The following is a 57055-nucleotide window of genomic DNA, read 5'->3' as shown; positions in this document are numbered from 1 at the left end:
GCGATCAGGCTTTCGACCTGCTTGCGGCGCTCGCTGCCGGACAGCAGGAGATCGACGCCGGGACCGAACGCGACGACCTCGATCGCGATCTTGTCGGGGTCGTAGGCCTTCAGGAGATTATTGGCGACGCTGAGCACCAGCGCCTGCTTCTTCGCATCACCGTCGGAAAGCTGCAGCACGATCTTGTGCTCGGCGAACGGCTTGTCCTGAAGCGGCACCTGCTGCGCCAAGGCTGGCAGGATCGCGGCCTGGACCAGCAGCGTCAGTAGCATCGCGCGAAACATTTGCGCCCGCATCATCCTTGTCCCGCAATGCCCGGATTGTCCTCGACGCCCTTCAGCGTCACGCCGGAGCCGAGCCGCTCCTGGAACATCCGGCCCGAGCGCAGATATTTGCCGACGACGTCCCACACCGGCGCGCCTTGCTGGCCGTTGACCGAAGCCCAGCCCGCGACCTTGTAGCGATGGCTGGCGCTGAGTGCCTTGCCGCCATGCAGCTTCAATTCGGAGATGCGGCCGCCGATCGCGGCGGTCGGCGTGCAGGTGTAGCTGAGCCCGCCGGCCCGCACCATGTCGCCGCCCTGCTGATAATAGGGATCGGCGTTGAAGAGATTGTCGCACACGTCTTCCAGCACGTCCTTGATCTGGGCGCCTGTCATCTCCTGCACATAGGTCTCGGGATAGGTGATCGCCGTCTCCGTGAGCAGATCCTCCATGGTCAGCGCCTGGCCCGACAGCGCGGTGACGCCCCAGCGGAACCCCGGCGACAGCGCGATCTCGGCATCGAGCTCGGTGCGCAGCGCCGTGCAGATCAGCTCGTCGACCGGCCCGGAGAAATTGCCGCGCCGATAGAGCAGGCGGTCAGGCGTTGCGATCTTTGCCGACCAGTCGGTCACGTGCGGCGCGCGCAGCCGGCCGATCAGCTCGGCCATTCCGGGGTCGGGCTTCAGCAGCTCGGAGTAAACAGGAAGCAGATGATAATGAATGTCGCTGACCTTGCCCTTGTCGATCGCAAGATCGAGCACGGCGAGGAATTTTCCGTTGGAGCCGGCATTGGTGACGAGCGTGGTCCCGCCGGCGTTCTTCACGGCAATCGGCTGCGGTACGGCGTCATGGGTATGGCCGCCGAGAATGACGTCGATGCCCGTGACGCGGCTTGCGAGCTTGAGGTCGACATCCATGCCGTTGTGCGACAGCAGGATGACGGCGTCGACCTTGTCGGTGCCGCGCAAGGCATCGACATGCTTCTGCAACTCCTCCTCGCGGATGCCGAAGGTCCAGTCCGGCGTGAACCGCTTGGGGTGCGCGATCGGCACGTAGGGGAAGGCCTGGCCGACGATCGCGACCCGGTGACCGCCGATCTCCTTGATCATCGAAGGCTTGAACACGCGTCCCGTGGCCTTGTCGAAGGCGGGAGCGTCGTTGAACGCGGCTTCCTCGGTCAGGAACACGTTCTGCGCCAGGAACTCGCCCTTGAAGCGCTCGAGATTGTCGCGCAGCGTCTGCTCGCCATAGGTGAATTCCCAATGCCCGGTCATCGCTTCGATGCCGAGCAGATTGGCGACCTCGACCATGTCGCGGCCCTGCATGACGTTGGCAAGCCCGGTGCCCTGCCAGAGATCGCCGCCGTCGACCAGCAGCGAACGCTTCTCGCCGACATCGCCACGCAAGCGATCGACCAGCGTCTTCAGATGGGCAAAGCCGCCGAGCTTGCCGAAGCGGCCTGCTGACTTCTCGAACTCGACGCAGGTGAAGGCATAGGCATCGGCGCTGTCGGGACGGATGCCGAAACGATCGAGAAAGGCGCGGCCGACCAGATGCGGTGGCCGCCCGGCCATCTCACCGACGCCGATATTGATGCTGGGCTCGCGGAAATAAACCGGGTTGAGCTGCGCATGCGTGTCGGTGATGTGCAGGATGCGCGCGTTGCCGAAGCGCTCGAGGTCGTAAATGCTCGCGGACTCAGTGCCCCGCGCAAGCCGCGGCAGACTGAGCGATGCAGCGGCAAGGCCTGCGCTCTTCAGGAAATCGCGGCGGCGGATCGCCATACCAAAATTCTCCGCGCCCTCAATGTCGCAAGACTGTTCCAGTTAAGGCCAGTCTAGCGGATTTCCATCGCCTTCCAGGCTTCTTTTTCGGACGTCGCCTGGAAGATCGACGCCTTTGCCAGCGCCTCGGCCTCCCTGGCTGCGGCGGTAGCGCGGTCGAAATCGCCGCCATCCGCCGCTTTCCTGGCCGCGGCCAGCGTCGAGACGGTCACGGTCCACTGGTTGCGCAAGCCGGCAGCCTCCTTCGATGCGGCTTCCGCGGTGGCATAGGCCGCCTTGTAGTCCGCTTCATTTGCCGCGCGCGCAGCTGGCGCGAGGCCGAACGCCAGCAGCATGGCGAGGGGAAGTGACCGCTTCATGGCCGCGCTCCCGGGCCAGATATCGGCAGGCCATTGGCGACGTAGGACAGGAAGTATTCGACGTCGCGATATTCGTCCGATTGCGGCTCCAGCGGAACCGCGCGGGTCTGGCTGTTGCAGGTGACGAAGCGGCGGCTGGTGGTGCCCATGCCGCTCCATTCGGAGCGGTAGATCGGCATCGCGTTCAAAATGCCGAGCGCCGGCGCCAGGACCTCGGCGCGGATGCGCTCGCCCGGGCTCTGCACATGGCAGCTGGCGCAGGAGAAATTCATCTGGCCGCGCCGCGTATAGAAGTAGCGCTTGCCGTTCTCGAATGCCGCGAGCGCTCGGGGATCGTCGGGAATCTTGATGTCCATCGGCTTGCCGCGCGAGGTGAAGGCCATGTAGGCGGTGAGCGAGGCCATCTCGTCCTTGACGTAGGAGTAGGGCGCCTCGCCATTGGCCTCGCGGCAGCGGTTGAGCGCGAGCTCCAGCGTGACGACCTTGCCTTCCTTCTCGTCGAAGTAGGGATAGTTCTGGCGGATGCCGACGCCCCCGTTGGGGAAGCAATCGGCATAGGTCTTGCCGTTCTTGAACGGGGTGGCGAACATCTCCTTGCCGGCGTCGAGCGCGAACTCGTAAGGCGGGAATTCTTCCTTCTCCTGCCACTGCCGCTTCATGTCCGCGTTCATGGAATACGGACCGTTGACGAAGTCCTCGTGCTTTACGTCGGGAAACTTCTGGAAGAAGAAGTTCTGGAACGCCTTGGCGTCGGCAACGGGATCGACCTTGCCGGCCGCGACGACGCGCGGAGAGGTGAGGGCGAACGCAACGAGTGCGGCGCTGAGCGAGCCAAGCAGCAATGCAGACCGGGTCTTCATCACGCGATCTTCGCGGTGGTCGTATCCGACGCACCCTTGTTGTCGGTCCAGGAGATCTTGAGGTCGTCGCCCTTCTTGGCGCCCTTGAAGCTGAACTTCACATAGGGGTCCTTGGAGACCGCAGTGCCCCAATCGGCGACGAAGACGTCCTTGCCGTTACATTCGAATTTCAGCTGCTGGATGTAGTGCGCGGGGATCAGCTCGCCCTTGGGATCCTTGACCAGGCCGGTATCCATGGGGTGCTGGATCAGCGCCTGCACCTCGGTGATGTCGCCGTTGGATGTTGCGCGCACGCGAATGCTTGATGCCATCGGATCGATCCTCCTAGCCGCCGCAGCCGCCGACGGTGACCTTCACTTCCTTGGTCGCGCTGTAGAGCTTGCCGTCAGCCTCGACGATGGCGACCAGTTTGGTGGTCTTGGCCATTTTCAGCCGGTTGGCGACGCCCGGAACGGTGCCGTCGGCGACCTTGTAGGACGCTGCGAGCGCGTACGGGTTCTCGGTCACGAGGAACGAGATCGAGCTCACTTTGTCGAGCGTCGTCGTCACCGAGACCGGCACGACGCCGCCGTTCTCGGCGATCTCGGGCGCATCCAGCTTGACCTTGTCGGAGGGCTCTGCGGTCTTGCCATAGAGCGCCTTGATCGCGTCGGCCTCGTTCTTCTGCTTGAAGGCCTCTTCCGGATATTTGTCGTTGGCCGCGGCGCGCGCGGGCGTGGCCGCGAACGGCAGATTGCCAAGGCCGAGCAGGGCGACAGAGGCCGCGCCCTGAAGGATCAGGCGCCTTGTCGCAAGCGGGCCGGTGGTCGTGGTCATCTCAAATCTCCTGGCAGCCGGCCGTTACAGCGTCTGCAGGAAATCAACGATCGCGCTGATCTCCTGTTCGGTCAAAATCCGGTTCCGGCCGAACGGCGGCATCATGGTCTGCGGATTGCGCTTGGTCTCGTCGAAGATGATCGCGGTGAGCTCGTTGCGATCAGGGTATTTGGCCTTGAGGTCCTTCAGTTCCGGCCCGATTGTTCCCGGCAGGTCGCCGCCTTTGATGACGTGGCAGGTCAGGCAATTGCCCTTGCCGCGATCGAAGGCGAGCTTCTGGCCGTCGGCGACAGCGGATTGTGCCCGCGCTGGAGCCACAGCCGCGCCGGTGGAGAGGACCAGCGCCACCAGGACGGCAAGCTTGCAAGGAAAGGCGGTCAAGGCATCGTCCCAAGCGTTATGTCGATGATCTCGTTTGCGGAAATGTAAGCGTTCCAAAGCACAAAGGGCATCGCCTGACAATCAAGACTATGCACGCGGCAAAATGGAGTTAATATCCCGCGCATTGCAACCGATGAGATAGTTTGTTCATCCTAACAGGTTGACACTAGCAAATTATTCTAGGGCGTTTGGCCCTTACGGGCCGTCTTTTCTGTTTCGCATTCATTGGGGACTGACTTGGCTGAATATGTCGTCGAATTTGGCAGGGATGGCGGGCGGGTCGAGCCGGATGGACGGCTCGATGCACCGGCGTTCCATCGCAACCATGTGCCGATCTGGGCGGCGCTGGAAAAGCACCTCACCGGCCTGACCGGCAACGTGGTCGAGCTCGGCAGCGGAACCGGCCAGCACGTGGTCTATTTCGCCCGCCACACGCCCGGCCTGATCTGGTGGCCGAGCGACCTCAACCAGCGCCACCTCAAGAGCATTGAGGCCTGGCGCGTCCATACAGGCCTCGCGAACATCCGCAGCCCCCTGCGGATCGATCTCACCGATCCCGACTGGTGCGAGGAGATGAAAAGCGGACGGGCGCCGACGAGCCTTGCGGCGGTGTTCTGCGCCAATGTCATTCACATCGCGCCCTGGGCCGTGGCAGAGGGCCTGTTCGCCGGCGCCGGCCGCTACTTACGCCCCGACGGCAAGCTGTTCCTCTATGGCCCGTTCAAGCGCGACGGCAAGCACACCGCGCTCAGCAATGCGGTGTTCGACACCTCCTTGCGTGAAGGCAATCCCGAATGGGGCGTGCGCGACATCAGCGATGTCGAGCTCCTCGCGCGCGGCGCGGGCCTTCGCCTCGTCGATACGATCGACATGCCCGCGAACAATCTGACGCTGGTGTTCGAGCGGTAAGCGAAACGTCTGCTTGAGCCCAGGGGCGCGCCGCGAAAGTGGTGCGCTCCCTCCCCCCTTGTGGGGGAGGGCGGGGGAGAGGGGTAACCCAGCAAACGGTCAATCCATCTGGATCGTGACGCGCGCGCAAATCGAGAGAGTCCCCGTGTGGCACCCCCTCCCTGCCCCCCCCGCAAGGGGGGAGGGAATGAGAGAGCTGGGCCCGCCTCACCTCGCGATGCGATCAGAGCTTCGAGAGCCCATCACTACTACCCTTCTTCCCTCCACCCGATCTTCTCCTTCAAGAACCGGAAGCCGAGCACCTCGAAGCCGGCGCGTTCCCTGTTGTCCTTGCCGTAGCCGTGGCCGCCGGCTTCCGGCTCGTAGAACCAGGCCTCATAGCCCATGGCCTGCAGCTTGGCCGTCATCTTGCGGGCGTGGCCGGGATGAACGCGGTCATCGCGCCTTGTGGTGGCGATCAGGATCGGCGGATAGGTCTGGCCGGCTTTCACGTTGTGATAGGCCGAGTAGGTTTTCAGCCACTCCCATTCCTCGGACTTGTCGGGGTCGCCGTATTCCGCGATCCAGCTCGCGCCCGCGAGCAGTTTCGTGTAGCGGCGCATGTCGATCAGCGGGATGGTGCAGAACAGCGCGCCGAAGTGCTCGGGGTAGCGCACCAGCATGTTGGTGATGAGGATGCCGCCGTTCGAGCCGCCCTGTGCCGCAATGCGCTTCGGCTGCGTCACGCCGCGGCGGACGAGATCGGCCGCAACCGCGGCGAAATCGTCGTGCGAGAGTTTCTTGCCGGCGAGGCGGCCGGCGTCGTGCCAGCGCGTGCCGAACTCGCCGCCGCCGCGCAAATTCGCCTGCACAATGGTGCCGCCGCGCTCCAGCCACAGCTTGCCGAGCGAGGAATTGTAGTAAGGCTTCACCGAATGGGCGAAGCCGCCATAGGCGCTCATATAGACCGGCGCCTCGCCGGTCTCGCCTGCCGGCCCGGTCTGGACATAGGGAATGCGCTCGCCGTCAACAGAGACCGCCTCGTGCTGCGTCACCACGAGGCCGTCGGCGGTGAACGTCTTCGGCGCTTGTTTCAGGACGATCGGGCTGGCGACGTCGCGCTCGATCAACAGCAGTGACGGCGGGGTGAGTGGATCCTGCACATTGGCGAGCAGATCGCCGTTGCTCTCGCTGGGATGACGATCGAGCGGCCAGACGTCGACGACGCCGATTTGCGGCAGGCCGGCAAGCGTCTCGCGGCTCCAGCCGGTGGCGGATGGCGTGCAGATCTCAAAGCGCGGACGCAGCTCGTCGAGGATCGACAGCACGAGCTTGCCCGCCGCCCAGAACAGGCCTTGCAACGCGCGCCGCGGCGCCGGCTCGAACAGCACCGCAAAATCGCGGCTGCCGTTCAGGAACGCCGACAGTGAGATGCCGAGCACGGTGTCGGTGGCGTAGGTCCGCCCGCCGGCCGTCCAGTCCTTGCGCAGCTTCATCGCGAACCAGTCGCCATGGGCCTGCAGCCAGATGCCGGTCGGCAGATCGAGCTTGGTCATGCGACCGGCAGCATCGCGCAGCCAGACCGCGTGATTGAAGAAGTCGATCTGCTCGACGATCCAGACCCGCGGCTCAGGTCCGGTGTCGTCGGCGCCGCCATAGATCATCATGTGATCGGCGGTGGTCTCGGCGATCATCTCAGCCTGATCGACCGGCTGGCCGCGCCGCCACAGGCGAACTGTCCGCGAGTATCCGGAGTCGGTCACCATACCCTCGCCATGGGCACTCGACAGCAGCAGCGTATCGGCATCGAGCCAGTCCGCGCCGCCCTTGGCTTCCGGCAGTATAAAGCCGTCCGCCACGAAGCTCTTCGCAACGAGGTCGAATTCCCGCAAGGTCACGGCGTCGCTGCCACCGCGCGACAGGCTCAAAATGGCGCGCGAGCTTCCCGGCGTCGTGGCGATCCCGCTCAGCAGCCAATCCTCGCCTTCGCGCGCTGCGAGCTGGTCAATATCCAGCATGGTCTCCCACGCAGGATTGATCTTGCGAAACTCCGTCAGCGTGGTCCGCCGCCACAGGCCGCGCGGGTTGGCAGCGTCCTTCCAGAGATTGTGCAGGTCGCTGCCGCGCCGGCTGACATAGGGAATGTTGTCGGGGCGATCATAGATCGCTGCGAGGATGTCGCGGTCATGCCCGAAGGCTTTGCCGCCGAACGCCGCGAGCGTCAGCTGGTTCTGCCGCTCGACGAAATCGAGCGCTTGCGTGCCCTCGATCTCCTCCAGCCAGAGCCAGGGATCGTCGTCGGGAGCGCTGAGCGTGGGCCTGTCGTCGACGGTCATGAACGAAACTCCGAAAAATAGCGGCGGATAGGATTTGATCGAGCGCAAGCCGTCAAGTGCGCGGCCCGCTATGATCGCACCGATTGCGTCAGAGGCATGGCCAGCGCCCGTTTGCGCCGGTTGTCCGGCCACTCGCGTCCCTCCATAGTGCCGGGAATCAACAAGCCCTTGAGCCCGTTCGGGCAGAAAAAGCCGATGCTTGACGTGACTTCTGCCCATGCAATCGCCGACGACGCCCGCGTGCGCGCCAATGTGGTGCGCCTGGCTGCAGCCCAGGCGCTGACCGGTGCCAATTCGGCGGTGATCTTCGCTACCGGCGCGATCGTCGGCTCCACGCTCGCGCCCGACATGTCGTTCGCGACGGTGCCGATCTCGATGTATGTGGTCGGACTCGCCGCCGGAACGCTGCCGACCGGCGCGATCTCGCACCGCTTCGGCCGCCGCGCGGCCTTCGTCATCGGCACCGCTCTCGGCACGCTCACCGGCGTGCTCGGCTCGTTCGCGATCCTGCACGGCTCGTTCGCGCTGTTCTGCATCGCGACCTTCCTCGGCGGCCTCTACGGCTCCGTGGCGCAATCCTATCGCTTCGCGGCCGCCGACGGCGCCAGCGCGGCCTACCGGCCGAAAGCTGTGTCCTGGGTGATGGCGGGCGGCGTATTCGCCGGTGTGCTCGGTCCGCAGCTCGTGCAATGGACCATGGACGTCTGGCAGCCTTATCTGTTCGCCTTCAGCTTCCTGGTGCAGGCCGCCGTGGCGCTGATCGCGATGGGCATCGTCGCCGGCGTCGATATGCCCAAGCCCGCACCGGCCGATCTGCATGGTGGCCGGCCGCTGCTCACCATCGTGACCCAGCCGCGCTTCATCGCCGCGGCGCTGTGCGGCATCATCTCCTATCCCATGATGAACCTCGTCATGACCTCGGCGCCGCTCGCCATGAAGATGTGCGGCCTGTCCGTGTCCGATTCCAATTTCGGCATTCAATGGCACATCGTCGCGATGTACGGGCCGAGCTTCTTCACGGGCACGCTGATCGCCCGCTTCGGCGCACCGAAAGTCGTGGCCGCCGGCCTGCTGCTGGAGGCCGGCGCTGCCGGCATCGGCCTCTCCGGTCTCACCGCGATGCATTTCTGGGCCACGCTGATCGTGCTCGGCGTCGGCTGGAATTTCTCCTTCATCGGCGCCTCCGCCCTGGTGCTGGAGACGCACCGCCCGCAGGAGCGCAACAAGGTGCAGGCCTTCAACGATTTCCTGGTGTTCGGCATGATGGCGATCGGCTCGTTCTCCTCCGGGCAATTGCTCGCCAGCTACGGCTGGTCGGCGGTGAACCTGGTGGTGTTCCCGCCGGTGGTGCTGGGCCTTGCCGTGCTCTCGCTGGTCTCCTGGGCCCGCCGCCGCAAGGCGCGGCTGGAGGCGGCGATGGGCGAGTTCCCGGATGCGATCTGACTGGCAGGAGGCTGTCAGCAACCTTGATACTTCGATCCAGGTCGAAGTGATTTTAAGGTAAGGGCCATTTAGATGTCGTCGTGGCCGGGCTTGTCCCGGCCATCCACGTCTTAGGTGCTCGGATCGAACAACGTGGATGCCCGGGCATGACGGAGTAAGCGGCGATGCTCGACAATCCTCAGACCCCAGCGCTCGATGAATCCTCCCTCCGCTACGAAGGCTGGCGCATCGTTGCGGTCTGCTTCCTGCTCGCGACCTTCGGCTGGGGGCTCGGCTTCTACGGCCAGAGCGTCTATGTCGCCGAGCTGCAGCGCGCGCGGGGCTGGCCGACCACGCTGATCTCGTCAGGCACCACGTTCTTCTATCTGTTCGGCGCGCTGCTCGTCGTGTTCGTCGGCGAAGCCGTCAGGAGATACGGCCCGCGCCTCTGCCTGATCGCCGGCACGCTGGCGATGGCGGCAGCCGCGGTCGCGATCGGCGCGGTGCGCGAGCCCTGGCAGCTTTATCTCGCCAACGCCGTGCTCGCCTTCGGCTGGGCCGGCACCAGTCTCGCCATGATCACCAACACGATCAGCCTGTGGTTCGACCACAAGCGCGGCATGGCGATCAGCCTGGCGCTCAATGGCGCCAGCTTCGGCGGCATCGTCGGCGTGCCGCTGCTGGTGACCCTGATCGGCCATGTCGGCTTCGCCAGCGCGATGTACGCTGCCGCCGGCGCCATGCTGGTGCTGCTGCTGCCGGTGATCCTTGTTCTCGTCGGCCGGCCGCCCGATCACCATGGCTGGCACGCGGCGGCGAAGGCGAAGCCGCAATCATCGACGCAGATTCGCGCATGGGCGCTGCGCGACGTCGGCTTCCTCACGGTGACGATTGCGTTTGCGCTGGTGCTGTTCGCGCAGGTCGGCTTCATCGTGCATCTGATCTCGTTCCTCGATCCCGTGATCGGCCGCGGGCGCGCCGCGGTCGCCGTCGCGGTGCTGACTGCGATGGCGGTGGTCGGCCGCGTGCTGTTCTCGCTGGTGATCGATCGTCTCAACCAGCGGCTGGCCTCCGCGCTGTCGTTCCTCAGCCAGGCCGCCGCGCTGCTCGTCGTCATCAACCTGCACAACGATTACGTGCTGATCGCGGCCTGCGCGGTGTTCGGCTTCTCCGTCGGCAACCTCATCACGCTGCCGTCGCTGATCGTGCAGCAAGAGTTCGATTCGGCCTCGTTCGGCGTTCTGATCAGCCTCAACACCGCGATCAACCAGGTGACGTATGCTTTCGGCCCCGGTGTCGTCGGGGCCTTGCGCGATTGGTCCGGCGGATACGCGTTGCCGTTCTATCTCTGCATCGCGCTGGAAGTGGCGGCCGCCGCGCTGATCATGGTGCGCGGGACGCCGTGGACGAAGCTCCCGTAGGGTGGGCAAAGGCGCAAAGCGCCGTGCCCACGATTTTTCGATGAGTCAGCAGGGTTTCGTGGGCACGCTTCGCTTTGCCCACCCTACGAGACTATCCTTGCCGGTCCCTCAGCAGTCCCTCCACATCCAGCCGTTTGGTAAACATCGCGAGCTTGCCATCCGGCCCGAACGGCCATTGTTCCCTCGGCTTGTCCCAGTACAGCTCGACACCATTCTCGTCGGGATCGCGCAAATACAGCGCCTCGCTGACGCCGTGGTCGCTGGCGCCATCCAGCGCAATGCCGGCCGAGCGCACGCGGTGCAGCGCATCGGCGAGAGCGGCGCGCGTCGGATAGAGGATCGCGGTGTGATAGAGCCCGGTGGTGCCCGGCGGCGGCGGCGAGCCGCCCTTGCTTTCCCAGGTGTTGAGCCCGATGTGGTGATGATAGCCGCCGGCCGAGATGAAGGCGGCGCCCGAGCCCATCCGCTGCATCAGCTCGAAGCCGAGCACGCCGCAATAGAAGCCGAGCGCGCGATCGAGATCGGCGACCTTGAGGTGAACGTGGCCGATCCTGGTGCCGGCGGCGACGGCTGGGCTTTGCGACATGGGAATGCTCCGTTGAAAGCATGCACATAGGGCGGGCTCCGGGGCTCTGCTACGGCCGATCCCGAAACCCAGCGTTTCCTGATGCGCAATTGCGCATCAGGATCGGAAACTAAGCCAGTTCCGGCACCTCGCCTTCGGGTAGGTCGAACTCGAACGTGTTCAGCGTCATCGACACCAGCGTGTAGTAGCCGCACAGTCCGATCACCTCGACCACGCCGCGCTCACCGAGAAGCTTCACCGCCTCATCATAGAGGCCCTTCTCGACGCCGTGTCCCTCGTGCAACGATTTCGCCACGTCGTAGATCATCTTGCCCTTGGGATCGTCGAACTCGGGCGTGCGACGGTCGCGGATCGCGTCGATGATTTCAGGCTTCATGCCGCCCGCCAGTGCCAGCCGCTTATGCGCGTACCATTCGTAATGCGCGGTCCAGTGCCGCGCCGTCACCAGGATCGCGATCTCCGAGAGCTTTGCGGGGAATATCGTGTCGTAACGCAGCACCTCGCCGAGCCGCGTGGCGTGACGGGCCATGTCGGGGCTGTTGAGCCAGGCCATCATCGGCGCCGGCGGCTTGCCGCGCTTGCCGGCGATCGACTCGTCATAGGTCTGCCGCTGGCTCTCGTTCATTTCGCCAGGCGAAAGAAGTTTCAGGCGCATCGTCGTTTCCTCTTTGTTTTCAAGCACCGTCTTGGTCGCGACTATAGCGGAATGCGGGCTCGCGGAAGTGGTTGAATTCCGCGGGAGCTTGGCCCAGAGTCGCGCCCAACAAGTCGATTGATTGATGGAAACGACCAATGACTGACTCCAAAACCAGCGAATCTGAGACCGCCGATCTCGAATCTTTCCGCAACGAGACGCGCGCCTGGCTGGAAGCCAATTGCCCGCCGGAGATGCGCAAGCCCGCAACGTCGGATGCCGACGTGTTCTGGGGCGGGCGCAACGCAAAATTCTCGTCCGAGCCGCAGCGCATCTGGTTCGAGCGCACGCGCGACAAGGGCTGGACCGTACCGGACTGGCCGAAGGAGTACGGCGGCGGAGGTCTGAGCGCGGCCGAGCACAAGGTGCTGCGCGCCGAGATGGCACGGATCGGCGCGCGCCCGCCGCTGTCGAGCTTCGGCATCTGGATGCTCGGGCCGGCGCTGCTCAAATACGGCAATGAGGCCCAGAAGAAGGAGCATCTGCCCAAGATCGCCGCCGGCGAGATCCGCTGGTGCCAGGGCTATTCCGAGCCGAACGCCGGCTCCGACCTGGCTTCGCTGCAGACCCGCGCCGAGAGCGACGGCGACGATTTCGTCATCACGGGATCGAAGATCTGGACCTCCTACGCCAATTACGCCGACTGGATCTTCTGCCTCGTCCGCACCGATCCCGCCGCGAAGAAACATGACGGCATCAGCTTCATCCTGTTCGACATGACCTCGAAGGGCGTGACGACCAAGCCGATCCTCTTGATCTCCGGCTATTCGCCGTTCTGCGAGACCTTCTTCGATGGCGTCCGCGTGCCGAAATCGCATGTGGTCGGCACCGTCAACCGCGGCTGGGACGTTGCGAAATATCTGCTGCAGCATGAGCGCGCGATGATCTCCGGCATGGGCGAGCGCGGCGTCGGCCGTCCGCTCGGCCAGATCGCGGCCGATTCCGTCGGTACCGATGCGCAGGGGCGGCTCGATGATTCCATGCTGCGCGGCAAGATCGCCAGCTTCGACGTCGATGAAGCCGCGCTTGCGGCCTGCGCCGAGCGCGCGGTCGATCTCGCCAAGGCGGGACAGGCGCATCCGGCGTTCTCCTCCGCGATGAAATATTACGGCACCGAGCTCAACAAGCGCCGCTACGAGATCCTGATGTCGGCCGGCGGCGTCGATGCGCTGGAATGGGAGAGCGAGCGCTCCAAGCAGGGCGCCCGCCCGCGCGCCTGGCTGCGCACCAAGGCCAACTCGATCGAAGGCGGTACCACCGAGGTGATGCTCGGCATCGTCGCCAAGCGCATCCTGGATTTGCCGGGGGCGTAGGGCGCAAGTTCTCACCACCCGTCATTCCGGGGCGCGCGCAGCGCGAGCCCGGAATCCATACTCCCGATCGTGGTTATGGATTCCGGGCCTGGCCCTTCGGGCCATCCCGGAATGACGAACCAAATAGATTTCGAATCGGAAACACACCATGGCCCTCGTCCTCACCGAAGAACAATCAATGCTCCGCGATAGCGCGCGCGGGCTGATCAGCGACAAGGCGCCGGTGTCGCACCTGCGCCATTTGCGCGACAGCAAAGACCCCACCGGCTTCTCCAAGGAGTTTTGGCATTCCTTCGCCGAAATGGGCTTCGCCGGCCTTTTGGTGCCGGAAGAATTCGGCGGCAGCGGGCTGGGCTATGTCGAGGCCGGTGTCGTGATGGAGGAGATCGGCCGCACCTTGATGCCGTCGCCGTTTCTCGCCACCAGCGTGGTCGCGGCCTCGGCGCTGAACCGCGGCGGCAATGCTGCGCAGAAGTCGGAATATCTGCCGAAGATCGCGAGCGGCTCGCTGCTCGCGACGCTGGCGATCGACGAAGGCCCCAAGCATCGCCCGCTTCAGACCAGTCTGCAGGCCGTGCGCGCCGGCAACGGCTTCAAGCTCTCCGGCGCCAAGGCGCTGGTCGTCGATGGCCATGTTGCTGATTTGCTCATCGTTGCCGCGCGCACTGCCGGCTCCGCCGGCGAGCGCGAGGGCTTGACGCTGTTCCTGGTCAACCCCAAAGCCAAGGGCGTCGCAATCGAGCGCACCATCATGGTCGATTCGCACAATGCGGCGCGGATCGAGCTCGCGAATGTCGAGGTCAATGCCGACAGCGTGCTCGGCGAGGTCGACCAGGGCGCTGCGCTGCTCGACGGCATGCTCGACATCGGCCGCGGCGCGGTCGCCGCCGAAATGGTGGGCTTGAGCGACGAGGTCTTCAACCGCACCGTCGAGTACCTCAAGAACAGAAAGCAGTTCGGCAAGCTGATCGGCGAATTCCAGGCGCTGCAGCATCGCGCCGCCGAGCTCTATGTCGACATCGAGATCACCCGCGCCGCCACCATGAAGGCGCTTCAGGCGCTGGACGGCGATGTCGCGAAGGCGGCCTCAGCCGTCGCCGTGGCAAAGGCGCGCGCCGGCACCACCGCCACCCGCGCAGTGCAGGAAGGCGTGCAGATGCATGGCGGCATGGGCATGACCGACCAGTTCGACATCGGCTTCTTCATGAAGCGCGCGCGGGTGTGCGAGGAATTGTTCGGCGACGCCAATTACCACACCGAGCAGCTGGCGCGGGCGCGGGGGTATTGAGGCGATAGACGTGAGACGCGAGCGCGCGCCTCACCCTTCGGTGTCGTCCCGGCGAACGCCAGGACCCATAACCCCAGGGAGTAGTTTGGCGAAGACTCGCAGTTAAAGAGTCTTCCCGCGGTACTGTCACCTGTGCTTATCGATAGATCAGCGCAGTACGGGTCCCGGCGTTCGCCGGGACGACAGCGGAGAGAGCCGCCTCTTCCTTACCTCATCGGCGGCGCGTACTGCACGCCACCGGCGTTCCACAGCTGGTTCATGCCGCGCGGGATCTTCAGCTTCGACTTCTCGCCGATGTTGCGCTCGTACATCTCGCCGTAATTGCCGACGTGGCGGATGATGCGGACGGCCCAGTCCTTGGTGAGGCCGAGCTGCTCGCCGTAATTGCCTTCGGTGCCGACGAGGCGCATCACTTCCGGCTTCTTCGACTTCAGGGCCTCGTCGATGTTCTCAGAGGTGACGCCCAGCTCTTCGGCGTTGATCATCGCATAGAGCGTCCACTTCACGATCATCATCCAGTCGTCGTCCCGCTGGCGCACCACGGGGGCGAGCGGCTCCTTGGAGATCATGTCCGGCAGGATCATGTGGTCGCCGGGCTTCGCCAGGTTGATCCGCAGCGCGTAGAGCTGGGAAACGTCGGCGGAGAGGGTGTCGCACTTGCCGGTGTCGTAGGCCTTCACGACCTCGTCGAGCTTGTCGAACTTCACCTCGTCATACTTCATGTTGTTGGCACGGAAGTAATCGGTGACGTTGAGTGCCGTCGTGGTGCCGGCCTGGACGCAGACCTTGCTGCCGGTCAGGTCCAGCGAGGTCTCCTTGTTGCGCGAACGCGGCAGCATGAAGCCCGCGCCGTCGTAATAGGCAACTGCGGGGAAATAGAGGTCGTAGTCGAGCTCGCGCGCCATGCTCCACGTCGAGTTGCGCGAGAGGATGTCCACCTTCCGGCTCTGCAATTCCTTGAAGCGCTCGCCTGCATCGAGCGGGATGAACTTCGCCTTGCCCGGGTCGTTGAAGATCGCCGCGGCCACCGCGCGGCAGAAATCCACGTCGAAGCCGGTCCAGTTCTTGTTGTCCTCGGAGTACGAGAAGCCCGGCAGGCCCTTGTTGACGCCGCACAGCACCTCGCCGCGGCGCACGGTGCGCTTCAGCGTACGGGTGTCGTAGAATTCATAGATGATGGCCAGAACGGCGACCAGCACGGCGACCGCGAGCCCGATCAGCAGGCCGCCTCGAAAAGTGCGCATCATGTTGCTCTCTCGAAAAATCGGGAAAAGGAATCAGGAGGGAAGGCGACGAGCATGGTCCGGAGGACCATGCCCGGATCAAAAACCTCAGAGCTCGGGCTTCTGCCGGATCACCACTTTGGTGCCGACGGGGACGCGCTCATAGAGATCGGCGACGTCGTTGTTGACGAGACGGAAGCAGCCCGAGGACACCTTGGTGCCGATCGTGTCGGGGCGGTTGGTGCCGTGGATGCGGTAGACGGTGGTGCCGAGATACATGGCGCGGGCCCCGAGAGGATTGCCGGGGCCGCCGGCCATGAAGCGCGGCAGATAGGGCTGGCGCTGGATCATTTCCGGCGGCGGCGTCCAGTCCGGCCATTCCTTCTTGTTGGTGATGGTCACGAGGCCTTGCCACTGGAAGCCGTCGCGGCCGACGCCGATGCCGTAGCGGATCGCCCGCCCGCCCGGCTGCACCAGATAGAGGTGCCGTTCGGCGGTCGAGACGATGATGGTGCCCGGTGCTTCGGTGGTGCGGAAGTAGACGACCTGCTTCTGCCATTCCGGCTCGAGCTGGTAGCCGTCGTCGGCGACCAGACCCGGCTCGTCGCCGCGGTCGGGCTGTTGCGCGATGGCCGGCGGTGCGGACAGGATCAGGCCGATCGCGGCCACGAACATCCCGGTCAGGCGACGAAAATCCGTCATTTCAAGCTCTCCCCACTGCCACGGCGCAAATCATTCGGAACCATCAAACCTGAGGGGCATGTTCATGGCAAGTTGATGGCGCGCCGCCCTGATATGTCACGAGAATGCTTTGGTTTTTTGACGCCCGGCCGGCAATGCCACAAACAGGGGATGGCGCGAAAAGCCTAGGATGCTGCGGCTGGGCGGGGGTGCGCTCCCTCCCCCGCTTGCGGGGGAGGGTTGGGGAGAGGGTGTCTCCTCTAGGGAGACTCCCCCAGAGGAGAGAGCCCCCACCCGGCGCTACGCGCCGACCTCCCCCGCAAGCGGGAGAGGTTGCAGCGAGCCCGCAGCTAGATCACCTGAGCCAACAGGCATCGATGTCAGATCTTGTTGCTCTCCGCCGCGATCCCGAGCCGCCGCACGATCTCCGTCCCCACCGCGCGCGCCTCTACTCGCGAGCCGATGCGGGGGCTGCGAAACCTTCGCCCCGAGTGCAACCGGATCGTGACGATGCAGTGCTCGTCCTCGGACCGGCCGCGGCGCTCGACGGTGATCGTCTTCACGTCGTGCCCTTCGATATGATCGGCGCGCGGCGTGCCGTCGCCCCACAGGCGTTCGACGCGGATGTCGTGCTCGCGAATGATCCAGAACGCGCCGGTGACGAGGTTGGCATAGCGATGCACGGCGAACGCCGCGATCACGCCAAGCGGAAGCAGCAGGATATCGACATGGGTGGGCGGCCACCCGCGCCACAGCTTGTAGGCATAGGGCAGGGCGGACAATGCGACGGCGATCAGGGACACGATGCGGATGTCCCGCGCGGAAAATGCCTCGAGCGGCTCGCCGAGATGCATCTCGGGATTGCTGGCATCGAGCGGGTTGACGGGCTCCTCGACATTGGGAACCTCGAACTGTGTCGCGATCCGGGCCACGGTATCGCGCACATGGGTGACGTCGGAGATCGGCGGGGACGTCAGGCGCTCTCCCGAACTCAGCGTGAAGACGAGCTGAAAGCGGGCCTTCACCCGCTTGCTGCCGGGAACCTGCAGCCTCGTGATGACGTCCTTCGCGACGATGCGCGTGCGCAGCTTTCCGAACGGGCTTTGTCGCCCGATCAGGATCTCGCCAGGCGTGATGATCCACACCACCGCCGGCGCCATCATGATGCCGACGACGAACCCGGCTCCCACCAGCAGCGCCGCCACCGATATGATGATCTCCAGCGTGTCGCGCGTGAACAGGCCGGGCGTGAAGCACAGCGCAACGGCGGCCGCAAAGCCGGACATCACCAGCCGCTGCGCGATCGAGGAGCCTTCACGAAGGCGGATGTCGTTATTGGGGGGCGTGTCGTCCATTGCGGGCGGCTGATTGCGTTGCCGCGAAACTCCACGGACGGGTCCGTGGAGTCAAGCAACAAGGGCGAGAGACAGGCCGGTCACGGGACTCAGCGGCGCACCCGTTCGATAGCGATCCCCAGCCGTCGGGCAATCTCGTCGTTCACCGCTTGCGTCTCTACCTTCGTTCCGATGCCCCGGCTGAGGAACTTCTGCCCGCTCAAGAGGTCGATTCTGACGACGTAGCGCTCCTCCTCGGCCCTGCTGTCACGCTCCAGCCCAATCGTGGCAACGTCGCTGCCTATGATCGTATCAACAATTGGCTTGCCGTCACGTGTCAGCCGTTCGACGCGCAGTTCGCCGTGGCGGATGATCCAGAATGCGCCGGCGGACGTGTGCGCATATCGAAAAGAGAGGAGGGCAATGACGGCGACGGCCACCCCGAATATGATTTCGGCAGTCGTGAGAGGCGCGCCGTTCCAGAATCTGTACGCATAGCGAATGGCGCAGAGGCCCGCGATGATCAGGGCGACGATTCGCCGCTCCGTGCCGGCGGCCTTTCGGACAGGTTCGCCGATCCGCATCTCCAAATTGGTGGCGTCAAGCGGGTTCACCGGAGGGTCGATATCGACGAAGCTTAGCTGTTCGGCGATCCGCGCTGTGGTCTCACGGACGTGCGTGACCTCCGGAAGCTGCGGCGAGATCAGGCGCTCACCTGACGTCAGCTGCAAAGCGAGGCGGAAGCACGTTGGGTCGGCCTTGTCGCGATTGATCCGAATTCCAGATATCTCCTCTCTCCGGATGAATCGGGTGTTAGGCTGGCCGAATGGTCGCGTCTTTTCGACGACGATCATGTCTAGGGCGATGGTCCAAAGCTCATCGGCGCCGAAGGCTGCTTCGTAGAGCGTCGCAACGCCGATCACCAGGCCGACCAACGCTGCAACGATTTCTGCGTATCCGTTCCAGGTCGCAAAGTTGCAAACAGAAATAAACAATACGAAGGTCGCCAAGCCAGCCCCAACAAGGCGACCTTCGGAAGATGTATTCTTGCGGAGACGAACTTCGCTTCCGGTCGTTACGTCGGTCATTGCGTGCGTCAAACTCCCCCGTCGCGGCGGAAGCTCCGCGAACGGCCCGGGGGAGTCAAGCAAGAAGAGTGTCTGGTCCCTGCCGCAACCTCAGGATTGGCCGTCGTGCTCAGCTGCTGGCGTTGAGCAGCTTCGCCACGGTGCGGTCGATCTCTCGTCGTAGCGGCCTTCGCCGGCGTGCTGGAACACGATCTTGCCGTGCTGGTCGATGATGTATTGCGCCGGCCAATATTGGTTGCGGTAGGCGTTCCAGGTCTTCGAATCGTTATCCTGCGCCACCGGATAGGTGATGCCGTGGCGCTTCAGCGCGGCCTGCACGTTCGAGGCCGAGCGCTCGAACGGGAATTCCGGCGTGTGCACGCCGACCACGACCAGGCCCTTGTCCCTGTATTTGGCGTAGAGTTCGGTGACGTGCGGCAGCGTGTTGACGCAGTTGACGCAGCCATAGGTCCAGAAATCGACCAGCACGACCTTGCCGCGGAGTTCGGCCATGCTCAGTGGTTTCGAGTTGAACCAGTTGTTGATGCCGGTGAAGTCGGGCGCGGTCTGTTGGCCTGCGGCGGCGGTGACGATTGGCGCGGCGCGCGCGGCCTCCTCGCAGATGCCGGGGATGACAGCGCCGGTAACGGTGAAGCCGATCAGGGCGGCGGAGACGGCAAGCAGCTTGAAAGTCATGGAAGCGTCCTCCGGTGAAGATGAGGGATGATCACAGGCCGATCTGGCCGGTGGGATAGAAGCCGGTGAGCCACGCCACGATCAGCGTGTCGTATTGGAAATAGGCGGCGAGCGCGAAGCCGATCACGACGATGCCAAAGCCCTGCTGCAGCCGCGGCGAGATCCGCGCCAGGCTGCGCACCCGCGTGGTCGCGGCCTGCCCGCCATAGGCTATTCCCAGCATCGGGATCGCGGCGCCGATCGCATAGGCGATCAGCAGCGTGCCGGCCCAGGCAAGATTCTTCGAGGTCGCAACCAGCGTCAGGATCGAGCCGAGCACCGGGCCGGCGCAGGGCGTCCAGACCAGGCCCAGCGTGGTGCCGAGGATGAGCCCGCCGAGCGCACCCTCGCGCTGGGTAGCGCCGGTGTTGCCGAGATCGAGCCAGCCATTGAGCCGGCTCGACAGCCATTCGAACGGCGCCGGCCACAGCATCAGCAGGCCAAAGCCGAGCAGCAGGATCGCGGCGGCCTCGCGCAGTACGTTCGGATCGAAATCGAACAGGCGGGTGATTGCGCCGAGCAGCAGCGCGACCGCCGAGAAGGAAACGACGAAGCCGAGCGCGATCATGAGGGGACGTAAGTGCCCCGCGCGCCCGATCGAGGCGCCAAGCAGGATCGGCAGCATCGGCAGCGTGCAGGGCGCGGCGATGGTGAGGATGCCGGCAAGGACGGCGAAGACAAGTTCGAGCATGGGGCACTCGTGAAGGAGGTCACGAGGATGGTTCGGGCGGCATGGAGCGGTCGTTACGGAGCGTCACGGCTTCGTGACGGGGAGCTGCCAATCGCACGGCCGGTGCGCTCCCTCTCCCGCTTGCGGGGGAGGGCTGGGGTGGGGGTCTCTCCGCGACGGGACATCCCCCCAGAGGAAAGAACCCTCACCCGCCGCGCGCGGGACGATGCTTCGCATCGCCCGGGGCGCGTCGGCCTCTCCCGCAGGCGGGAGAGGCGGGAGCCCGCGGCTGCCACTTCAAGCCCAAACACAAAACGACCCGGAGGGGGGCATCCCGTCCGGGTCGTAGAGGTCCTTGGGAGGTTTAAGCAAAACCGTATGTGAGCTTTATAGGAGGGAAGTTTTTCCGCCTGATGTTGTGCTTTGTTTCAATTGTTTCGTCGGCGGTAACACTTCCGTGTCCCGGGAGAGGGCCAGATCGGCGGCCCTATCCCTTTGAATTCATTTAGCTTAGGCGGCGAAGCGCTCGACGCCGCAGCCCTTAAGCAATTCGGCCAGCTGCTTGCGGGCGTAGAACATCCGCGTCTTCACGGTGCTCTGGGGGATGCCGATGATCTGGCCGACCTCCTCCACCGACTTCTCGTGGTAGTAGACGAGGGTGATGATCTCGCGATGCGCGGGCGACAGCTTCTGCACGCAGGCGCGCAGGATGGCGCTGGTGTCGCTGCGGTCGAGCGAGGTTTCCGGCGTGTCGGAATCGTCGGGGATCTGGCGCACGTCTTCCTGGTCGATGTCCTCGAAGCGGCGCTGGCGCATCGCGGTCAGCGCCTTGAAGCGGGCGATCGAGAGCAGCCAGGTCGAAACCTGCGAGCGGCCCTGGAATTGGCCGGCGGTCCGCCACACGTCCAGGAACACCTGGCTGACGAGGTCTTCGGCCGCGGTGGCGTCGCGCACGATGCGCAGGATGAAGCGGTACACCCGCACGCTGTGCCGGCAATAAAGGATGTGCATCGACGTCCGGTTGCCGTCGGCAATGCTTTCGAGAAGCATGTCGTCCGAAGTCGCCTGAGCGGCGATGATGCTCTGGCTGGCCTGGGCGTTGATGGCGATGACATTCCGCATTGACTTGGCTCCCCGTAGCGCCGCGACCAAGCGGCGTTTCCTTGGACCAAAGTGTTAATGAGCCAACGTTTCGGGACGTCTGCACGAAAAGCGGAAAATGGTTTCGTGCGCCGCCAAATTGTTTCGTCGGAGAAGGGATGACGAAACATTCGGGACGAAAAAGCGTGGAATTTCAATGTACGGAAAATACGGGGTTGGGATTTGGAGGCGGACAGGAGCGCCACGGAACGAATCTCGGTGACTTGCGTTCGGTCGCGCCAGACCCGCTGTCGTCCCGGGGCCGACACCTGCAGCCGGGACGGTGATCTCGTAGGGTGGGCAAAGGCGCGCTCTTGCGCCGTGCCCACGATCCTTTTGCAAGTACGGAGACATTGGTGGGCACGCTTCGCTTTGCCCACCCTACGGCACCGTGGCTGCAGCCCGCGCGACTTACGCCTTCTCGCCCGCCGGCGAGAACAGATAGCCGCCGCCGCGGATGGTGCGGATCACGGCGGGTTTTGCCGGATCGGGCTCGATCTTGCGGCGGATGCGCATGATGCGCAGGTCGACGGCGCGGTCGAAGGCTTCGGCGTCGCGCGCGTTAGCCAATTCCAGCAGGCGCTCGCGCGACAGCACGCGCTTCGGATTGGCCGCGAACACTTTCAGCAATCCGAACTCGGAGGCGGTCAGCGGATGCTCGTTGCCCTCGTCGTCGCGCAAGGCCTGGGCTTCGAGATCGAGCCACTTTGTCCCGAACCGTACCAGCTGCTCCTTGTCGGATTTCGCCGCCGCCGCATCAGGCGCGGCGGCCTTGGCCGGCCCGCTCCGCCGCAGCACCGAGCGGATGCGCGCCATCAGCTCGCGCAGCTCGCAGGGCTTGGCTACGTAATCGTCGGCGCCGAGCTCGAGCCCCACCACGCGGTCGATCGGGCTCGCGGTTGCCGTCAGCATGATGACGGGCACGTTGATGCGGCTCTTGAGGTCGCGGATGATCGAGAGACCGTCTTCCTCGGGCATGTTGAGGTCGAGCACGACGAGATCAGGCATGCTGCCCTGGATCGCGGCGCGCAAACTCTTGCCGCCGTCGCACAGCGTCACGGTGAAGCCGTGCATCTTGAGATAATCGCCGACCATCTCCCGGGCCGGGGCTTCATCGTCGACGATCATGATGTGCTGGCTTTGGGTCATGGTCTTGAGATCACGGCAGTTCGGTCGCGGGAAGAGTGATGGTGAAGGTCGAGCCCTTGCCGGGCCCTTCGCTGTCGGCGGTCACCTCGCCGCCATGCATGTCGACAATACGCTTGACGATGGAGAGCCCAAGCCCCGTCGAGCTCTCGCCTGCGGTCGGCTTGGCCGACAGCCGCTGGAACCGGCCGAACAGGCGGCCGAGATCTTCCGGCGACAGGCCGGCGCCCTCGTCGCTGACGCGGACGACGGTGTCGCTGCCCTCGTGGCTGACGACCACGTCGATCCTGCCGCCGATTGGTGAGTATTTGATGGCGTTGCTGATGAGATTGTCGATGGCTTCGCGGATGCGGTCGGTGTCGCACATGGTGACGATGTTGGCCGGCGCGGCGACGCTGATCGCCTGCTGCTTGTTGACGGCGAGCGGCTGGTTGGCCTCGGCGACCTCCTTGACCAGGGCGGCGACGTCGACCGGCTCGCGGCGGATGGTGATGTCGAAGGCGTCAGCCATCGCATCCGAGATCAGATGGTCGACCATCGTGGTCAGGCGCTTGGTGGCGTCGCGGATGTGGTCGACCTGGGCGACCACGCCGTTTTCCGAGGCGCCGGTCGAGATCAGCTCCTTCAGCATCTCGGTGCGGCCGAGGATGACGCCGAGCGGATTTTTCAGATCGTGCGCGACCGTGCCCAAAATCTCGTTCTTGAAGCCGTTGGCGCGCTGCAGCCGCAGCCATTGCGCCGAGAGGCGGCGATTGGCCTGCATCAGCGCGCGGGTGCGCTGGGCGACGCGGTCCTCCAGCTGGGTGTTGGCGGCCTGCAGCTGCTGGTAGAGGATGACGTTGTCGAAGGCGATTGAGAGCCTTGAGGAGAAGATCTCGACCAGCGAGCGGTCGGTCTCGGACAATTCGCGCTCGGCCTGCAGCAGCACCACCACCTCGCGGCCGGACCCGGTGCGCAAATAGATCACGCTGCGGTGGTCGGCGAATTCGTTCTTGCGGCGCTGGAACGCGGCCTCCACCATCTCGCGCAGCTCGGGGTCGAGCGCCTTCGACGTCGTGGTGCCGATGAAGCGGCTGTAGCAGCCGCTGCCGGCGAGCACCGAGAGCTCGGGGTCGATGCCGCCATTGTCGCGCAAGACCAGTATACCGGCGCAATCGACGTTGAGCAGCGAGGCGAGCTGGGTCAGCACGCCCTCGGCGAGCCGCTGCATCGACTTGAAGTCGTACAGCGTCGAGGCCGCGTCGATGATGATCTCGAGCCCGCGCCTTGTCTGCACCATGCGCTCGAGCTGCTGATAGGAGCGCAGCGCCGCGGTCAGCGAGGTGAACAGCTTGTCGGCGGTGAGCTCGGTCTTGGCCTTGTAGTCGTTGATGTCGTACTGCACGATCACGCGCCGCTCGGGCGCCTGGCCGGGCTGCCCCGTGCGCAGGATGATGCGCACCGTCTCGTTCCGGATCTCGTTGCGGATGAACTCGACCAGCTCGAGGCCGGCGACGTCGGTCTCCATGATGACGTCGAGCAGCACGGCGGCGATGTCGCTGTGCTCGGCCATCAGCTTGCGGCCTTCCGCCGCGGAATAGGCCGACAGGATCTCCAGGCTCTGGCCGTTGAGGCTGTAGTCGGACAGCGCAAAACGGGTGCCGTCATGCACGGCCGGATCGTCGTCGATGACGGCGATCTTCCATTTCCGGGCGTTGGCATCCTCCGACGCGGTACCGGTATCGTCGATCAGGTGGAGGACATCGTCCTGTTCGGCCATTGAGAAGTCCCGTCACTTTCTGTGCTTTGCGCGCCGCCCTTGGCGACCCGGGGCATGATAATGCGAAAAGTGGTGCCTTGTCCCAGCTTGGATTCCAGCATCATGCGCCCGCCGAGCTGCTGGGTGACGAGGTTATAGACGATATGAAGCCCGAGTCCCGTGCCGCCTTCATTGCGCCGGGTGGTAAAGAAAGGGTCAAAGGCCTGGCGCTGCACGTCGGGGGTCATGCCGGCCCCGTCGTCGGTGAAGATAAGCTCGACGTCCTCGGTCCCGCGCGGTCGCGCCTGGATGATGATCGTGCCGGCACGCCCGTCGGCGAAGGCGTGGTTGGCGGCGTTGAGGAAGAGGTTGGTCAGGATCTGGCCATAGGAGCCGGGATAGCCGTCGAGCAGCAGCCCCTCGGGCACGTCGACCTGCAGCGTGATCGGCGAGCGCTTCAGCACCGGGCGCAGGCTGGCGATGATCTGGTCGGTGGCCTCGCTGAGCGAGAACTGCCGCCGCTCGGCATGGGAGCGGTCGACCGCGACCTGCTTGAACGACTGGATCAGCTCGCCGGCGCGCTGCAGATTGGCGACCAGTTGCTGCGAGGCGTCGCGCGAGGACTGCACGAACTCCTCCAGCTGCGAGCGGCGCAGGCCGCCGTCGCCCTTGAGCTGGGCCTCGAAGATCTCGGTGCGCCGGGCAAAGCTCGAGGCAACTGTGAGGCTGATGCCGATCGGGTTGTTGACCTCATGCGCGACGCCGGCGACGAGGCCGCCGAGCGCCGCCAGCCGTTCGGCATCGATCAAATTCTGCTGTGCGGTATTGAGCTCGAGCAGCGCGCTCTCGGCCTTCTCCTTGGACGCACGCAGCTCGTCCTCGGTCTCGCGCTTGGCGATCGCGTTCTCGCGGAACACCTCCACCGCGCGCGCCATGGCGCCGACCTCGTCGCGGGCCTTGGTGCCCTGCACCTCGCGGTCGAGATCGCCGAGCGTGATCGCGCGCATCGCCGCCATGATCTGCTGCAGCGGCAGCCGGATCGACAGCGCGATCATCACGCCGGCGGTGAGGATGATGCCGAGGAAGATCACCGCGATGGAAAGGACACGGCGGGAAATATCCGCCAGCGTGCGGTCGAAGGTCTCCTGCGCTCTCTGCTCGCGCTGGCGCATCTTGGTGGAGAGGTCGTCGATGGCGCCGATCGCCTCGGCCTGGCTGGCGTCGATGCTGTTGCGGAGCAGCTCGGTGCGGCTGGCAAGCTGCTCGGAGAGCTTTGCAAAGCCCTCGCGCAGTGCGGCGGTGCGGGCCCCGAGCCGCCGCAAGGCCATCTTCTGCAGATCGTTGTCGGCGAGATCGATCATCACGGGGATGGTCTTCTCGATCGTCTCGGTGTTGCGGCGCGCGTCGTCGGCCGCGCCCGCTGACAGCGACAGATAATAGGAATTGGCCGCCACCAGCATCGCGGTGAAGGCCTCGCGGGATTTTCCGAGCGAGGGCCAGATCAGCGCGTCGCGATGGCCGGTGGCGCCTTCGATGATGGAATAGAGGCCGGCCATGTCCCTGGCCGGGCCCTGCACCTGGTCCTCATAGGTCTTGGCGATGGTGGCCTGCACGCTGCGCAGCTCGCCGAAACCGTTGAGGAAGCGGTCGGTGGTGCGCTCCAGCTCCTCGACCGAGCCCGACAGCATCGGGTCCTTGGCGGCGCGGTTGGTCAGCGTGCCCAGCACCGCCTCGCGCAGCAGCAGGATTTCGGCGAACAGGTCGGGGCTCGGCTGGTTGATGTAGCGGTGGATCAGATTGTGCAGGCGCCCGGTCTCGCTTTCGAGCAGCGCCAGGATCCGGTCGGACTCGCGCACCTGGCGGACGTCGCCCCAGGCCGAGCCCAGCACCTGCGCGCCGTTCCAGATCATCCCCACCAGCACCACCACCACGGCGGAGTTCAGCGCCGCGATCGACAGGATGCGCCAGCGGATCGGCACCGCGCGCAGCACGCCGACCAGGCGTGCGCGCAGCCGTCCGATCGGGCCGGACGGCCGGTCTGGGTGCTCGGTATGTCCAAGTGCAGCCAACGCGGCTCACTCCACCTTGCGAATACGTTCGATCAGCGCGGCCGCGGCGGGATCGCGCCCGGCCTTGGCGTAGATCGGGGCCATCGCGTCCTCGAACGGCTTGCGGTCGATCTCTCTGATGATGGTGACGCCGGCCTCCTGGGCCTTGCGCTGCGACTGCTCCTCGAGGTCGCGCCATTTCTCCCGCATGAACCGGCTGGAGCGCTGCGCGGCCTCCCGGAAGATTTTCTGGTCGTCCGGCGACAGGCTCTGCCAGGCCTTCAGCGAGATCACCAGCACTTCGGGGCTCATCGTATGCTCGGTGAGCGTATAATGCCCGGCGTGCGTGTAATGATCCGTCGTCACGAAAGATGGCCAATTGTTTTCGGCGCCGTCGATCAGATGGTTGGCGAGCCCGGTGAGCACCTGCCCATAGGGCATCTCGACCGGCTCGGCGCCGAGCGAGCGGATCATCTGGCTCATCAACTCCGACTGCTGCACCCGGATCCGCAATCCCTTGAGATCCGCGATGGTCTTCACCGGGCGGGCGCCGTTGTAGATCGACCGCGCCCCGGAATCGTAGAAGGCGAGCCCGACGAAACCATAGGGCTCGAAGCTGTTCAGAATCTCGCTGCCAATCGGGCCGTCCAGCACCTTCTGCATGTGCTCGATGGACCGGAACAGGAACGGCATGGCGAGCACGTTCATCGCCGGAACGAAGTTGCCGATCAGCGCGACATTGGTCCGGTTCAGGTCGATCGCGCCGGCCCGGGTCTGCTCGATCGTCTCCTTTTCCTCGCCAAGCTGGCGGGAATGGAACACCTTGATCTCGTGGCGGCCGCCGCTGCGCTCGGCGATCAGCGCGCCCATGTAGCGCAGCGCCTGGACGGTCGGGTAATCCTCGGTCTGGGTATCGGCGGCGCGAAATTCGCGTGCGACGGCGCCCGTCGCACAGACGGCAAGCAGAAGCGCGACGACGATCACTCCGGTCCGCGAGAGTTCGGCACGGCTCAACACTGGCACACTCAACCCCTCAGTGGTGGAGTCTATGGCGGAGGCAAAAGGTTCAATGCAATCTAGCAGATGGTCGGGGGAAGGCCATCCCGCCCGGCGCGGCCGTGTAATTGTGCGGCGCGGCCGGCGCTCATTCCCGGTTGAAACCGCAAATGCCGCGCCTTAAGCAGGGCAGCCGCCTTTGTCGCGCGGCATGGGAAGCGCCATCGTGACTTCAGCATTGCGCCTTTTGCAGCTCGTCGCCGCCTTGGCGGCTCTCTCATTGGCCGCGCCCGTGCGCGCCGCCACCGACATCGCGTGGTGGCACGCCATGTCCGGCGAGCTTGGGCGGCAATTGGAAAAGCTCGCCTCGGACTTCAACGCCTCGCAGTCCGATTACCGCATTGTGCCCGCTTACAAGGGCAACTACACCGAGACGGTGACCGCGGCGATCTTCGCCTTCCGCTCGCGCAGCCAGCCCGCGATCGTCCAGGTCAACGAGGTCGCCACCGCCACCATGACCGCGGCCAAGGGCGCGATCTATCCGGTGTTCAGCCTGATGCGGGACCAGGGCGAGCCGTTCTCGCTCAATGACTACCTGCCCGCCGTCTCCGGCTACTACACCGATGCGGCCGGCAACCTGCTGTCGTTCCCGTTCAACTCCTCGACGCCGATCCTCTACTACAACAAGACCATGTTCCGCGACGCGGGCCTCGATCCGGAGACGCCGCCGAAGACCTGGCCGGAATTGGGGGCCGCTGCAAAGCGCCTGCGCGACCGCGGCGCTCCTTGCGGCTTCACCACATCATGGCCGTCCTGGATCCATGTCGAGAATTTTTCCGCCTTCCACAATCTGCCGCTGGCGACGCGCGGGAACGGCTTTGCCGGGCTCGATGCCGAGCTGACCATCAACAATCCGGTCGTGGTCAAGCACATCGCCCAGCTCGCCGAATGGCAAAAGACAAAACTGTTCGACTATGGCGGCCGCGGCCAAGCGGCCGAGCCGCGCTTCCAGAGCGGCGAATGCGGCATCTTCATCGGCTCCTCGGCGACGCGCGCCGACATCAAGGCGAATTCGAAATTCGAGATCGGCTACGCCATGATGCCGTATTGGCCCGACGTGAAGGGCGCGCCGCAGAACTCGATCATCGGCGGCGCCACGCTCTGGGTGCTGCGCGACCGGCCGCGCGAGGAATACAAGGGCGTGGCGCGGTTCTTCGCCTATCTGTCACAGCCCGGCGTGCAGGCCGCCTGGCATCAGAACACGGGCTATCTGCCGATCACCCGCGCCGCCGCCGAGTTGACGCGCGCGCAGGGCTTTTACGAGCGCAACCCGGGCTCGTCGATCTCGTTCGAGGAGATCACGCTCAACCCGCCGACGGAGAATTCGAAGGGCATCCGGCTCGGCTCCTTCGTCCTGATCCGCGGCGCGATCGAGGACGAGCTGGAGCAGGCCTTTTCCGGCCAGAAGAGCGCGCAATCCGCCCTGGATTCCGCCGTCGAGCGCGGCAACAAACTGCTGCGCCAGTTCGAGCGCGCCAGCCCGGAACGGTAGTGCATGTTGCGATTGGGCTTCGCTGTGGCCGCGCGGGAGGCGCGCTCCCTCCCCCGCTTGCGGGGGAGGGTTGGGGAGAGGGCTCTCTCCACGCTGGGATTGCCTGACGTCTGCGGAGAGTGTCCCCGCGGGGAGAGAGCCCCCACCCGGCGCTTCGCGCCGACCTCCCCCGCAAGCGGGAGAGGTGCACCGTCTCCTCGGCTCGCACTGACGAATCAATCAAGCTCGTAACGATGATGACTAACGCTCCATCGCAAACACTGCCGGCCTTCGCCGACGAGGAAAGCTTCCGCGCCTTTCGCTCCGCTTCCTCGCAATGGCTTCCGATCGCACTCGACATTGCGCGCAGCCACGGTCTCGATACCAGCGCGCCGCATGTGTTCGCGACCGGCACCAACCTCGTCGTCGGCCTCGGCGAAGAATTGATCCTGAAGATCTTCCCGCCATTGCTCCGCGCACAATTCGTCTCCGAGCGCGGCTCGCTGATGCAGCTCAAAGGCCATCTCGATCTGCCGATCCCCGAGATCGTCGCCGAAGGAACGCGCGACGGCTGGCCCTATCTCGTCATCACGCGGCTATCAGGCACGCTCGGCTCAGAGGTGTGGCCGCAGTTGCCGGAAGCGCAGAAGGAACGCCTGCTGCGCCAGATCGGCGAGACCATTGCGAGCGTCCAGCGCGCCCCGCTCGGGCCGCTTGCAGAGATCGAGCCGCGCTGGGACGATTTCATGCGTGCCCAGATGCAGGGCTGCAGGGCGCGGCACACGCGTCTCGGCCTCGCGCCGAAATTTCTTGCCGGCCTCGATGATCTCCTGTGCGATGCGGAAAAGCTCATCCCGCTGGATGCGCCGCCGGTCTTTCTGGTCGGCGAGTACATTCCGGAGAACTTCCTGCTCGCCTGCGATGACGGCCAGTGGTCGCTCAAAGGCCTGTTCGACTTCGGGGACGTGCTGGCGGGATGGCGCGATTACGACCTGCTCGGCCCCGGCGCGTTCATGGCGGCGGGCCGGCCGGGGAGGGTGAAGAGCCTGCTGGAAGGCTTCGGCTATGCGAAGCTCGACTACGCGCTCAAACGCCGGCTGATGGCCCTGATGCTGCTGCACCGCGCCAGCGACCTCAACAGCCACATCTGTATTGCGGGCTGGCAGGAGCAGGCGGACGATCTGGTCGAGCTGCAGGAGCTGATCTGGGCGGGGTGAGCGCGGGCTCCACCTCTCTCCATCATTCCGGGGCGCCGCAGAGCGGCGAGCCCGGAATCCATGGTCCTGCGCGTGCTGCCGCCCCGACGGATTCCGGGCTCGATGCTGCGCATCGTCCCGGAATGCCAGCTGTGCTCATTGGGCGGGCGCGGATCAAGTTAAGCTCATGAAATAGGCAAATCTGCATCTTTGTATGCAATTCCGGGAGATCGAGACGAAGGCCGCGGCGCGCCAAAATCGACATTTCCTAAGCGATGTCAGTTCATTAACTTGATCGTAACTGCTCGTTAAGCTCTGGCACAAACCTTGCGAATCCGGTTCCAACCAAAAACGTTGTGTTGGAGCGATTTCATGAAGCGCCGCGATTTCCTCAAGTCCGTTTCCGGATTGGCCGCCGGAGCGGCGCTTCCGGCGATGCCCCAGATGATCTCCTCAGCCTATGCCGACGCCCGTTCGGAGACGCTGCTGATCGTCTCGGAAGGCGGCCCCAACAATCTCGACATCCACGGCGTCGGCACCAACGTGCCCGGCTATGAGGTGTCCTGGAATTGCTACGACCGCCTGATCAGCCACGCGATGAAGAGCGGCCCGGGCGGCGTGCCCTATTACGACCGCGACAAGTTCAAGGGCGAGCTCGCCGAGGAGTTCAGGATCGACGACATGTCGGTCACCTTCAAGCTGAAGAAGAACGCCAAATTCCACGACGGTGCGCCCGTGACCGCCAGGGACGTGAAATGGTCGCTCGACCGCGCCGTCAGCGTCGGCGGCTTCCCGACCTTCCAGATGAGCGCGGGCTCGCTGACCAAGCCGGAGCAGTTCGTCGTGATCGACGACTACACCGTGCGTGTCGACTTCCTGAAAAAGGACAAGCTCACGATCCCCGACCTCGCCGTGATCGTGCCCTGCATCGTCAACTCCGAGCTGGTGAAGAAGAATGCCAGCGAGAAGGACCCCTGGGGTCTCGAGTTCACAAAACAGCAGACCGCGGGCTCCGGCGCCTACAAGGTGACGAAGTGGACCGCTGGCACCGAAGTGATCATGGAGCGCAACGAGGATTGGGTCGGCGGCCCCTTGCCGAAGATCAAGCGCGTGATCTGGCGCATGGTGCCGCAGGCCGGCAATCGCCGCGCGCTGTTGGAGCGCGGTGACGCCGACATCTCCTACGAGCTGCCGAACAAGGACTTTCAGGAGATGAAAGCCAACGGCAAGCTCAACGTGGTGTCGCTGCCGTTCTCCAACGGCATCCAGTATATCGGCATGAACGTCACCAAGCCGCCCTTCGACAATCCGAAGGTGCGTCAGGCCGTGGCCTATGCGCTGCCCTATCAGAAGATCATGGACGCGGTGATGTTCGGCCTCGCCAACCCGATGTTCGGCGTACCTGCGGACAAGGCCACCGAAGTCGCCTGGCCGCAGCCGCACAAATACAACACCGACATGGACAAGGCGAAGGCGCTGCTCACCGAGGCCGGCTACGCCAACGGCTTCGAGACCACGATCTCATTCGACCTCAATTTTGCCGGCGTCAACGAGCCGCTCTGCGTGCTGGTGCAGGAGAGCCTTGCGCAGATCGGGATCAAGACCACCATCAACAAGGTGCCCGGCGCCAACTGGCGCACCGAATTGAACAAGAAGGAGATGCCGCTCTTCACCAACGTGTTCTCGGGCTGGCTCGATTACCCCGAATACTTCTTCTACTGGTGCTATCACGGCAACAATTCCGTCTTCAACACGATGAGCTACAAGTCGGCGGAGATGGACAAGTTGATCGACGGCGCCCGCACCGCCGCTGCGGCCGGCGATACCGCGACCTACGACAAGGACGTGAAGGGCTTTGTCGATCTCGCCTACACCGACATCCCGCGCATCCCGCTGTACCAGCCCTTCGTCAACGTCGCGATGCAGAAGAACATCAGCGGTTATCAGTATTGGTTCCACCGGCGGCTGGACTATCGCGCGATGGCGAAGGGGTGAGGGTAGCGAATAGCGAGAGCGCTAGGCAGTCGAACATGATGTTCAAAAGCTTGTCGGCTGGCTCCGTCCGCCTCTCCCGCTTGCGGGGGAGGCCGACGCGCTCGAAGAGCGCGGCGGGTGGGGGCTCTCTCCACACGGAGAACCCCAATGCGGAAGCACCCCCACCCCAACCCTCCCCCGCAAGCGGGAGAGGGGGCGCAGTTGTGCCCGTTGCGTCATCTTCTCTTTCCACGGGAAGTCGCCCATGCTGACCATGATCGGCAAGCGTCTGATGTTCGCGATTCCCTCGCTGATCGGCGTCGTCATCGTCACCTTCCTGCTGACACGCGCGCTGCCCGGTGATCCCGCCGCTTATTTCGCCGGGCCCGCCGCGACCAAGGAAGCCGTCGAGCAGATCCGCAAGAAGCTCGGTCTCGACAAGCCGCTGATCGAGCAGTTCTTCCGCTACACCAATGATCTTGCCCACGGCGATTTCGGCAACTCGCTGACGACGGGTCAGCCGGTCGCGGCCGAGATCCGCAACCGCCTGCCGGCCTCGGCTGAACTCACGCTGCTCGGCCTCATCGTGTCCGTCGTCATCGCCATTCCGCTCGGCGTGCTCGCAGCGACGCGGCCAGGGTCATGGGTCGATCACTTATGCCGCATCACGACGACAGCCGGCGTCTCGCTGCCGGTGTTCTTCACTGGCCTCGTGCTGGTCTATGTCTTCTATTTCCGGCTCGGCTGGTCGCCGGCGCCGCTCGGGCGTCTCGACGTGTTCACCAGCGCGCCGCCGACGGTGACCGGCTTCTATCTGATCGACACCCTGATCGCGCGCGATCTCGAAGCGTTTCGCTCGGCGCTGAGCCAGCTCATCCTGCCCGCGACCACGCTTGCGATCTTCTCGCTGGCGCCGATCGCGCGCATGACGCGCGCCTCGATGCTGGCGGTGCTCGCGTCCGAATTCGTCCGCACCGCGCGCGCCAGCGGCCTGTCGCCGTCGACCGTCATCGTCACCTACGCGTTTCGGAACGCGATGCTGCCCGTGATCACCACGCTGAGCATGGTGTTCTCGTTCCTGCTCGGGGCCAACGTGCTGGTGGAGAAAGTGTTCGCCTGGCCGGGCATCGGCTCCTATGCGGTGGAAGCGCTGATCTCGTCGGACTTCGCGCCGGTGCAGGGCTTCGTGCTGACCATGGCGGTCATGTACGTGCTGCTCAATCTCGTGATCGACATCTTGTACGGCGTGATCGATCCGCGCGTGCGGTTGGAAGGGTAGACCGTCATGATCTCGCCCAATACGAGCCACGCGAGCGGTCCGCTCCCTCTCCCGCTTGCGGGGGAGGGCTGGGGAGGGGGTGTCTCCGCGGGCGAGAGCCCCCAAGAGGAGAGAGCCCTCACCCGCGCCTTTGGCGCGACCTCTCCCGCAAGCGGGAGAGGTGAAGCGCGCTCGCCGCTTGGCCGTTCGTCCCCACGCTCAGAAGCTCCAGGAGTAAAACCATGAGCTCCGTTGCGCCTGCTGTTGAACCCGTCGGTCCCGCGCGCACCTCCGGCCTCGTCGCGGTGCTCGAACAGACCCGCTACGTCCTCGGCGAGAACAAGGTCACGGGCTTTGCCTTCGCGCTGCTGGTCCTGATCCTCGCCGCCGCGATCGTTGGCCCCTACGTGGTGCCCTACGATCCGCTCGCCTCCGACACCGCCGCGGCGCTGAAGCCGCCGTCGGCCGCGCACTGGTTCGGCACCGACCAGCTCGGGCGCGATATCTTCAGCCGCGTCGTCGTCGCAACACGGCTCGATACGTTCATCGCGGTCGCCTCCGTCGCGCTGGTGTTCCTGATGGGCGGGCTCGCCGGTATCGCGGCCGGCTATTTCGGCGGCTGGACCGACCGCATCGTCGGCCGCATCGCCGACACCATCATGGCCTTTCCGCTGTTCGTGCTGGCCATGGGCATCGTCGCCGCCCTCGGCAACACCGTGCAGAACATCATCCTCGCCACCGCCATCGTGAACTTCCCGCTCTATGCCCGCGTCGCGCGCGCCGAGGCCAACGTGCGCCGCAATGCCGGCTTCGTGCAGGCCGCGCGCCTGTCGGGCAACGGCGAATTCCGCATCCTCCTGGTGCACATCCTGCCGAACATCATGCCGATCATGATCGTGCAGATGTCCTTGACTATGGGCTACGCCATCCTCAATGCCGCGGGCCTGTCCTTCATCGGCCTCGGCGTCCGCCCGCCGACCGCGGAATGGGGCATCATGGTCGCCGAGGGCGCCGGCTTCATGGTGTCAGGCGAATGGTGGATCGCGCTGTTCCCCGGCCTCGCGCTGATGATCGCCGTGTTCTGCTTCAATCTCCTCGGCGACGGCCTGCGCGACATCGTCGACCCCCAGCGGAGGACGTGATGATGGTTGGGGGCAGAGAGAAGATCGGGACGCTTGGGAGTGTGGTTGCCACGGCTCTCTCATTCCCTCCCCCCTTGTGGGGGAGGGGAAGGGAGGGGGGTAGCCACGAACTCCGACTTCGCTTGGAGCCACCCCTCTCCCCAACCCTCCCCCACAGGGGGGGAGGGAGCGAGAGGCCGGTGCCTGCCTCACGCGTAAATCTACGTCAAAAATTCCCCAACGAATCCAACCTCTTTCTACTGTGCATGGGGTTGTTTTCGCGTTTTTTGATCGGCAGGCCCGCATGACCGCCCAGCCGCTGCTCGATGTCCAGGACCTCACCGTCGAATTCACCACCCGCCGCGGCATCGTCAAAGCGGTGCAGCAGGTCAACATTTCCGTCGCCAAGGGCGAGACGCTCGCCATCGTCGGTGAATCAGGCTCGGGCAAGTCGGTGACGTCCTATGCGGTGATGCGCATCCTCGACCGGGCCGGGCGGATCGCCGAGGGCTCGGTGATGTTCTCCGGCATCGACGTCAAGGCCGCGACCGAAGACCAGATGCGCGACCTGCGTGGCCGCGAAGTCTCGATGATCTTCCAGAACCCGCGCGCGGCGCTGAACCCGATCCGCAAAGTCGGCGACCAGATCGAGGACGTCTTGCGCACCCATGTGCAGCAGGCGCAGGTAGCCGATCACGGCGAGAAGGCGATCGAGGCGCTGGAGCAGGTCAAGATCGCCCGTCCGCGCGAGCGCTACCATGCCTATCCGTTCGAGCTGTCGGGCGGCATGTGCCAGCGCGTCGTCATCGCGCTCGCGCTCGCCTGCAATCCGCAGCTCCTGATCGCGGACGAGCCGACCACGGGCCTCGACGTCACCACGCAGAAGGCGGTGATGGATCTGATCGTGGAGCTGACCAAGCGCCGCGCGATGTCGACCATCCTGATCACCCACGATCTCGGCCTCGCCGCCGCCTATTGCGACCGCGTCGTGGTGATGGAGAAGGGCCGCGTGGTCGAGACCGCCAAGGCCGCCGACATTTTTGCGAACCCACAACACCCCTACACCAAGAAGCTGATGCGCGCGACGCCGCGGCTGGGGGTGAGCTTGCGGGATCTGTTGCCGGAGGAGGAGGGTGCTTCACCTGCCGCGAGCGCGTTGCTCGTGGAAACCGCTCCCGCCGCCGAGGAGCGGCAGAAACCCCTCCTCCTCGTCGAAAAGCTCGTCAAGGAATACCCGCGCCAGGGTGCCACCGCGACGCTCGGAAAACTGTTCGGCCGCAAGCCGCCGCTGGAGCCGGACGTGTTCCGCGCCGTCGACGGCATCAGCTTTTCGATCGGCCATGGCGAGAGCGTCGGCCTCGTCGGCGAGTCCGGCTGCGGCAAGTCGACCACGTCGATGATGGTGATGCGGCTTCTGGACCAGACCTCCGGCCTGATCCAGTTCGACGGCGAGGACATCGGCGCTATCCAGCCTGCGTCCTTCGCCCGGCTGCCGCAGCGCAGCCGCATCCAGATGGTGTTCCAGGATCCGACCGACAGCCTCAACCCGCGCTTCACCGCAGCGCGCGCCATCGCCGACCCGATCATGCAATTGAGCGACATCAGGGGCCGCGATGGGCTCCGCGCCCGCTGCGAGGAGCTGGCGACCATGGTCGGCCTGCCGCACAACCTGCTCGACCGCTTCCCGCATCAATTGTCCGGCGGCCAGAAGGCGCGCGTCGGCATCGCCCGCGCCATTGCGCTGCATCCAAAACTGGTCATCCTGGATGAGCCGACGGCGGCGCTGGACGTCTCTGTGCAGGCTGTCGTTCTGAACCTGCTTCAGGATCTCAAGGCGCGGCTAGGTATGAGCTATCTGTTCGTCTCGCATGATTTGAACGTAGTGCGCTTGCTGTGCGATCGTGTCATTGTGATGCGGACCGGTCGAATCGTCGAAGAGGGCTCTTCCGAGCAGGTCCTCAGCGATCCGCAGGACGACTACACCAAGGAGCTGCTGACGGCGATTCCGCATCCGCCGTTGCAGGTACACTAGAGCATATCCGGAAAAGTGCGCAGCGGTTTTCCGAAAAGATCATGCTCAAATAACAACCTAGAGAGATAGTTTGGGAGCGTGATGGCCGAGCCGCTGGACGACTATATCGACGCCGTATCGAAAGCGCTGGCGCTGCCGGTCGAGGAGGCCTGGAGGCCGGCGGTGCGCGCCAACCTCGAAGTCTCGCTGCGGCTCGCCCGCCTGGTCGACGAATTCGCGTTGCCGGACGAGACCGAGCCGGCACCGATTTTCACGGCGTGATGCTGCCATGACCAGCAAGCCAGAGATGACGGCCGCCGAAATCGCGAGTGCAGTCGCGGGCCGCAGGATGTCCGCGCTCGATGCCACGGAAGCCGCGCTGTCGCGCATCAAGCAGCACGACGGCATCCTCAATTCCTTCACCGACGTCACCGCCGATCGCGCTCGTGCGAAGGCGCGTGCCATCGACGCCGACATCGCCGCCGGCAAGGAAGTCGGCCCGCTCGCCGGCGTGCCCTTCGCGGTGAAGAACCTGTTTGACGTCGCCGGCCTTTCGACGCGCGCGGGCTCGAAGATCAACCGGGACCTCGCGCCCGCTAAACGCGACGCCACGCTGATCGAGCGCATGGAAGCGGCCGGCGCCGTGCTGGTCGGTGCGCTCAACATGGGCGAATACGCCTACGACTTCACCGGCGAGAACGTCCATGACGGTCCCTCGCGCAATCCGCATGACACCACGCGAATGACCGGCGGCTCCTCCGGCGGCTCGGGCAGCGCCGTCGGCGGCGCGCTGGTGCCGATCGCGCTCGGCTCGGACACCAACGGCTCGATCCGCGTGCCGTCCTCGTTTTGCGGCATTTTTGGTTTGAAGCCGACCTATGGCCGGCTGTCGCGGGCGCGCTCGTTCCCGTTCGTCGCGAGCCTCGATCATCTCGGCCCGTTCGCGCGCTCGGCCGCCGATCTCGCGCTCGCCTATGACGCGATGCAGGGCCCGGACGCGGAGGACAGCGCCTGCACGACGCGCGGTCTGGAGCCGACGCTGCCGCTGATCGACAACCCGGTCTCGGATCTGCGCATCGCCATCGCCGGCGGGTATTTCCAGAAGAACGTGTTTCCGGAAGCGGTCGAGGCCGTCAGCCGCGTCGCCAAGGCGCTTGGCGCAACGAAGGTGATCGATATCCCGGAAGCCGCGCGCGCCCGCGCGGCAGCCTATGTCATCACCACCACCGAAGGCGCTTCGCTGCATCTCGACCGCCTGCGCAAGCGGCCGAACGATTTCGATCCAGCCGTGCGCGACCGGCTGATCGCGGGCGCGATGGTGCCGGCGCCGATGGTCGATCGGGCGCAAAAATTCCGCCGCTGGTATCGCACGCAGCTCGCTGAGATCTTCAAGACCGTCGACGTGCTGCTCGCGCCGGCGACGCCCTGCACCGCGCCAAAGCTCGGCCAGGTGAATTTCAACCTAGACGGCGTCGAGCTGCCGGTCCGCGCCAATATCGGCATCCACACCCAGCCGATCTCCTTCATCGGCCTGCCAGTGGTCGCCGTCCCGGTGCCGCTTGAGCCGCTGCCGATCGGCGTGCAGATCATCGCGGCGCCCTGGCGCGAGGACATTGCGCTCCGCGTCGCCTACGCCCTGGAAAAGACGGGCGTCGCCGCAGCGCCCGCGCCGAGAGGACTCTGACATGGAGATCGATCTCCCCGAGGTGATCGCGGAAGTCAAAGCCGCGTTCGATCGCTATGAGCAGGCCCTCGTCAGCAACGATGTCGCCGTGCTCGGCGAGCTCTTCCGCAACGATCCCCGCACGCTGCGTTACGGCATCGGCGAGAATCTCTATGGTTATGAGGCGATCAGCGGTTTCCGCGCCGGCCGCTCGCCGGTCGGCCTGAACCGCCGCACCGCAAAGACCGTCATCTCCAGCTACGGCCGCGACACGGCCGTGGCCTCCACTTTGTTCTATCGCGACACCGCGCCCGGCAAGGTCGGCCGGCAGATGCAGACCTGGATTCGCTTCCCGGAGGGCTGGCGCGTCGTCGCTGCCCATGTCAGCATCATCGACGAGCCGAAAGAGACCTGACCGTATGACGCTTGAGGATCTTCCGCAGGGAGCACTGCCGGCCGAGCCGGTGGTGCCGCGCGTCGACCGCGCCTCGCCATCGGTGCTGAAGGTCACGCGCGCAGAGGAGTTGCGGCTGCAACTCGCCGACGAGATCGTGCGCGGCACCCTGGCCCCCGGTGCACCCTTGGACGAGACCGACATCGCGCGCCGCTTCAGCGTCTCGCGCACGCCGGTGCGCGAAGCCTTGCGTCAGCTCGTGGCCAGCGGCCTCGTCGAAGCGCGTGCCCATCGCGGCGCGGTGGTGGCGCAGCCCTCGATCGAGCGTCTGACGAGCATGTTCGAGGCGATGGCCGAGCTCGAGGCGCTGTGCGCCGGACTCGCCGCCGAGCGCATGTCCGCGGCCGAGCGCCACGGCCTGGAGGCCATCCACGAGGAGCTGCGGGTGCTGAGCTACACCGGCAATCCCGATCGCTTTCACGAGGTCAACGAACGCTTCCACAACGCGATCTATGCCGGTTCCCAGAACGGCTACATCGCCGAGATCACGTTGGCGACGCGGGTGCGCGTGCAGCCGTTCCGCCGCGCCCAGTTCCGCAACCTCGGCCGTCTCGCCAAATCGCAAGCCGAGCACGACCGCGTCGTCGTCGCCATCATGCGCGGCGACAAGCAGGGCGCTGCCGCCGCGATGCGCGCGCATATCGAATTGGTGCGCGGGGAGTACGAGATTTACGCGGTGTCGGTGTAGCGCCGCGCGATCGGTGCCGTAGGGTGGGCAAAGGCGCAAAGCGCCGTGCCCACGGTTTTTCAAGAAGGTCGGGATCGTGGGCACGCTTCGCTTTGCCCACCCTACGAGACCTACTTTGTCGCAGCTTCCTTCATATACGCGCGCCATCCCCCATACGCGGTGATATCGCGCGCGTCACCCAGCACTTCGGGCTCGACGAGAAACCCTTTTACGCTGCGTCCGTCCGCCAGCCGCACCGTGCCGATCGCCATCGGCGAAGGAATCGCATTGACGAACTTGCCGAACGCGGATGGTGACAGCGACCAGATCTCCAGCTCGATCGATGCGCCCTTGCCGGCTTCCACGCGCAGCATACCGGGCTTCGGCGGCGTGGTCTTGAGCGCGTAGAGCTTGTAGTCGGGTGCGGTTCTTGTCGCCTCGATCAGCTTTGCGTCCCGCGCCTTCAATTCGCCGTTGAGCGCCATGCCGGACAGATGCGCGCCGACCACGGCGATGGGGATCTCGTCGCCGCTGCTTGCCGGCAGCGACGGCAGCGGCGCTGGCGCGGTGCCCTTCGCGCCGAGGCTCAGCTCGGTATCGGCATGGAAGACGCGGCCGATGCTCGCGAGCAGTGCATCAGATCCTGCCGGGGCGAGCAGCGTGATGCCGAACGGAATGCCGTCGGCGCGCATCGATGCCGGCACGGCGAGGCCGCAGAGGTCGAGCAGATTGACGAAATTGGTGTAGGTGCCGAGCCGGCTGTTGAGCTCGATCGGATTGGCCAGCACCTGCGCGGTCGTATAGGCCGTCGGCGCCGTCGGCAGCACCAGCGCGTCGATATTGGCGAACGTGCGCTCGGCGATCTTGCGCAGGCCCTGCAGGCGATAGAGCGCCGAGAACGTATCCGCAGCGGTCAGCCGTGCGCCGGCCGCGGTGATCTCGCGTGTCACGGGATGGATCGTATCCGGCGCGGATGCCAGCAGGTCCTTGATCACGAGATAACGCTCGGCGACCCAGGGGCCCTCGTAGAGCAGCCGCGCGGTCTCATAGAACGGCTCGAGATCGAACTCGACGAGCCTGGCTCCAAGCGCAGTCCAGCGCTTCAGCGCATCGGCGTAGGCGGTTTCCGCCTTCTTGTCGCCGAAGAAGATCAGTTGTCCGTTGCGCGGCACGCCGAGGCGCAAGCCTGCCTGGAACGGCGTGAGCGCGCCCAGTGGCCGGGCGCGCGAGAACGGATCGGCCGGGTCCGGCCCCGCCATCACGGAGAGCGCGAGCGCAGCATCATCCACCGTCAAGGCGAACACCGAGATGCAGTCCAGCGTGCGGCAGGCCGGCACGAGGCCCGCGTTCGAGATCATGCCGAGGCTCGGCTTCAGCCCGACGATGTTGTTGAGCATCGCCGGCACGCGGCCGGAGCCGGCCGTGTCGGTCCCCAGCGACAGCGGCACGAGCCCCGCGCCGACCGCCACAGCGGAGCCCGAACTGGAGCCGCCGGGAATGAGATCGTCGCGGATCGAATTTTTGGGAATGCCGTAAGGCGAGCGCACGCCGACGAGGCCGGTCGCGAACTGGTCGAGATTGGTCTTGCCGATGATGATCGCGCCGGCGGCACGCAGCCGCGCCACCGCAGTCGAGTCATGCGTCGGCGTGGTGGAGAAGGCCGGGCAGGCCGCCGTGGTCGGAAAGCCCAGCGCGTCGATATTGTCCTTTACCGCAACGGGCACGCCGTAGAGTGGCAGGTTGGCGGCGTCCTTCGTAGCAAGCCTCTCGGCCTCGGCGATCGCATCCTTCTCGTCGCGCAGACTGATGAAGATGGCGGGATCGTTGTGATCGCGGATGCGCTGATAGGTCCGCGCGACCGTCTCTGCCGGCGTCAGCGCGCCCGCGCGATGCGCGGCCACAATCGCGGCGATCGTTTCAGGCTGCTCAGCCCCCATTTCAGCCCTCATGGCGACAAAACTCCGGCAACTGCTTCATCCGGAGTGAAGCAAGCGATGTGCCATTGTGTACATTATCCGGGCAGGAATGCTGCTGCGGATATTATCCGTGTGATCAGTGGCTTGGGGGATATTTCGACAGGCGGGCAGGCAGCGATGTCAGCGCCCTGCGATGGGCATCTGCTCAAATCATAGGCAGTCGAGATCAGGTGAAGCCAGCGAGGATCCGCAGCAGCTGCGCCCGGTTTTCCTTGCCGATCTTCTCTTCGACATGCCGCTCGTGCTCGGCCGCCAGCCGCTTGAATTTCGCCAGCGCCGTCTCGCCCTGGGTCGTCAGATGCAGCGCGTGGGAGCGACGATCCGCCTTCGATTTGACCCGCTTCACCAGCTTGCGCTGCTCGAGGCTGTCGAGCAGGTGCACCAGCCGGGCGCGCTCGATGCCGAGGCGCTTTGCCACCGCCATCTGCGACAGGCCCGGATTGGCGCCGATCACCGTCAGCACCGAATATTGCGTCGGCCGGATGTCGACATCGCCGAGCGTCCTGATGAAGTCCTGAAAGATCCAGATCTGGAAGCGCCGCACCGCATAGCCGGCGTGCCCGACCAGTGCGTCGAGGCCGATATCGTCGGCGATATCGCGCGGCGCCGCGCCGTTGCCGGCGCGCTTGCGTGGGGAGCTCTGGGCTGCGGTGGCTGTCAAATCGCGTCTCCTGCCGCACCTGTTGTAGCCTCTCTGTTGCCCGGGCGAAAGATTGTTGTTGACGACAACAATTGTCATGCCCAACATTATGGCCAAAGCAGCCCGGAACGAGGCTGCGGCCGATCCGGGGGCCGGGCGGAGGAGGAAACACATGACAGTCGCGCCACACGGCGACGCTGCAAGCCTGTTCGCAACACCCAGAACCGTCGCCGAGCATCGCGCCGACGGCAGCATCGTGCTGCGCTCGCCCGAACCGTTGCGCGATGGCGCGCGCTGTGTCGGCGACTGGCTGGAGCAATGGGCGCGGCAAACGCCTGACACGATCTTCCTTGCCGAGCGCGGCCACGTCGATGCACCCTGGACCAACGTCACCTATGCGCAGGCGCTGCGCCAGGTGCGTGCGGCGGCGTCCTGGATTCTGGCGCAGGGCCCCAGCGCCGAACGCCCGCTCGCGATCCTCTCCGACAACAGCATCGACCACGCGCTGCTTGCGTTGGCCGCCCAGCATGTCGGCGTGCCCTCGGCCGCGATTTCGCCGGCCTACTCGTTGATGTCGAAAGACTTTGACAAGCTCAAGAGCATGATCGCGCTGCTCGAGCCGGGCGCGATCTATGTCTCCGCCACGAAACCATTTGCGGCAGCGCTGGCGGCGATCAAACCGCTGCACAAGGCGCAGATCATCAGCGGGAACGCTGACGATGTCGATGCGCTCGCGTTCCACACCATCGCCGCGACGCCCGAAACGCCCGACGTCGCAACGGCGTTCGCCGCGGTGACGCCCGATACGATCGCAAAACTCCTGTTCACCTCGGGGTCAACAGGTGCGCCCAAGGCCGTCATCAACACCCAGCGCATGCTGACCTCGAGCCAGCAGGCCAAGGCGCAGACCTGGACCTTCCTCGAACAAAGCCGCGGCGACCTCGTCATCCTCGACTGGCTGCCCTGGAGCCACACTTTCGGCGCCAACCACAATTTCAATCTCGTGCTGCGCAATGGCGGCTCGCTCTATATCGACGGCGGCAAGCCGGCGCCGGGGCTGTTTGCGACGTCGCTCGCCAATCTGAAAAGCGTGATGCCGACGGTCTATTTCAACGTGCCGCGCGGCTTCGACATGCTGATCGCGGCACTGCGCGGCGACGAGGAATTGCGCCGCCGCTTCTTCAGCGAGGTGAAGTTCGCCTTCTATGCGGGCGCGGCACTGCCGCAGAATCTCTGGGATGCGCTCGAAGACCTCTCGATCAAGACCGTCGGCCGCGCGATGCCGATGGTTTCGGCCTGGGGCTCGACCGAGACGTCGCCGCTCGCGGCCGACTGCCATTTCCTCGCGGAGCGCTCCGGCAATATCGGTGTCCCCATTCCCGGCACCGAGTTGAAGCTCGTCCCCTCCGGCGACAAGCTGGAGGTGCGGGTGCGCGGTCCCAACGTCACGCCGGGCTATTGGAAGGCGCCGGAGCTGACGAAGCAGGCCTTTGATGAAGAGGGTTTTTATCTCATCGGCGATGCGGTGAAGCTTGCCGATCACGCGCGGCCGGAGCGCGGACTGTTCTTCGACGGCCGCGTCGCCGAGGATTTCAAGCTCAATTCCGGCACCTGGGTCAGCGTCGGCACACTGCGTGTCGCCGGCATCGCCGCGCTGGCACCGCTGGCGCAGGACATCGTCGTCGCAGGTCATGGCGGCGACGAGGTGCGCTTTCTGGTGTTCCCGAACATCGCGGCCTGCCGTGCCCATGCCGGCTTGGGCGAGACGGCGGATCTGCACGAGGTGCTCGCGCATGACAAGGTCAGGAGCGCGATCGCACACGGCCTGGCGAAACTCAGGCAGCAGGGCCCCAACTCCTCCGGCCACGCCACGCGCGCGCTGCTTCTCGCCGAACCGCCATCGGTCGATGGCGGCGAGATCACCGACAAGGGCTACATCAACCAGCGCGCTGCGCTGACGCGCCGCGCCGATGCCGTGGCGCGGTTGAATGATGATGCGTCGGCGGAGTGGATCGGGCTGTAGCTGGCCGCGTTTCCCCTCTCCCTTGTGGGAGAGGGTGGCTCGCCGCGCAGCGGCGAGACGGGTGAGGGGTTCTCTCCGGGTCTCACACTGCCACGTGTAGTCGCGGAGACAACCCCTCATCCCCGGCGCTTCGCGCCACCTTCTCCCACAAGCAAGGGGAGAAGGAAGCAAGCGAGACCTCTCACCCATAGGCCAGTGACCCTGCCGCAATATATTGCTGATTCTTTTGTTGCCTAAGCAACTAATTTATGCGAACCGTTCCAGAGAGCGACGACGGCGGGAAAACCGCCGCGTCTGATCCTGGAGGAAACGATGCTCGGCCCGAACGGTGCCGTCGGCAAGCGCCGGCGCATGCCTGGACATGACGGAGGACGGTGCCGGAAGCGCGCCCCGTCAGGTCTCGGTGCCGCCGGTGACCGCGCCGAGATTCTCGTGCAGCCGGCGGAGCAGGCCGATCAGCACCTCGCGCTCGTCCTTGTTGAGGCAGGACAACAGTCGCCGCTCGCGTTCGAGCGCGGCGGCGATCACCTTGTCATGGGTGGCGCGGCCCCTCGCCGTCAGGGAAATCGAATGGGTGCGGCCGTCGTTCGGGTCGGTGCGGATCGAGATCAGCCCGCGCTTCTCGAGGCCCGCCAGCGTCCGGCTCACGGGCCCCTTGTCGAAGCCGATGACGTGACAGATGCGCGAGGCCGGAATGCCGGGCTCGATCGCCAGCAGCGACATGACCCGCCATTCCGTGACGTTGACGCCGAACTCGCGCTGATAGAATGCGGTCGCGCTATTCGAGAGCTTGTTGGCGATGAAGGTGACGAAGGCCGGGACGTAGCGCTCGAGATCGAGCGTCGGTCCGGCCTCTGCGGGCGCAGGCTTGTGGCGGGGTCTGGTCGAAGGCGCAGGCATGTCGGCGTTCTGTCTCGCGGTGAGGCCACCGACCTAAAGGCATGCGCCGCGCTTTCACAAGATCAAAATGAGGGAGGTCTCCCATGACCGCATCCGGCAGCCCTGCATCGACAGGCTCTGCGGCCGTCCCGCATCTCGACGTCGATCCCTTCGACATGAATTTTTTCGCCGATCCTTATCCGACGCATCAGCGGCTGCGGGAGGCCGGACCGGTGGTCTATCTCGACAAGTGGAACGTCTATGGCGTGGCGCGCTATGCCGAGGTCCATGCGGTACTGAACGATCCCGCGACCTTCTGCTCCAGCCGCGGCGTCGGCCTGTCCGACTTCAAGAAGGAGACGCCGTGGCGGCCGCCGAGCCTGATCCTCGAGGCCGATCCGCCTGCGCACACCCGCACCCGCGCCGTGCTGTCGAAGGTGCTGTCGCCGACCGTGATGAAGCAGGTGCGCGATCGCTTTGCCGCCGCGGCGGAGGAGCGCGTGAACGCACTGCTGGACAAGCGCAGCTTCGATGCGATCACCGATCTCGCCGAGGCCTATCCGCTCTCGATCTTTCCGGATGCGCTGGGCCTGAAGGCGGAGGGGCGCGAGCATCTGATCCCCTACGCGAGCGTCGTGTTCAACGCGTTCGGCCCGCCCAACCAGTTGCGCCAGGAGGCGATCGCGCGCTCGACGCCGCACCAGGCCTATGTTGCCGAGCAATGCCAGCGCGACAACCTCGCGCCCGGCGGCTTCGGTGCTTGTATCCACGCCCGCGTCGACGCCGGCGAGATCACCGCGACCGAGGCACCACTGCTGGTGCGTTCGCTGCTGTCGGCCGGTCTCGACACCACCGTCAACGGCATCGGTGCCGCCGTCTATTGCCTCGCGCGCTTCCCCGACCAGTGGCAGCGCCTGCGCGCTGATCTGACGCTGGCGCGCAACGCCTTCGAGGAGGCCGTGCGGTTCGAAAGCCCGGTGCAGACCTTCTTCCGCACCACCACGCGGGAGGTCGAGCTCTCAGGCGCGACGATCGGCGAGGGCGAGAAAGTGCTGATGTTTCTCGCCGCCGCCAATCGCGATCCCAGACGCTGGGACGAGCCTGATAGTTACGACATCACCCGCCGCACTTCCGGTCATGTCGGCTTCGGCTCGGGCATCCATATGTGCGTCGGCCAGCTCGTCGCCCGCCTCGAAGGTGAGGTGATGCTGACGGCGCTGGCCCGGCGCATCGCGAAGATCGAGATCACGGGCGAGCCGAAGCGCCGCTTCAACAACACGCTGCGCGGGCTCGATAGCCTGCCCGTCACCATCACCCCGGCCTGACCAGGAGCTTTGATGCCCGCCATCACTTTCATCCATCCCGACGGCAAGTCCGAGCGCGTCGAGACCGCGGACGGCGAGAGCGCTATGCAGGCGGCGACTCGACTCGGCCTCGACGGCATTCTGGCCGAGTGCGGCGGCAACGCCATGTGCGCGACCTGCCATGTCTATGTCGACGAGAGCTGGCTCGCGCGTCTGCCCGGCATGGCCGACGATGAGGATGCGCTGCTCGACGGCACTGCGAGCGAGCGGCTGCCCAACAGCCGGCTGTCATGCCAGATCAAGATCACGCCGGAGCTCGACGGGCTCGTGGTGAAGCTGCCGGAGCGGCAGGTCTGAGTCTCGACGCGCCGGCAACGACCGGCGCGGCAAACCATCAAACTGGGGAGGGAAGAATGAAACATCTGAAATGGACGCTTGCGCTGGCCGCGAGCCTGGTGACCGGCGCGGCGAGCGCCGAGATCTCGGACAATGTCGTGCGCGTCGGCGTGCTCAACGACATCTCCGGCATCTTCCAGGATACCAACGGCATGGGCTCGGTGGAAGCCGCGCGCATGGCCGCGGAGGATTTCAACGGCGGCGGCAAGAACATCAAGGTCGAGATCGTCTATGCCGACCATCAGAACAAGGCTGATGTCGGCAACGCCATCGCGCGCAAATGGCTCGATGTCGAGGGCGTCGATGCCATCGTCGACGTGCCGAACTCGGCCGTAGGCCTCTCCATCAACACGCTGCTGCGCGACAGCCGCATGACCTTCCTGGCGTCGTCGACCGCAAGCTCCGATCTCACCGGCAAGGCCTGCTCGCCCAACACCATCCAATGGGTCAACGACGCCTGGGCCACCGGCAACACCACGGCGGCCGCGATGATGTCGCGCGGCGGCAAGGACTGGTATTTCCTCACGGTCGACTACGCGCTCGGCAAGGGCATCGAAGCGGAGGCGCAGAAATACATCGAAGGACACGGCGGCAAGGTGCTGGGCTCCTCCAAGCATCCACTCGGCACCTCCGACTTCGCCTCCTTCCTGTTGCAGGCGCAAAGCTCGAAGGCGCAGGTGATCGGCCTCGCCAATGCCGGCGGTGACACCATCAACGCGGTGAAGCAGGCCGCCGAGTTCGGCATCCAGCAGAACGGCCAGAAGCTCGTCGCCTTCCTGCTCTTCATCAACGACGTTCACGGCATGGGCATCAAGGTCGCGCAGGGCCTCCAGCTCATGGAAGCCTTCTACTGGGACATGAACGACGACACCCGCGCGTTTGCAAAACGCTTCGCCGCGCGGCCTGGCATGAACGGCAAGATGCCGAGCGGAAACCAGGCCGGCGTCTATGCCTCGACGCTCGCTTACCTCAACGCGGTCGCCGCGACCGGCAGCGACAATGCCAAGGAGGCCGTGCCCGAGATGAAGAAGTTCAGAGGCAAGGACAAATTGTTCGGCGACACCACCATCCGCCAGGACGGCCGGGTCGTGCATCCGATGTACCTGTTCGAGGTGAAGAAGCCGGAGGAGTCGAAATATCCGTACGATTATTACAAGCTGGTCTCGACGATTCCCGCGGAGCAGGCGTTTCGGCCGCTGGCGGAGGGTGGATGTGAGCTGGTGAAGTGAATTTAGCGAAGGGCACCGCTGCACCCTCTCCCCTTGTGGGCGAGGGTGGCTTCGCAAAGCGAAGCCGGGTGAGGGGTCTCTCTCTTCACGAGCGGTCGTGCGAGTGGACACATACCCCTCATCCGGCGCTTCGCGCCACCTTCTCCCACAAGGGGAGAAGGAAGAAGGCTACACCACCTTGCTTGATCCCTGCGTGATCAATCTCGCCGCGCGCTGATCCCGCGCGTAGATCCACAGCCAGCTGAGCGCAACACTGAGCCGGTGGCGCAGGCCGATCAGGAAGTAGATGTGGGCGATACCCCAGATCCACCATGCGATGGTGCCGCGCAGCTTGATGCGGCCGAAGTCGATCACCGCAAGCCGCTTGCCGATTTGCGCGAGGCTGCCGGAGTGCTTGTAGCGGAATGGGCCAGTCGGCTCTCCGCGCAGCCGCGCCTTGATCGTTTCGGCGACGTGACGGCCCTGCTGCTTGGCGGCCGGCGCGATGCCGGGCACCGGCTTGCCCTCCCAGGCATTGATCAAGACGGTGTCGCCGATCGCAAAGATCTCGGGATGATCAGGGATGCTCAGATCGTCCTTGACCTGTACGCGGCCAGCACGATCGGCCGGCGCGTCCAGCCATTCTGCGGCGGGTGAGGCGCGCACGCCGGCCGCCCAGATTCGGGTCTTTGCCTCGAGCAGCTTGCCCCCGAACACCACGCCCTCACGATTGATTTCGGTGACGGCCTGTCCCAGCACGACCTCGACGCCGATCTTCTCCAGCGAGGCCTGCGCATAGGCCGAGAGGTCGTCGGCAAAGCCTGCGAGCACGCGGGGCCCCGCCTCGATCAGCACCACGCGCGCCTTGGTCGTGTCGATGTTACGGAAATCGCCGGGCAGCGTGTGGCGCGCCATCTCGGCAATGGTGCCGGCGAGCTCGACGCCGGTCGGGCCGGCGCCGACGATGACGAAGGTCAGCCGCGCGGCGCGCTTGGCTGGATCGGTCTCGCGCTCGGCCCGCTCGAACGCCACCAGGATATGGCGGCGCAGCGTAGTGCCGTCCTCAAGCGTCTTCAAGCCAGGTGCGAACTGCTCCCATTCGTCGTGGCCGAAATAGGCGTGCCGCGCGCCGGTGGCGAGCACCAGCGTGTCGTAAGGCACCTCGCTGCCGTCGTCGATCAGCACGCAGCGCCTTGCCGCATCGACGCCGCTGACGGTCGCGAACAGCGTCGTCACCTCGGGCCTGTCTCGCATCAGGTGGCGGATCGGCCAGGCGATCTCGCTGGTCGCGAGCGAGGCGGTCGCGACCTGGTACAGCAGCGGCTGGAACAGATGATGATTGCGGCGGTCGATCAGCGTGATCTCGACCGGCGCACCCGCAAGCCGGTAGGTCGTCTCCAGCCCGCCGAAGCCGGCGCCGACGATGACGACGCGATGCGGTGTCGTGGTCATGATGTGCCCTCGAATCTCGCTGCTCCACACTCCCATTTAAGTGCGGATCGGACACTGCGGTCCAATAGCTGTCATCAATCGCCGCATAGGCCGGATGTATCGATCGGGCGCGAAAAAGCGCCGCAGGGTTGGTCGAAGTGAGTAGAATTATATTTCTTGCCATCGCCGATTGGGGCGAAATATGGTGCAGCAGCGGCCGCTGAGCCATTGGCGGCGCGACAGATTTTGCGTTCAATAGAGACAGGCCCGGGGCGGCGATCACCCCGTTTTCCGGGACCGATAATAAGGAGGGGAGTGGTTATGAGGACGGCATTCTGGCTGGCGGGCGCAGCGGCGCTGGTGCTGGCGAGCCCGGCTTTCGCCGGTGACACCATCAAGATCGGTTTCGTTTCGACCTTCAGCGGCCCGACCGCCGTGATCGGCAACGACATGCGCAACTCCTTCGAGCTCGCGCTGGACCACATCGGCCGCAAGATGGACGGCAAGCCGGTCGAGGTCATCTACGAGGATGACGGGCAGAAGCCCGATGTCGGCAAGCAGAAGACCGAGAAGCTGGTGCAGTCGGACAAGGTCGATTTCATCGTCGGCTACATCTGGTCGAACGTGCTGCTGGCCTCGCTGAAGACCGCGGTCGACTCGCAGACCTTCCTGATCTCGGCCAATGCCGGCCCGTCGCAGCTCGCCGGCGAGCTGTGCAGCCCTTACGTGTTCTCGACCTCCTGGCAGAACGACCAGACGCCGCAGGCGATGGGCCTCTACATGAACCAGAAAGGCGTCAAGAGCGTGTTCCTGATCGGGCCGAACTACGCGGCCGGCAAGGACATGCTCGCGGGCCTGAAGAACACGTTCAAGGGCGAGATCAAGGGCGAGGAATACACGGTGTGGCCGAGCCAGCTCGATTTCTCCGCCGAGCTCTCCAAGGCGCGCGCCTCGGGCGCGGAGTCGATCTTCGTGTTCTATCCGGGCGCCGCCGGCGTGCAGTTCCTCAACCAATATGCGCAGGCCGGCTTGAAGAGCACGATGCCGCTCTACACCGCCTTCACCGTCGACGAGCTCTCGCTGCCGCTGCAGAAGGAGAACGCGCTCGGCGTTCCCGGCGCGCAGGAATGGGTCAACGACCTCCCGAACGAGCAGAACAAGCGCTTCGTCGCCGACTACCGCAAGAAATATCCCGGCCTGCGCCCGACCTATTACGGCGCGCAATCCTATGACGCCGCCCAGCTCATCAACAGCGCGGTGGTCGCGGTGAAGGGCGACACCAGCAAAAAGGACGCAATGAAGGCCGAGATGGAGAAGGCCAACTTCAAGTCGCTGCGCGGCGCGTTCAAATACGGCAAGAACCACATCCCGGTGCAGAGCTTCTATCTCCAGGACGTCGTGAAGGACGCCGAAGGCCAGCTCTCGCTGAAGACGGTCGCGACCATCGTGGAGAACGACCAGGATCGTTTCCACGACAAGTGCAAGATGAAGTAGCTACAGGCGACGTTGCCCCTTCTCCCCTTGTGGGAGAAGGTGGCGCGAAGCGCCGGATGAGGGGTATCTCTCCGCAGATTCCCTGCGAGAGTTGATCGCACGGATAGAGACCCCTCACCCGTCTCGCACAAGGGAAGAGGGGAAGGAGTGCCTACACTCTTGGCATGCTGACGGGCCGCACTTCGCGGGCCTGGGCTGCTAGCCTGATGCCGGCATTCGCCGCGCCGAACCCCTGATAATCCCTGCGCTCGACGATCTCGAAGAAAAACCGCTCGTCGAAAATGTGGGTGTAGACCTGGAAGAACTCGCCGTCGCCCTCGCGGTCGTAGAGGATGTGGTTGGCGCGCAGCTGCGCCATCAGCTCGGGTGCGAGGTCGTATTTGGCCTCGATGTCGTCGTAGTAATTGGCGGGGATATCCAGGAAATCGGCGCCGCGCCTGCGCATCTCCGCGACCGTCGCAAAGATGTCCCGGCACGAGAACGCGACGTGCTGCACGCCCGAGCCGAAGAACTCCGAGATGAAACGTGCCGGCAACGTCCGGTTGGCGGAGGAGCCGTTGAGCACGAAGCACAGGCTCTGGTCGGCGTTGATGATGGCCTGGCTCTGCACGAGGCCTCGGGGATCGGCGATCTCCATCTGCGGCAGGCGCTTGAGGTCGAGGATGCCGGTGTAGAACAACAGCCAGGACAGCATCTCGTCATAGGGCATCGACTGCGCGATGTGATCGACCGCGAGCAGCGCGTCCGCGCCTTCGTCGATCGCAACAGGTTCGAAATCCGTGTCCCAGTTCTTGCCGGCCTGGTCCAGGAAATACAGCAGGCTGCCGCCAACGCCGTGGATCGCCGGGATTTCGAGTTCGCCCGGTCCGACCGGCTGGTAGAAGGTGCGCGCCTTCAGCATCTCGGCGCGATGCATGGCAAGGCCGGCATTGTCGACATCGAGCGCAATCGCGCAGACGCCGGGCCCGTGCGTCACATAATGCGAATGCGCGAACCCGTCGGTCTCGCTGTTGATGACGAGCTCGACCTTGCCCTGTGACCAGCGCTCCACCGCCTTGCTGCGATGCGCGCCGGTCTTGCGGAAGCCGAGTTGCGCAAACAGGCGGCCGAGCTCGCCCGCCTTGGTCTCGTTGACGGCGAACTCGACAAAGCCGGTGCCGCGGCTCTTCGCTTTCGGCGCCAGCGGCTCGGCGGCGAATCTCGGCCAATCCGGCGCAAGCTGGTCTTCCAGCAGGATCAGCGAGCGCAGGCCGTCGAGCGCGGTCTGCGCGGCCGAGCCGGCGCGGAACTGGTCGTTGAAGATCTCCAGCGACAGCGGTCCGGCATAGCCGGTTGCTGCGATCGCCGCCATGAACTCGCCGACCGGCAGATCGCCCTGGCCGGGGAAGGAGCGGAAGTGCCGGCTCCACGACAGGATATCGAGATCGAGCTTCGGCGCGTCGGCAAGCTGGACCAGAAAAATCTTGTCGCCGGGGATCGAGGCCATCGCACGGGTCGGAAAGCCCGGTGCCAGGGCATGAAAGCTGTCGAGGATGACGCCAATCGCGGGATGATCGGCGCGGCGCACGATCTCCCAGGCGTCGCGATAGTCGTTGACATGGCGTCCCCAGGCCAAGGCCTCGTAGCCGACGCGCAAGCCGCGCTTGGTGGCGCGCTCGCCGAGCTCACGAAAATCGTCCGCAGCACGATCGATGCCGCCGAGCGAGGCGGGCGAGACGTTGGAGCAGATCAGCAGCAGATCGGTGCCGAGCTCCTGCATCAGATCGAACTTGCGTTCCGCGCGGGCAAAGTTGCGCGCGCGCTGCGGCTCGGGCATGCCTTCGAAATCGCGGAACGGCTGGAACGCGCAGATCTTCAGGTTAAGATCGCGGCAGAGCTTTGCGATGTCGCGTGGGCCGGCGCCGAACGACAGCAGATCGTTCTCGAAGATCTCGACCCCGTCGAACCCGGCCGATGCGATGGCGCGGAGCTTCTCGTCGAGGGCGCCTGAGAGGGAGACGGTTGCGATCGAGCGCTTGTTCATGTTGCCTGCACCATGATCCGCCCCGGTGAGATTTTTTGGCCCGTGCGTGCCGCTTCGCTGACGGCTTCGACGACGGCGAGTGTCGCTGTCGCATCCTCGACCGGAATCAGAGGCTGTTCGCGGCCTGCGATCACCGCCAGGAAATGCCGGAGCTGTTCAACGAGTGGATCGTAAGCGGAGAGTGCGACGGGCGCGCGAACCAGCGGTACGTGCCAGCCGGGATTTTGTGGATAGGACCACAGCTCCATATTCGGCACCGACAGCGAGCCGCCCGTGCCGGCGAGGATGTAGCAGGGCTGATCCTGCTTCGGATACGCGGCGTTCTCGCCCGAGGTCAGCTCCCAGCTCCACGGTGCGGGCGTCGCGTCGGAGACCGTCATGGTTCCGAGCGCGCCATTGGCGAAGCGCAGCAGCAGCGCGGCCGTGTCCTCGACGGCAAAGCCGCGCACCATGTTCGACGTCAGCGCCTGCACCTCGGCGATCTCGCCGCAAATGAAGCGGAGATTGTCGATGTCGTGGATCAGGTTGATCAGCAGCGGCCCGCCGCCGTGCTCGCGCCGCCAGGCAATCGCGAAGTAATCGTCGGGCTTCTTCAGCAGCCACAGCCCGGCCACGGCGGTGAGCTGGCCGAGCTTGCCGGCCACGACGGCCTCGCGCGCGGCCTTGATGATGGGATTGTGACGGCGATGGTGGCCGACCAGCATCGGCACGCCGCTGCGCTTGGCTGCCTCGCAGAGACGACGTGCCGCCGCGACGCTGTCGGTCACCGGCTTCTCGATCAGCGCGGGCACGTCGGCCTCCACGCAGTCGAGCGCCATCTGAAGATGCAACGCGTTGGGCGAGGCGATGATCAGGCCATCGGGCTTTTCCTGCTCCAGCAATGCGCGGTGATCGGCGTACCAGGGCGCGTTGCGTGCTTGCGCAAATTCCCTGGCCGCAGGCGAGGGGTCGGCAATGCCGGCCAGCACGCAATCCCCGGAGGACTGGATCAGTTCAATGTGGCGGCGGCCGATCAGGCCGGCGCCGGCGACGGCGATGCGCATACGCCCGCTCATGCCGCGCTCTCCTCCATGGCACCGCCGAGGAAGAGCTGGCCGATGCGCGGATCGTTCAGGATGCGTTTGGCGTCGTCGACCATGCGGGTCTGGCCGAGCTCGAGCACGATGCCGATGTCGGAGATCTCCAGCGCCGAGCGCGCGTTCTGCTCGATCATCAGGATGGTGACACCACGGTCGCGCAGGCTCTTGAGGATGTCGAAGGTCTGCTGCACCATCAGCGGCGACAGGCCGATCGAGGGTTCGTCGATCAGCACCAGTTTTGGCTCGAGCAGCAGCGAGCGGGCAATCTCGAGCTGCTTCTGCTCGCCGCCTGATAGCGTGGACGCCTGCTGCGTCGATTTGCGGCGCAATGCGGGGAACAGATCGAGGGCCGCCTCGATCCGCCTGGGCAGGTCGAGGCCTTTGCCTGCGGCGACGCCGCCGAGCTCGATATTGTGGCGCACCGACAGCTCGGGGAAGATGTTGCGGCCCTGCGGCACGTAGCAGATGCCGGCATTGAGCAGCGCGCGCTGGCTCAAATTAGTGACGTCGCGGCCGGCAAAGCTGATCTTGCCCTCGCGCAGCTTCAACAGGCTGAAGATCGCCTTGAACACGGTGGACTTGCCGGCGCCGTTCGGGCCGATGATCGTGGTGATGGTCGCCTGCGGCACGGCGAAATTCGTGCCGTTCAGGATCGTCATCTTGCCGTAGCCGCCGACGAGATTGTGAACCGAGAGGATTGGCTCGCTCATGATCGGCTCCTCAATGTCCGAGATAGGCTTCGATCACGGCGGGGTTCTTGCGGACCTCGTCGGGCCGTCCCATCGCCAGCACCTTGCCTTCCGCCATCACCATCACGCGCGAGCACAGCGACATCACGAACTCCATGTTGTGCTCGATCACGACGAAGGTGGCGTTCTTCTCGCGGTTGATCGCGACCAGGCGGTCCTTCAGGTCCGCCAGCATCGACGGGTTGACGCCGCCGGCGGGCTCGTCGAGCAGCACCAGGCGCGGGCCGCCCATGAAGGCCATGGCGGCGTCGAGCAGTTTTTGCTGGCCATAGGACAATGCGCCGGCCGGCTCGTCGGCGAGATGGTCAAGCTTGAAGAAGCCGATCATTTGGTTGGCAGTCTCGGTCAACCCGGCATCGGAGCGGCCGACCAGGCGCGAGGCCATGTTGCCCTGGTGCTCCTGGCCCGCGAGGATGAGGTTCTCGCGCACCGAGAGCTTTGGAAACACCTGCAGCAGCTGGAAGGTGCGGCTGACCCCTAACTTGTTGAGCTCGGACGGTCGGAGGCCCGTGACGAGCTTGCCGTCGAGCCTGACCTCACCGCCCGACGGCGTGAGCTGGCCGAGGATGCAGTTGAACAGCGTGGACTTGCCGCAGCCGTTCGGACCGATCAGGCCGAGGATCTCGCCCTCGCGCACGTCGAAGGAGACACCGTCGACGGCGCTGATACCGCCAAAGTTCTTCTTGATATCGGTGACTTCGAGCACCGCACTCATTGCACCGTCTCCAGGCGGGATTTTGCGACGGCGCGCAGCGCGGAGGCCGCCTTGGTCCGGCGTTCGGCGAGATAGCGGTCGAGGATTCCCAGAATGCCGGTCGGCGACCAGATCAGTAGCAGCATCACCGCCACCGCGTAGAGCATCAGATAATAGCCTTCGGTGAAGCGCAGCCATTCCGGCAGCAGCACCGCGATCATCGCGCCGAGGAAGGGACCGAAATAGAAGCCCGCGCCGCCGACGATCACCATCATCAGGAGGTCGAGCGAGAGCGACAGGTTGAACGGCACGGGGTCGATGTATTGCGTCAGCGGCGCATAGAGCGCGCCGGCGACGCCGCCGAGCGCCGAGCCGATCGCGAACGCCATCAGCGTGTAGCGCCTTGTGTCGATGCCGAGCGATTGCGCGCGCAGCGGATTCTCGCGCAGCGCCATGAAGGCGCGGCCCCAGGGCGAGCGGATCAGCCACCACACCGCCAGCGACACGATCGCGAGCGAGCCGAGGCAGACATAGTAGAACGGCAGCGGCTTGTTGGTCGCGAAACCGAAGATATGCGGACGCGGGATGTTGGAGATGCCGTAGATGCCGCCGGTGAGCCAGCTCTCGTTGCGGAACACGAGGAAGGCGAGGGTGGAGAAGGCCAGGGTGACGAAGGCGAGGTAGTGATGCTGCACGCGCAGCGCGGGATAGCCGAGCACCCAGCCGACCGCGAAGCTGAGCACGATCGCGACCAGGATCGCCGCCGGCAGCGGCCAGCCATGGGTGGTCATGATCGCCGCCGCATAGGCGCCGATGCCGACGAACGCGCCCTGCGCCAGCGAGACCTGGCCGGCATAGCCGAGCGTGAGGTTCAGCCCCATCGCGGCGATGGTCATCACCGCCCATTGGCTCAGGATGAACAGGCCGTAGCGGTTGAAGTTCATGGGAACGATGATCAGGCCGGCGATGACAATGAGGCCGAGCGCGATCTTCAGGGGCTTGGCAAAGCTGCTCATACCGTGCGCTCCTCGGCGCGGCCCAGCAGCCCTTGCGGCCGGAACAGGATGACGACGATCAGGAAGATCATCGGCACGGCGGCGCGGTACTGCGTCGAGACATAGGCGGCCGCGAGATTGTCGAGCACGCCGATCAAAAGGCCGCCGGCGATCGCGCCGCGGACCTGGTTGAAGCCGCCGACGATCGCCGCGATGAAAGCCGCCTGTCCCAGCACCTCGCCGGAGGAGAATTTTGCGAGGTAAATCGGTGTGATCAAAAGCGACGCCAGCGCGACCAGGAAGGCGTTGATCAGGAACGTCAGCAGGATCATCCGCTCCACGGGCACGCCGATGATGCGCGCGACCGTTGGGTTCTGCGCCGCCGCCTGCATCTGGTGGCCGAGCGAGGTGCGGTTGAGAAGGGCGGTCAAGCCGAACACGGCAACGATGGCAACGGCCAGGACGCCGATGCTTTGCAGCGAGACCGCGTGTCCGAGGATGGAGATGTCACCGGTCGGCACGATCGAGGGAAAGGGCGAGGCCTCGGCGCTGAAGAACTGCTTGACGGCTTCCTTGAGGCCGATCGCGAGCGCCATGGTCGCGATCGCCAGCGGCAGCACGCCATGGCGCATCATCGGATCGACCAGCAGCATCTTGAAAGCGAGCCCGAGCAGGATCATCGACAAGAGGATGCCGAGGATGATCGCGAGCCAGAACGGCGCGCCGGCATGCATCGCCGCCAGCATCAGGAACGCCGGCAGCATCACGAACTCGCCTTGCGCGAAATTGATGGTCTGCGAAGTCTGCCACAGCAGCGTGAAGCCGACCGCGACCAGCGCATAGATCGCGCCGGTGGCCAGTCCCGCGACCAGAAGATCGAATAGGTTGGACATGTTCCCCTCCTTCCTCTCCCTCTCCCCGCTTGCGGGGAGAGGGTCGGGGTGAGGGGGAGTCTCCGCGAGGTCGCTGATGGTTGGACTCGCGGAGGGGGGGGGGGGGGGGGGGGGGGGGGGGGGGGGGGGGGGGGGGGGGGGGGGGGGGGGGGGGGGGGGGGGGGGGGGGGGGCGCGGGGGGGGGGGGGGGGGGGGGGGGGGCGCGCA

The 57055-nt window shown here is 65.2% G+C and carries 50 protein-coding genes and 1 pseudogene (1 of these 51 cut by a window edge); 20 read left to right on the top strand and 31 right to left on the bottom strand.

Going from position 1 to position 57055, the window contains the following annotated elements; translation table 11 throughout:
• The 7 genes in view from GGD66_RS40295 to soxX are tightly spaced (at most 53 nt apart) and all read right to left on the bottom strand, a layout consistent with a single transcriptional unit that may run on beyond the window.
• Window positions 1–299, bottom strand: the 5' portion of a protein-coding gene (locus GGD66_RS40295; protein ID WP_183262110.1) for a hypothetical protein. The gene continues 160 nt to the left of window position 1, outside the view; only the first 299 of its 459 coding nucleotides appear in the window; it begins with the start codon at window positions 297–299; the stop codon falls past the left edge of the window.
• Window positions 296–2047, bottom strand: coding sequence for a thiosulfohydrolase SoxB (gene soxB, locus GGD66_RS40290; RefSeq protein ID WP_183262108.1), 1752 nt, complete (start codon window positions 2045–2047; stop codon window positions 296–298). The genes GGD66_RS40295 and soxB overlap by 4 nt, the downstream gene beginning before the upstream one ends.
• Before the next feature lie 53 nt (window positions 2048–2100).
• A complete protein-coding gene (locus GGD66_RS40285; protein WP_183262106.1) occupies window positions 2101–2406 on the bottom strand; it encodes a hypothetical protein in 306 nt (101 codons plus the stop codon).
• Window positions 2403–3266, bottom strand: coding sequence for a sulfur oxidation c-type cytochrome SoxA (gene soxA, locus GGD66_RS40280; protein WP_183262104.1), 864 nt, complete (start codon window positions 3264–3266; stop codon window positions 2403–2405). The genes GGD66_RS40285 and soxA overlap by 4 nt, the downstream gene beginning before the upstream one ends.
• Window positions 3266–3577: a thiosulfate oxidation carrier complex protein SoxZ gene (soxZ, locus tag GGD66_RS40275; RefSeq protein ID WP_018316825.1), complete on the bottom strand. Its 312-nt coding sequence runs from the start codon at window positions 3575–3577 to the stop codon at window positions 3266–3268. Before soxZ ends, soxA begins: the two co-directional genes overlap by 1 nt.
• Before the next feature lie 13 nt (window positions 3578–3590).
• Window positions 3591–4082 (bottom strand): thiosulfate oxidation carrier protein SoxY, encoded by a 492-nt coding sequence (gene soxY, locus GGD66_RS40270; protein WP_092251644.1) that lies wholly within the window; start codon window positions 4080–4082, stop codon window positions 3591–3593.
• 24 nt (window positions 4083–4106) lie between these two features.
• Entirely contained in the window at window positions 4107–4433 is a 327-nt protein-coding gene (gene soxX / locus GGD66_RS40265; protein WP_177236886.1) for a sulfur oxidation c-type cytochrome SoxX, read from the bottom strand.
• A gap of 267 nt (window positions 4434–4700) precedes the next feature.
• Between soxX and GGD66_RS40260 the strand changes: the two genes are divergently transcribed.
• Window positions 4701–5372 (top strand): DUF938 domain-containing protein, encoded by a 672-nt coding sequence (locus tag GGD66_RS40260; protein ID WP_183262102.1) that lies wholly within the window; start codon window positions 4701–4703, stop codon window positions 5370–5372.
• 248 nt (window positions 5373–5620) lie between these two features.
• Here the strand turns inward: GGD66_RS40260 and GGD66_RS40255 are convergent, their stop codons facing one another.
• Window positions 5621–7687, bottom strand: coding sequence for a prolyl oligopeptidase family protein (locus GGD66_RS40255; RefSeq protein ID WP_183262101.1), 2067 nt, complete (start codon window positions 7685–7687; stop codon window positions 5621–5623).
• A 195-nt stretch (window positions 7688–7882) separates the two neighbouring features.
• Here GGD66_RS40255 and GGD66_RS40250 point away from each other — a divergent pair, with 195 nt between their 5' ends.
• Window positions 7883–9130 (top strand): MFS transporter, encoded by a 1248-nt coding sequence (locus tag GGD66_RS40250; RefSeq protein ID WP_183262099.1) that lies wholly within the window; start codon window positions 7883–7885, stop codon window positions 9128–9130.
• 164 nt (window positions 9131–9294) lie between these two features.
• A complete protein-coding gene (locus GGD66_RS40245; RefSeq protein ID WP_183262097.1) occupies window positions 9295–10530 on the top strand; it encodes an MFS transporter in 1236 nt (411 codons plus the stop codon).
• A 91-nt stretch (window positions 10531–10621) separates the two neighbouring features.
• On the opposite strand, the gene GGD66_RS40240 is transcribed toward GGD66_RS40245, so the two are convergent.
• Window positions 10622–11116 carry a VOC family protein gene (locus GGD66_RS40240; RefSeq protein WP_183262095.1) on the bottom strand — a complete coding sequence of 165 codons (495 nt, stop codon included), beginning with the start codon at window positions 11114–11116 and terminating at the stop codon, window positions 10622–10624.
• Window positions 11117–11225: 109 nt separating this feature from the next.
• Window positions 11226–11771 (bottom strand): carboxymuconolactone decarboxylase family protein, encoded by a 546-nt coding sequence (locus tag GGD66_RS40235; protein ID WP_026201739.1) that lies wholly within the window; start codon window positions 11769–11771, stop codon window positions 11226–11228.
• A 137-nt stretch (window positions 11772–11908) separates the two neighbouring features.
• Here GGD66_RS40235 and GGD66_RS40230 point away from each other — a divergent pair, with 137 nt between their 5' ends.
• Together GGD66_RS40230 and GGD66_RS40225 are read left to right on the top strand one after the other, a co-directional pair.
• Window positions 11909–13123: an acyl-CoA dehydrogenase family protein gene (locus tag GGD66_RS40230; RefSeq protein ID WP_183262093.1), complete on the top strand. Its 1215-nt coding sequence runs from the start codon at window positions 11909–11911 to the stop codon at window positions 13121–13123.
• Window positions 13124–13271: 148 nt separating this feature from the next.
• Window positions 13272–14411: an acyl-CoA dehydrogenase family protein gene (locus GGD66_RS40225; protein ID WP_183262091.1), complete on the top strand. Its 1140-nt coding sequence runs from the start codon at window positions 13272–13274 to the stop codon at window positions 14409–14411.
• Window positions 14412–14617: 206 nt separating this feature from the next.
• Here the strand turns inward: GGD66_RS40225 and GGD66_RS40220 are convergent, their stop codons facing one another.
• The 11 genes and pseudogenes from GGD66_RS40220 to GGD66_RS40170 all read right to left on the bottom strand — a co-directional run bounded on the left by GGD66_RS40220 (window position 14618) and on the right by GGD66_RS40170 (window position 27216).
• Window positions 14618–15655 carry an amino acid ABC transporter substrate-binding protein gene (locus GGD66_RS40220; RefSeq protein ID WP_092251959.1) on the bottom strand — a complete coding sequence of 346 codons (1038 nt, stop codon included), beginning with the start codon at window positions 15653–15655 and terminating at the stop codon, window positions 14618–14620.
• Window positions 15656–15742: 87 nt separating this feature from the next.
• Window positions 15743–16336, bottom strand: coding sequence for a L,D-transpeptidase (locus GGD66_RS40215; RefSeq protein WP_092251651.1), 594 nt, complete (start codon window positions 16334–16336; stop codon window positions 15743–15745).
• Window positions 16337–16695: 359 nt separating this feature from the next.
• Window positions 16696–17670, bottom strand: a complete 975-nt coding sequence (locus tag GGD66_RS40210; protein WP_183262089.1) for a hypothetical protein — start codon at window positions 17668–17670, stop codon at window positions 16696–16698.
• A gap of 89 nt (window positions 17671–17759) precedes the next feature.
• Window positions 17760–18737 carry a hypothetical protein gene (locus GGD66_RS40205; protein ID WP_183262087.1) on the bottom strand — a complete coding sequence of 326 codons (978 nt, stop codon included), beginning with the start codon at window positions 18735–18737 and terminating at the stop codon, window positions 17760–17762.
• A 109-nt stretch (window positions 18738–18846) separates the two neighbouring features.
• A pseudogene (locus GGD66_RS40200) lies at window positions 18847–19412 on the bottom strand (redoxin domain-containing protein).
• A gap of 31 nt (window positions 19413–19443) precedes the next feature.
• Complete coding sequence (locus GGD66_RS40195; RefSeq protein WP_183262085.1) at window positions 19444–20142, bottom strand: cytochrome c biogenesis CcdA family protein; 699 nt, start codon at window positions 20140–20142, stop codon at window positions 19444–19446.
• Between the two features lie 489 nt (window positions 20143–20631).
• Window positions 20632–21243 carry a sigma-70 family RNA polymerase sigma factor gene (locus tag GGD66_RS40190; protein ID WP_018316842.1) on the bottom strand — a complete coding sequence of 204 codons (612 nt, stop codon included), beginning with the start codon at window positions 21241–21243 and terminating at the stop codon, window positions 20632–20634.
• Window positions 21244–21672: 429 nt separating this feature from the next.
• Complete coding sequence (locus GGD66_RS40185) at window positions 21673–22410, bottom strand: response regulator (protein WP_018316843.1); 738 nt, start codon at window positions 22408–22410, stop codon at window positions 21673–21675.
• 10 nt (window positions 22411–22420) lie between these two features.
• Window positions 22421–24166, bottom strand: a complete 1746-nt coding sequence (locus tag GGD66_RS40180; protein ID WP_183262083.1) for a DUF3369 domain-containing protein — start codon at window positions 24164–24166, stop codon at window positions 22421–22423.
• Entirely contained in the window at window positions 24136–26214 is a 2079-nt protein-coding gene (locus tag GGD66_RS40175) for an ATP-binding protein (protein ID WP_018316845.1), read from the bottom strand. The genes GGD66_RS40180 and GGD66_RS40175 overlap by 31 nt, the downstream gene beginning before the upstream one ends.
• A gap of 6 nt (window positions 26215–26220) precedes the next feature.
• A complete protein-coding gene (locus GGD66_RS40170; protein ID WP_050995577.1) occupies window positions 26221–27216 on the bottom strand; it encodes a TRAP transporter substrate-binding protein in 996 nt (331 codons plus the stop codon).
• Between the two features lie 184 nt (window positions 27217–27400).
• Between GGD66_RS40170 and ugpB the strand changes: the two genes are divergently transcribed.
• From ugpB to GGD66_RS40120, 10 genes are all read left to right on the top strand, one after another.
• Window positions 27401–28741 (top strand): sn-glycerol-3-phosphate ABC transporter substrate-binding protein UgpB, encoded by a 1341-nt coding sequence (ugpB, locus tag GGD66_RS40165; protein WP_183262081.1) that lies wholly within the window; start codon window positions 27401–27403, stop codon window positions 28739–28741.
• Between the two features lie 236 nt (window positions 28742–28977).
• Window positions 28978–29937 (top strand): phosphotransferase, encoded by a 960-nt coding sequence (locus GGD66_RS40160; protein WP_183262079.1) that lies wholly within the window; start codon window positions 28978–28980, stop codon window positions 29935–29937.
• 351 nt (window positions 29938–30288) lie between these two features.
• Window positions 30289–31911, top strand: a complete 1623-nt coding sequence (locus GGD66_RS40155) for an ABC transporter substrate-binding protein (RefSeq protein ID WP_183262078.1) — start codon at window positions 30289–30291, stop codon at window positions 31909–31911.
• Between the two features lie 244 nt (window positions 31912–32155).
• The gene (locus tag GGD66_RS40150; protein WP_183262076.1) at window positions 32156–33169 is read left to right on the top strand and encodes an ABC transporter permease; all 1014 of its coding nucleotides are present in this window, start codon (window positions 32156–32158) and stop codon (window positions 33167–33169) included.
• Window positions 33170–33390: 221 nt separating this feature from the next.
• On the top strand, window positions 33391–34290 hold the full coding sequence (locus GGD66_RS40145; protein WP_183262074.1) for an ABC transporter permease: 900 nt from the start codon (window positions 33391–33393) through the stop codon (window positions 34288–34290).
• A gap of 283 nt (window positions 34291–34573) precedes the next feature.
• Window positions 34574–36301 (top strand): ABC transporter ATP-binding protein, encoded by a 1728-nt coding sequence (locus tag GGD66_RS40140; protein WP_183262072.1) that lies wholly within the window; start codon window positions 34574–34576, stop codon window positions 36299–36301.
• Between the two features lie 81 nt (window positions 36302–36382).
• Entirely contained in the window at window positions 36383–36562 is a 180-nt protein-coding gene (locus GGD66_RS40135; RefSeq protein ID WP_018316853.1) for a DUF4089 domain-containing protein, read from the top strand.
• Between the two features lie 7 nt (window positions 36563–36569).
• On the top strand, window positions 36570–37964 hold the full coding sequence (locus GGD66_RS40130) for an AtzE family amidohydrolase (protein WP_183262070.1): 1395 nt from the start codon (window positions 36570–36572) through the stop codon (window positions 37962–37964).
• 1 nt (window position 37965) lies between these two features.
• Window positions 37966–38358, top strand: coding sequence for an oxalurate catabolism protein HpxZ (gene hpxZ / locus GGD66_RS40125; RefSeq protein WP_018316855.1), 393 nt, complete (start codon window positions 37966–37968; stop codon window positions 38356–38358).
• Between the two features lie 4 nt (window positions 38359–38362).
• The gene (locus GGD66_RS40120; RefSeq protein WP_179740154.1) at window positions 38363–39085 is read left to right on the top strand and encodes a GntR family transcriptional regulator; all 723 of its coding nucleotides are present in this window, start codon (window positions 38363–38365) and stop codon (window positions 39083–39085) included.
• A gap of 110 nt (window positions 39086–39195) precedes the next feature.
• Here GGD66_RS40120 and atzF read toward each other — a convergent pair whose 3' ends face one another.
• Window positions 39196–41013, bottom strand: coding sequence for an allophanate hydrolase (gene atzF / locus GGD66_RS40115; RefSeq protein WP_246789200.1), 1818 nt, complete (start codon window positions 41011–41013; stop codon window positions 39196–39198).
• Between the two features lie 193 nt (window positions 41014–41206).
• Window positions 41207–41701 carry a MarR family winged helix-turn-helix transcriptional regulator gene (locus tag GGD66_RS40110; RefSeq protein WP_092251971.1) on the bottom strand — a complete coding sequence of 165 codons (495 nt, stop codon included), beginning with the start codon at window positions 41699–41701 and terminating at the stop codon, window positions 41207–41209.
• Window positions 41702–41852: 151 nt separating this feature from the next.
• On the opposite strand from GGD66_RS40110, the gene GGD66_RS40105 reads away from it, so the two are divergent.
• Window positions 41853–43703, top strand: coding sequence for a feruloyl-CoA synthase (locus tag GGD66_RS40105; protein ID WP_092251663.1), 1851 nt, complete (start codon window positions 41853–41855; stop codon window positions 43701–43703).
• A gap of 393 nt (window positions 43704–44096) precedes the next feature.
• Here the strand turns inward: GGD66_RS40105 and GGD66_RS40100 are convergent, their stop codons facing one another.
• Window positions 44097–44603 carry a MarR family winged helix-turn-helix transcriptional regulator gene (locus GGD66_RS40100; protein ID WP_018316859.1) on the bottom strand — a complete coding sequence of 169 codons (507 nt, stop codon included), beginning with the start codon at window positions 44601–44603 and terminating at the stop codon, window positions 44097–44099.
• Window positions 44604–44686: 83 nt separating this feature from the next.
• Between GGD66_RS40100 and GGD66_RS40095 the strand changes: the two genes are divergently transcribed.
• The 3 genes from GGD66_RS40095 to GGD66_RS40085 are packed head-to-tail and all read left to right on the top strand — an operon-like array spanning window position 44687 to window position 47511.
• Complete coding sequence (locus tag GGD66_RS40095) at window positions 44687–45907, top strand: cytochrome P450 (protein ID WP_183230907.1); 1221 nt, start codon at window positions 44687–44689, stop codon at window positions 45905–45907.
• 12 nt (window positions 45908–45919) lie between these two features.
• Complete coding sequence (locus GGD66_RS40090) at window positions 45920–46243, top strand: 2Fe-2S iron-sulfur cluster-binding protein (RefSeq protein WP_183262068.1); 324 nt, start codon at window positions 45920–45922, stop codon at window positions 46241–46243.
• A gap of 56 nt (window positions 46244–46299) precedes the next feature.
• The gene (locus GGD66_RS40085) at window positions 46300–47511 is read left to right on the top strand and encodes an ABC transporter substrate-binding protein (protein ID WP_183262066.1); all 1212 of its coding nucleotides are present in this window, start codon (window positions 46300–46302) and stop codon (window positions 47509–47511) included.
• 168 nt (window positions 47512–47679) lie between these two features.
• On the opposite strand, the gene GGD66_RS40080 is transcribed toward GGD66_RS40085, so the two are convergent.
• Complete coding sequence (locus GGD66_RS40080; protein WP_183262064.1) at window positions 47680–48942, bottom strand: NAD(P)/FAD-dependent oxidoreductase; 1263 nt, start codon at window positions 48940–48942, stop codon at window positions 47680–47682.
• A 300-nt stretch (window positions 48943–49242) separates the two neighbouring features.
• Here GGD66_RS40080 and GGD66_RS40075 point away from each other — a divergent pair, with 300 nt between their 5' ends.
• Complete coding sequence (locus tag GGD66_RS40075; RefSeq protein ID WP_183262062.1) at window positions 49243–50415, top strand: ABC transporter substrate-binding protein; 1173 nt, start codon at window positions 49243–49245, stop codon at window positions 50413–50415.
• A 151-nt stretch (window positions 50416–50566) separates the two neighbouring features.
• Here GGD66_RS40075 and GGD66_RS40070 read toward each other — a convergent pair whose 3' ends face one another.
• Genes GGD66_RS40070 through GGD66_RS40045 form a run of 6 tightly spaced genes read right to left on the bottom strand, consistent with a single transcriptional unit; the run spans window position 50567 to window position 56848 of the window.
• Window positions 50567–52438, bottom strand: a complete 1872-nt coding sequence (locus GGD66_RS40070) for a bifunctional sugar phosphate isomerase/epimerase/4-hydroxyphenylpyruvate dioxygenase family protein (protein WP_183262059.1) — start codon at window positions 52436–52438, stop codon at window positions 50567–50569.
• On the bottom strand, window positions 52435–53493 hold the full coding sequence (locus GGD66_RS40065; RefSeq protein WP_183262057.1) for a Gfo/Idh/MocA family protein: 1059 nt from the start codon (window positions 53491–53493) through the stop codon (window positions 52435–52437). The genes GGD66_RS40070 and GGD66_RS40065 overlap by 4 nt, the downstream gene beginning before the upstream one ends.
• Window positions 53490–54227: an ABC transporter ATP-binding protein gene (locus GGD66_RS40060; protein WP_183262055.1), complete on the bottom strand. Its 738-nt coding sequence runs from the start codon at window positions 54225–54227 to the stop codon at window positions 53490–53492. Before GGD66_RS40060 ends, GGD66_RS40065 begins: the two co-directional genes overlap by 4 nt.
• A gap of 10 nt (window positions 54228–54237) precedes the next feature.
• Window positions 54238–54981: an ABC transporter ATP-binding protein gene (locus GGD66_RS40055; RefSeq protein WP_183262053.1), complete on the bottom strand. Its 744-nt coding sequence runs from the start codon at window positions 54979–54981 to the stop codon at window positions 54238–54240.
• A complete protein-coding gene (locus GGD66_RS40050; protein WP_018316869.1) occupies window positions 54978–55976 on the bottom strand; it encodes a branched-chain amino acid ABC transporter permease in 999 nt (332 codons plus the stop codon). The genes GGD66_RS40055 and GGD66_RS40050 overlap by 4 nt, the downstream gene beginning before the upstream one ends.
• Window positions 55973–56848 (bottom strand): branched-chain amino acid ABC transporter permease, encoded by an 876-nt coding sequence (locus tag GGD66_RS40045; RefSeq protein ID WP_018316870.1) that lies wholly within the window; start codon window positions 56846–56848, stop codon window positions 55973–55975. The genes GGD66_RS40050 and GGD66_RS40045 overlap by 4 nt, the downstream gene beginning before the upstream one ends.
• Between the last annotated feature and the right edge of the window lie 207 nt (window positions 56849–57055).

It is taken from the genome of Bradyrhizobium sp. CIR48, assembly GCF_014198315.1.
GTDB lineage: Bacteria > Pseudomonadota > Alphaproteobacteria > Rhizobiales > Xanthobacteraceae > Bradyrhizobium.
This window is presented reverse-complemented; position numbering and strand designations above follow the sequence as displayed.

Coding starts and splice junctions, on each gene's coding strand:
- hpxZ (WP_018316855.1), top strand. CDS start 37,966: ATGGAGATCGATCTCCCCGAGGTGATCGCGGAAGTCAAAGCCGCGTTC.
- GGD66_RS40285 (WP_183262106.1), bottom strand. CDS start 2,406: ATGAAGCGGTCACTTCCCCTCGCCATGCTGCTGGCGTTCGGCCTCGCG.
- GGD66_RS40045 (WP_018316870.1), bottom strand. CDS start 56,848: ATGTCCAACCTATTCGATCTTCTGGTCGCGGGACTGGCCACCGGCGCG.
- GGD66_RS40080 (WP_183262064.1), bottom strand. CDS start 48,942: ATGACCACGACACCGCATCGCGTCGTCATCGTCGGCGCCGGCTTCGGC.
- GGD66_RS40215 (WP_092251651.1), bottom strand. CDS start 16,336: ATGACGGATTTTCGTCGCCTGACCGGGATGTTCGTGGCCGCGATCGGC.
- GGD66_RS40075 (WP_183262062.1), top strand. CDS start 49,243: ATGAGGACGGCATTCTGGCTGGCGGGCGCAGCGGCGCTGGTGCTGGCG.
- GGD66_RS40180 (WP_183262083.1), bottom strand. CDS start 24,166: ATGGCCGAACAGGACGATGTCCTCCACCTGATCGACGATACCGGTACC.
- GGD66_RS40050 (WP_018316869.1), bottom strand. CDS start 55,976: ATGAGCAGCTTTGCCAAGCCCCTGAAGATCGCGCTCGGCCTCATTGTC.
- atzF (WP_246789200.1), bottom strand. CDS start 41,013: ATGAGGGCTGAAATGGGGGCTGAGCAGCCTGAAACGATCGCCGCGATT.
- soxB (WP_183262108.1), bottom strand. CDS start 2,047: ATGGCGATCCGCCGCCGCGATTTCCTGAAGAGCGCAGGCCTTGCCGCT.
- GGD66_RS40195 (WP_183262085.1), bottom strand. CDS start 20,142: ATGCTCGAACTTGTCTTCGCCGTCCTTGCCGGCATCCTCACCATCGCC.
- GGD66_RS40055 (WP_183262053.1), bottom strand. CDS start 54,981: ATGAGTGCGGTGCTCGAAGTCACCGATATCAAGAAGAACTTTGGCGGT.
- GGD66_RS40100 (WP_018316859.1), bottom strand. CDS start 44,603: ATGCCTGCGCCTTCGACCAGACCCCGCCACAAGCCTGCGCCCGCAGAG.
- GGD66_RS40190 (WP_018316842.1), bottom strand. CDS start 21,243: ATGCGGAATGTCATCGCCATCAACGCCCAGGCCAGCCAGAGCATCATC.
- GGD66_RS40250 (WP_183262099.1), top strand. CDS start 7,883: ATGCTTGACGTGACTTCTGCCCATGCAATCGCCGACGACGCCCGCGTG.
- GGD66_RS40105 (WP_092251663.1), top strand. CDS start 41,853: ATGACAGTCGCGCCACACGGCGACGCTGCAAGCCTGTTCGCAACACCC.
- soxA (WP_183262104.1), bottom strand. CDS start 3,266: ATGAAGACCCGGTCTGCATTGCTGCTTGGCTCGCTCAGCGCCGCACTC.
- GGD66_RS40120 (WP_179740154.1), top strand. CDS start 38,363: ATGACGCTTGAGGATCTTCCGCAGGGAGCACTGCCGGCCGAGCCGGTG.
- GGD66_RS40140 (WP_183262072.1), top strand. CDS start 34,574: ATGACCGCCCAGCCGCTGCTCGATGTCCAGGACCTCACCGTCGAATTC.
- GGD66_RS40155 (WP_183262078.1), top strand. CDS start 30,289: ATGAAGCGCCGCGATTTCCTCAAGTCCGTTTCCGGATTGGCCGCCGGA.
- soxY (WP_092251644.1), bottom strand. CDS start 4,082: ATGACCACGACCACCGGCCCGCTTGCGACAAGGCGCCTGATCCTTCAG.
- GGD66_RS40245 (WP_183262097.1), top strand. CDS start 9,295: ATGCTCGACAATCCTCAGACCCCAGCGCTCGATGAATCCTCCCTCCGC.
- GGD66_RS40230 (WP_183262093.1), top strand. CDS start 11,909: ATGACTGACTCCAAAACCAGCGAATCTGAGACCGCCGATCTCGAATCT.
- GGD66_RS40160 (WP_183262079.1), top strand. CDS start 28,978: ATGACTAACGCTCCATCGCAAACACTGCCGGCCTTCGCCGACGAGGAA.
- GGD66_RS40255 (WP_183262101.1), bottom strand. CDS start 7,687: ATGACCGTCGACGACAGGCCCACGCTCAGCGCTCCCGACGACGATCCC.
- soxZ (WP_018316825.1), bottom strand. CDS start 3,577: ATGGCATCAAGCATTCGCGTGCGCGCAACATCCAACGGCGACATCACC.
- GGD66_RS40130 (WP_183262070.1), top strand. CDS start 36,570: ATGACCAGCAAGCCAGAGATGACGGCCGCCGAAATCGCGAGTGCAGTC.
- GGD66_RS40240 (WP_183262095.1), bottom strand. CDS start 11,116: ATGTCGCAAAGCCCAGCCGTCGCCGCCGGCACCAGGATCGGCCACGTT.
- GGD66_RS40060 (WP_183262055.1), bottom strand. CDS start 54,227: ATGAGCGAGCCAATCCTCTCGGTTCACAATCTCGTCGGCGGCTACGGC.
- GGD66_RS40150 (WP_183262076.1), top strand. CDS start 32,156: ATGCTGACCATGATCGGCAAGCGTCTGATGTTCGCGATTCCCTCGCTG.
- ugpB (WP_183262081.1), top strand. CDS start 27,401: ATGGGAAGCGCCATCGTGACTTCAGCATTGCGCCTTTTGCAGCTCGTC.
- GGD66_RS40135 (WP_018316853.1), top strand. CDS start 36,383: ATGGCCGAGCCGCTGGACGACTATATCGACGCCGTATCGAAAGCGCTG.
- GGD66_RS40145 (WP_183262074.1), top strand. CDS start 33,391: ATGAGCTCCGTTGCGCCTGCTGTTGAACCCGTCGGTCCCGCGCGCACC.
- GGD66_RS40085 (WP_183262066.1), top strand. CDS start 46,300: ATGAAACATCTGAAATGGACGCTTGCGCTGGCCGCGAGCCTGGTGACC.
- GGD66_RS40205 (WP_183262087.1), bottom strand. CDS start 18,737: ATGACCGACGTAACGACCGGAAGCGAAGTTCGTCTCCGCAAGAATACA.
- GGD66_RS40210 (WP_183262089.1), bottom strand. CDS start 17,670: ATGGACGACACGCCCCCCAATAACGACATCCGCCTTCGTGAAGGCTCC.
- GGD66_RS40090 (WP_183262068.1), top strand. CDS start 45,920: ATGCCCGCCATCACTTTCATCCATCCCGACGGCAAGTCCGAGCGCGTC.
- GGD66_RS40070 (WP_183262059.1), bottom strand. CDS start 52,438: ATGAACAAGCGCTCGATCGCAACCGTCTCCCTCTCAGGCGCCCTCGAC.
- GGD66_RS40225 (WP_183262091.1), top strand. CDS start 13,272: ATGGCCCTCGTCCTCACCGAAGAACAATCAATGCTCCGCGATAGCGCG.
- GGD66_RS40185 (WP_018316843.1), bottom strand. CDS start 22,410: ATGACCCAAAGCCAGCACATCATGATCGTCGACGATGAAGCCCCGGCC.
- GGD66_RS40220 (WP_092251959.1), bottom strand. CDS start 15,655: ATGCGCACTTTTCGAGGCGGCCTGCTGATCGGGCTCGCGGTCGCCGTG.
- GGD66_RS40095 (WP_183230907.1), top strand. CDS start 44,687: ATGACCGCATCCGGCAGCCCTGCATCGACAGGCTCTGCGGCCGTCCCG.
- GGD66_RS40235 (WP_026201739.1), bottom strand. CDS start 11,771: ATGCGCCTGAAACTTCTTTCGCCTGGCGAAATGAACGAGAGCCAGCGG.
- GGD66_RS40065 (WP_183262057.1), bottom strand. CDS start 53,493: ATGAGCGGGCGTATGCGCATCGCCGTCGCCGGCGCCGGCCTGATCGGC.